Here is a 42,036-nt window from a genome sequence, read left to right as displayed (position 1 = left end):
ATGGCTTTAAGCTGCACGCCATTATCAATCATAAGGGCGAGCTTGTATCTGTTAAAGTCACTGCGGGTAATACCGATGACAGAGTGCCTGTTAAGGATATGGCAACGTCTGTGTTTGGCAAGGTGTTTGGTGATAGAGGATACATCAGTAAAGCACTAAACGCGTGGCTCACAAAACACAGTGATACCACGTTGATCACCAAACTTCGGCGTCATATGAAACCCCAATTACTCAAGCCGATGGATGAGGTACTACTCAATCATCGCTCTTTGGTTGAAACGGTGTTTGGAGAGCTTAAAAACTTGTGCCAAATCGAACACTCACGCCATCGTAGTGTCACGGGGTTTATCACAAACTTGCTGTCAGGGTTGATTGCTTATTGCTGGTTTCCCTATAAACCCACCATCAAAAACATGCCTCAGCAGGGACAGGTAGCAACATTGTAAATAGTATCAATGAGTTACAATGTGGCTTATCCCGAACTAGGATTAAGTAACAAGGCTTCATACAAATATCATTCGAAAATCAACGTAATAGCTTTTATTTATAACTTTTAGGTATATCTAAATTTAATCAATAAAAAGAGCGGCCCATCATGGGTCGCTCTTTTATTAATGAATTAACGGGTTAAATTAAATCTCTATTTGGCTTGATAAGATAACTTAGCGCCTAAGATAAAGCCGTCATTGTCTTCGAAATTAGAGACAATACTGCGATCTGGCAGCGCCCCTTCAGCATCACCGAACCATAGGTATTTACCACCTGCTGATACAGCCCAATTCTCAGTCACATCATATTTAGCACCTAGACCGACACTATAATACCCTTCAATAGGACCCAATGATGTTGTTGGATCACCAGCACCACTATCCCAACCTATGGAACCTGAAACCGCAAACTTTGGAGCTATACGTTTACCTAACCCAAGCTCTACTTGCCACTGATCATCACTATAGTCAACTAACGGTAGTTTTGAAGCTTGAGTATACTTAGTTGGGCTAATTGAGAAATCACTCCATGGTACCCAGCGTATTTTCGCCGTAGCTAATGTTGTCGGGTTTACACCAGTTTGGAAATCGAAGTTAACTGACTTGGGTGTAGTTACCTCGAAGTTACTTACACCGGTACGACTCTGCCCTTGAATAGCAAGAGCTGGAAAATCTTCATACATATCTATAGAGTGATCAATTTCTGAACGATATGTCAAGGCTGCTTTTAAAGCAATTTCTGGCTTACTGTAAGATACACCTGCTAGCCAACCATAATCCTGATTAGGCGCACTATGTGCAGTATAGCCAGCTGCACCTTTGTAAGCATTACCTCTTAGTTTGACATCTGCTTGTAAACGTTGAGCAACCGGTCCACCATAAACTTGAAACTGATTTTCAGGACCAAATTTCACGCCGCCAATTAATGACAAAGTATTTGAGCGCACTTCTACATTAGTCGCTTCATCAATACTTAATAAGTCCTCTATTGCATCACGTGCAGCTTCACTTTGTGCTAGATCCGCTTTATTAGCAGCTAACAAGGCTTGCGCAAGTTGATTAGTCTCGGGCGACAAACTTGGTGATAGCGAATTAAGTGTGTCTTCAGTTTGAGCAATGCTCTGTTTAGTACTTTCAATTAGAGCATTGTAATTTTCAAGTGTTGGTGCAATATTTAATGAATCAAAACCTGTAACCGCACCTGCTAAAGCGCCACTTGCTAGCCCTAAAACAGCTTTGTTTTGACCTAGAACTTGTTGTTGCTGTGGTGTTAAATCTGGGTTTGCCAAAGCTGCATTAATACCTGCTATTTGTGTATTAATTTGATTAATTTTATCTTGAGTTTTCCCTGCAGCAGTTGTAGCCACATTCTGGATAGCTCCAGCGCCAGTAATGTTTGCAACACCAGTAAAGTTATTATCACCTGTATATCTTGCAGCAGCACCAAAAGGCTCATCGTATAAAACACCTACACTGAATCTCTCGTTTACATCTGTTTTGACACCATAACGAAAGAAGTCATAAGATTCGGCGATGTCGCCTGTCTTATTTCCACTACTATCAACACCACTAACATCAGCATCAATATAGGTATAAACCGCTTCGGCATAAGTGCCATCTTGTAAGAATGCAGTTATATCTTGACCTGAGCGATCAAGACCTGCAGCATTGGTCATGCTAGCTACAGAAAAGGTAGCGATTGCTACAGCTAGAGTTTTTAAATGAAAAGTAGCGCGCATTGGGTATCTCCAAACATCCTCGTTGTTAAATCATCTTCATAACTAATATTCAGCATTGTTGCTTGAAATATAAGTTTATGTAAATGACGTCCTAAATGAATAGTAATGATTTTTTAACACTAAAACAATACTTAAAACACTTTATTTTCAGATAGTGACTCTTTAGTTCAGTCATTATTGCTCAAAATTAGCAAATAAAAGCTCATTACCTCTAGCGAAATTAAGGATAATTGTTTACTGCCTAATCAATATAGATCTAACATCAAACAATATATTTCTAATCTTTTAAACATAAAAAAACGACCTATTACAGATCGTTTTTAATATGATTCAAATAATTTTATTTAGAATAAAGACATAAATTCTTAGTTAAAGTTCTGTTTAGCTTGATAAGATAGTTTCACACCAAGCGCAAAACCATCATTGTCTTCAAAGTTACTAACTGCAAATTTGTTAGGAATTTGACCTTTGGCATCACCGAACCATAGGTATTTACCACCGGCAGAAATTGCCCAGTTTTCGGTTAGGTTGTATTTTGCGCCAAGACCTGCACTATAATAGCCTTCGATAGGACCTAAAGAAGTGACCGGATTGCCAGCGCCACTATCCCAACCAATGTTACCAGTTACAGCTAAAGCTGGCGTTAAACGTTTGGCTAAACCTAATTCTACTAACCATTGGTCTTTATCATAGCTGACTAATGATAAGCCATCTGGACCATTTGTAGGATCTGCTTTACTACCAGTATTATATAATGGTGGGACAATTTCAAAGTCGCTCCAAGGTACCCAGCGTACTTTAGCAGTGGCTAACATCGTTGGATTGATACCCGTTTGAAAATCGAAGTTTACTGATTTTGGGGTGGTAATATCAATTTCGCCATTCATACCAGTTGCAGCAGCCGGAATAGCACCTGCAAGGGCTGGAAAAATCTCAGAAACATTAAGATTGTGATCAATTTCTGAGCGATAAGTCAAAGCTGCTTTTAGAGCAATTTCAGGCTTGCTATACGCAATACCAGCTAACCAGCCATAGTCTTGGCCAGCATTGATATTCATCGTATAACCATTGGCCGCTTGATATGCAGTACCACGTAGCTTTACATCAGCTTGAACACGCTGGGCTACTGGACCACCATAAACTTGAAATTCTTTATTCTCACCAAATTTCGCACCAAGAATTGCTGTGATATTTTCAGTACGAACCTCAACGTTCGTTCCTTCCCCTTCCATATTATAATCTGCTTGTGCAACCGCTACTGCTGGTCCTAGCTTTTTAAGCTGTGCCTGCTCTATGGCGGTCAGTGTACCACCATTTTCAACCTTATCTTGGATTTTACCTACTATATTAGCAGCAGATGCAAAATCTTTAACCTCGCCACCAGATATTGCATTGATAGTAGCGTCACGATCACCTTGAGCTACAAAATTATTGTCGCCACTATAGTCAGCAGCTGCACCAAAAGGCTCATCATATAAAACACCAACGCTAAAGGTATCATTAATATCAGCTTTTACGCCATAACGGAAGAAGTCATAAGACTCTGCGATATCGTCTATCTTATTACCTTGCTGATAGGCGTTTTTATCTGCGCCAACATAAGCATTGTCATAACCACTAACATCAGCATCTAGATAAGTATAAACTGCTTCTGCATATACGCCATCTTGCAAAAACGCGGTAATATCTTGACCTGAACGATCAAGACCTGCCGCACTAGCGATACTAGCTGCAGAAAGAGCAGCCAAAGCTACCGTTAGAGTCTTTAGATTGAAATTTGCGCCCATTGTGTATCTCCAAACATCCACATTGTTTTACCGCTACACCGAACTTTGTTAGGTAGACAGTATCTAAGGTGAAGGATACTAATGTGTTTTTTACATGAAAACAACCGAAAAATACATTATTTCTGCAATATGACTGAATAGTCAGTAAACCGTATATTTATGCCAAGATTCGCATATAAACTTATAATAAATGCTGTGCAATTATTTGTTATCTATAATTAAAAAACTTATTCCTAATAATGCGGTGGTCTATCTGCCATGACATCAAAAGTCGCTACACCGCCCTCCCCATCTTGGTTTTGCACTTGTTTATAGATAAACTGTAGTTGGCGCTGCAAGGTTTGGATATCTCTATCTTGGCGCGTAATAACCTCATTAAGCCTCTCGACGGTAACTTCAAGGTGAGAGAGATTCATTTGCAACTCAATAACCTGCGCTTGTAAATCTGCTTGGCTATCTGCCAGTTGAGCTTGTTGATTAGAAGCGTCTTTTTCTATCGAATTTGGTTGGTTCATATTTTTCTCAATAGTAGTTCTCAATAATAGATAGTATGGTTATTTTCTTTATGAAATCTCAGACTTAACCATTTAAAACAGACTTTATAAAATAGTGTTTATCAAAAAGCCCCGTAAAACCACGTCACTTCTAGGGCGTATATATCAGGCGTCAAACTTTGTCACCCAATATTGTGAATCCCTTGATAAAAAAATGTATTGAAATCATAATTACCCTATGAAAACGCTCAAACTACGCATCAAAGACAAACATGCCAATCAGCTCAATATCTTAGCTGGGTCGGTCAACTTTGTCTGGAACTATGTGAATGATTTGAGTTTCAAGCACTTGCAGCGTACAGGGCATTTCTTTTCAGCTTATGATCTTGCAACTTATGTAAAAGGTAGTGGTGAGCTGTTAAATCTACATAGCCAGACCTTACAAGCTATTAGTGAGGTTCACGCTAAATCTCGCAAACAATTTAAAAAAGCCAAACTCAACTGGCGTACCAACAATCCTAAAGCCAAACGTAGAAACTTAGGTTGGATACCGTTTAAAAAGACCGCGATAAAACATCTAGCTACCCGTCAATCAGGCAAGAAAAGCCTTAAATCCACCATTCAGCTAAGCCTCGCTAAGGGTAAAAAGCTAATCATTGATATGTGGGATAGCTATAACCTAGCCCTATACAACATCAACACCTGTGAGCTGGTGCAAGATGCTCGCGGGCATTGGTATGCCTGTATCACCGTTAAAGAATTTCCAAAGATTAAGTGCGGTGACGGTCAAGTCGGTATTGACTTGGGCTGCAAAGATGCCGCAGTCAGTAGTGATGGCGATCAACTACAAACCAAACTCACCCATCAATACGCTGAAAAACTGGCGATTGCTCAAAGAGCCAAGAATAAGAAGCGGGTCAAGGCGATTCATGCCAAGATTAAAAATACCCGAAAAGATTTAACCCATAAATTTACTAATAAACTGGTTAAAGCCAATAGCTTAATTGTCGTTGGTAAAATAAAATCAACATCATTCACTAAGGGCAAACTGGCTAAATCCGTCTATGACGCTGGTTGGTTTGAGATTAAGCGGCAACTGGATTACAAATGCAAGCATGCAGGTTGCCACTATATCGAAGTGAATGAAGCGTACAGCACCCAAACCTGCTCGTGTTGCGGCTCACGCCAAGACAGTCCGAAAGGTAGAGCGGGTCTTGGTATAAGAGTGTGGTTCTGTCGTTCTTGTAAAACGACCCATCAACGAGACGTTAATGGAGCAAAAAACATACTCGCGGTCGGGCTTGGCCGTCTTGAGTAGGAATCCCCTTCGCTTTTAAGAAGGGGAGGAAGTCAAAAAGGCATTTACGCATACTACAGTTAGGTGGCTGCATGTTATACTGCTAGGAATTTTGCAACAACCCCTACCTCACTATTATATAAGCTTAAGATATTCTATGGCATTGATACATTTAAAAGATATTCACTTGGCCTTTGGCGTGGCTCCTATTCTCGATGGCATCGATTTTTCAATCAATGCAGGCGAGCGCGTTTGTTTGATTGGCCGTAATGGCGAAGGCAAATCTACCTTATTTAAACTGATTAATGGCTCATTGCAGCCTGACAGCGGCGAGATTATCAAAAATAGCAGCATGCGTGTTGCGATGTTAGAGCAAGACGTTCCGGAAACCAGCGGACGTATCTTGGACATCGTGATGGGCGGTAGCCGCCACACCGCTGATTTGCTCATTAACTATAATAAGCAAGTCGATATGTGTGCCAATGGTGATATGGATGCTTGCGAGCATATGGCAACCTTGCAACACGATATCGATGCGGTACATGGTTGGGATTTAGAGCGTGATGCGACCCGTCTAATTACGACTATGGGACTTGATCCTGAGGCTGACCTGTCTTCATTGTCTGGCGGTCGTAAACGCCGTGTGCTACTTGCTCGTGCACTAGTCACCAAGCCTGATGTGCTATTACTCGATGAGCCGACCAACCATTTAGACGTTGAAAGCATCGAATGGTTGGAGCGCTTTTTACTCGACTGGCAAGGTCTGACGTTATTGTTCGTGACGCACGATAGAGCATTTGTCAATAAGCTTGCCACCCGTATCGTTGAGCTTGATCGTGGTCAATTGACGAGCTATGACGTCACCCAAGGCGCTAAAGGGTATGCGCGTTATCAAGAATTAAAAGAACAACAGCTACTTGCTGAAGAAAAGAACAACGCTAATTTTGATAAAAAGTTAGCACAAGAAGAAGTTTGGATTCGCCAAGGTATCAAAGCGCGTCGTACCCGTAACGAGGGCCGTGTCCGTGAGCTAAAAGCTCTGCGCGAAGAGCGTAAAGGCCGCCGCGAGCAAGTCGGTAACGTCAATATCACCATGGGTGAAGGCGAGAAAAGCGGCAAGCTGGTTTGTAAAGTTAAGAACCTGCATCTGGAATATGATGGCAACGTCTTGGTCGACAACTTTAGCACCATGATTATGCGCGGTGACAAAATCGGTATCGTCGGTCCCAACGGTGCGGGTAAAACCACGCTAATTAAAGCCCTACTAGATATGTCCGACGATGAAGTCACCAAAACAGGCACGGTCGAGCTTGGCACTAATTTACAAATTGCCTTTTTCGATCAGCTGCGTGATCAGTTGGATTTAGAAGCCAGCGTGGCGCAAAACGTCTCTGAAGGTTCAGACTTCGTAGAAGTTGGCGGGCGCAAAACGCACATCATGAGCTATCTGCAAGATTTCTTATTTGCTCCAGAGCGTGCGCGTACGCCTGTTAAAGCATTATCAGGTGGTGAGCGTAATCGCGTACTACTTGCCAAGCAATTATTAAAGCCTGCCAATATTTTGGTACTCGATGAGCCAACCAACGACTTGGATATGGCCACCCTTGAGCTATTAGAAGAGTCGGTTGCCAGCTTTAACGGTACTATCTTGCTGATTAGCCATGACCGCTCATTTATGGACAACGTCGTTACCTCTACTTGGGTATTTGACACGGATGAAGATGGTAATGGCATTGTCAAAGAATATGTCGGCGGCTATCAAGAATACTTGGTACAAAAAAACCGTGAAGAAGAAGCGAAAGCTAAGAATGCTAAATCGTCTAACGATAATGCTGCTAGTAGCAAAGCTAACAATAAAACTACGGTCGCAGCAAAGTCTAATACCGCTGCCAAAAAGCTTAACTATAATGAACAGCGTGAACTCGATAATTTGCCAAAAGAAATCGCTGCGTTAGAAGCTGAGCAAACGGAGCTGGAAGAAAAGCTGGCTGATGGTTCTTGGTTTACGAAAGATATGGACGCCGCTACAGCTGCCAGTGAGCGTTTACTAGTCATCGAAGATGAGATGATGACTAAGCTTGAGCGCTGGCATACGCTTGAGAGTTGATATTGTCTAGCGCTATTTATCACAGTATAACCTTTATATCGAAAGTGGTTAAGGGTTATAAATAGCTTACGACCACTTACAACCGCGTAATGTGCGGAAAGTTAGTGAACATTGTCTTGATTTCAAGTATCATTCCCTATTGCTGAATACCCTTATTAATTATAAGGTCATTATTCATAATAGTCTTGTTGATAAAAAAGCGTACTTTAAGGTAGGTTAAATATTGATAATTAAGCAGTTTTAGACTAATTATCTTGTTTAACACTGAAGTACGCTTTCTCAAGGCTGCTTTATTTTTAACACAATAATTTATTTTATGACCGAAATAGCTTAGAATAGCAACAATTAGCAAAATTAGGCACAGCTAACGTGGCTTGATAATTGTCATTTTTCTAAGCCACAAACCCAGTGTGGGATAATCCCATTTCATTCACCTGGAGGAAGTATTAATGAGCCATGCCGAAGGCGTTAACGTACAACGTCGTAGAGTTCTTATTGCCTCGACTGCCGTCATTGGTGCAGCTGGGGTAGCTGCTGTGGCGACACCTTTTGTCCGTTCTTGGACTCCGAGCGCAAAAGCCGAGGCTGCAGGTGCTGCAGTGACCCAAGATATTGGTTCTATCGAAGCAGGACAGATGATTGTCGTCAAATATCGTGGCAAACCTATCTTTGTGGTCAAGCGCACTGAAGAGATGCTGACTACGTTAGAAGCAGTGAAGCCATTACTGTCAGACCCTGATTCAGATGAGTCGCTACAACCAGAATATTGTAAAAACCCTGAGCGCTCTTTATCACCAGAAGTCTTGGTGGTAGAAGGCGTCTGTACACATTTAGGCTGTGCACCAAACTACCGTCCTGATGTGGGCGCAGCTGATTTAGGCGGTAATGACTGGTACGGTGGATTTTTCTGCCCATGTCATGGCTCTAAATACGATTTATCGGGTCGTGTTTATAGTGGTGTCCCTGCACCGCTTAACTTACCAATCCCAGAGTACAGCATGGATGGTACTATCTTGACGATTGGGGAGGCTTAATATGAGCATGGGTAAAAAATTAATGCATTGGGTAGACGCGCGCTTTCCTGCGACTGAAACCTATGAATATCACATGTCAAAGTACTATGCACCAAAGAACTTTAACTTTTGGTACTTCTTTGGCGTGTTATCAATGGTGGTATTGGTCAACCAGCTAGTGACTGGTATTTGGCTAACGATGATGTACAACCCAAGTGCCGAAGGGGCATTTGCGTCTGTTGAATATATCATGCGTGATGTCAAAGGTGGTTGGCTCATCCGTTATATGCACTCGACGGGCGCTTCTGCGTTCTTCGTGGTGGTATATTTGCATATGTTCCGCGCCTTGCTATACGGCTCATACCAAAAACCACGCGAGCTTATTTGGCTCATCGGTATGGGTATTTACCTAGCATTGATGGCAGAAGGTTTCTTCGGTTACCTACTTCCTTGGGGCAACATGTCATTCTGGGGCGCTCAGGTTATTCTAAACTTACCTGCAGCTCTACCTGTCATTGGCGATGGTCTTGCTGAATGGGTACGTGGTGACTATATCATCTCAGGTATCACCTTAAACCGCTTCTTTGCTTTGCACGTTGTTGCTATTCCACTTGTCCTTGTCGGCTTAGTGTTTATGCATTTAGTGGCGCTGCATCACGTTGGTTCGAACAACCCTGATGGCATTGATATTAAAAAGCTAAAAGACAAAAATGGCGTACCATTAGACGGTATCGAATTCCATCCGTACTATACTGTGCATGACATGGTTGGTATTGTTGTCTTCTTTATCTGTTTCTTTGCAGTAGTATTCTTCTTCCCAGAAGGCGGCGGTTTCTTCCTTGAGCCACCAAACTTTGAAGCAGCAAACTCACTGAAAACACCTGCGCATATTGCACCAGTATGGTACTACACACCTTTTTATGCCATCTTACGTGCGGTTCCTAATAAGCTTGGTGGTGTTATTGCAATGGGCGGTGCGATTGCCTTCCTATTCTTGATCCCATGGCTAGATAGATCTCCTGTACGCTCTATACGCTATAAAGGTATTCTGTCAAAGATTGCGCTTACTGTCTTTGCTATCAGCTTTATCGTATTAGGCTACTTAGGTGCGACACCTGCAACGCCAACAGCGACGATTTTGGCACGTATCTTTACTATCCTGTATTTCTTGTTTTTCTTATTGATGCCGTTCTACACAGCTATTGAGAAGTGTAAACAGCCACCAGAACGCGTTACCGGAGGTCACTAATGAGCACGCTAATTAAATCCCTAGCTGGTCTAGGCTTAGGCGCCGCGCTGACATTGACCGCTGGCACTGCAAGCGCATCAGGTGGTGGATGTGGTACTTTTACCAATGCCGATGGTGTGGTTGAACACTTAGCTTGTAGTACAGCTCCTATTGATTTTACTAATAAGGGCTCACTACAAAACGGTGCGAAAATCTTTATGAACTACTGCGCTGGGTGTCACTCAGCAAAGTATGTTCGTCATTCGCGCATTGCTAAAGACTTAGAGATACCGCCTGAGCTGGTTGAAAAGTATTTGATGGTCACCACCGATGAAATCGGTGACCATATCAATGCTGAAATCGACCCTGATGTTCAAGCATCATGGTTTGGCGCGGCACCTCCGGACTTGTCACTTGAAACAAGACTACGCGGTGATGACTGGGTTTATACTTACCTTCTATCGTTCTATGAAGATCCAAGCCGTCCTTGGGGCTCGAACAACTTAGTACTTGCAAACGCTGCTATGCCGCATGTGTTGCATAATATGCAAGAAACCTTGAGTGAAGAAGAGTTTGAATCTGAAGTTGGTGACTTGGTTAACTTTATGGCGTGGATGGCAGAGCCGGTACGTCATGACCGCCAAGTAATCGGTTTCTTTGTGATTTTATTCTTATTAGTACTGCTCATTCCAGTTTACTTATTGAACAAAGAGTTCTGGAAAGACGTAAAATAATAAAGCAATAAAGATCCAAACTTTATCTAAAAAATAAGCACTACTTCGGTAGTGCTTTTTTATGTCTGCATAAATGACTAACTATAAAACCTTCTGTTAACGATCGCCTCATGGACAATGTTTACGTACGCTACCTTGATAAACACAGCGACATTGTTTACGATAATAGGCTTTACTAATACATTAGGCTTCCATGATTGATGCGAATGACATTCCAAGTAGTCAGCTGATTTTATACGCTGACGATGGCTACAACAGCCATGTGGTACGCCTATTGCTTGAAGAAAAAAAGCTTGCCTATTATTTATCACGGCTACATTCTGAGCGTCCGGAAGACTTGACCGAGCTCAATCCTTATCATACTTTGCCTGTCTTACAACAGCGTGAGATTGCGCTATACGAGATTAACGTTATCTTCGAATATCTTGAGGAGCGTTATCATGCCAATAAATTATTGCCAGATACGCCACAAGAGCGCGCCCAGTTTCGCCAATTGGCTTGGCGTATACAAAATGATTGGTTGGTGCTCGGCAAACGATTGCTGATGCATCCGGATAGTTTTAATAAAGAGCAAGCAGCCTTGGCAAAAAAGCAGCTAAGCGACTCCTTGATTACTTTGTCACCCTTGTTTGCTCATAAACCTTATTTTATGGCAGATGAATTTGGTTGGTGCGACGTGCTATTAGCGCCGTTATTATGGCGATTGGAAGAGATGGATATTGAGTTACCGCGCGCTATCAGCCGCCCCCTATTTGACTATCAAAAACGGGTCTTTGAACGTGACAGCTTTCAAAAAAGCGTGCGTTAATTAGACAACCGCTGATGACTCCCCTAAAATAGACTCTGATATAGAATAGCGATATAGTGAATGATTTTTCTATAACCACGACTTTATCGCAAACGAGATAGTATTTAATAATAATGCATAAGGAAACCGAAAAATGAGCGAAGAAACCACCTCTATTACCCCAACACGTCCCTATATGGTGCGCGCGCTATATCAATGGATAGAGGACAATGCGCTCACCCCATACCTGATGGTAGATGCTACTGCTGACAATGTACAAGTCCCTAAAGAGCATGTCCAAGACGGACGTATTGTGCTCAACATTGCCAGCCGCGCGACCGGTAATATGAGCATGGAAAATGATTATATTCATTTTAGTGCGCGCTTTGGTGGTGTCTCGCAAGAGATTTGGGTACCATTGACAGCGGTAATGGGGATTTATGCCAAAGAAAATTCGCAAGGGATGTTTTTTGACCCTAATGAATACGATGATTATGTCCCTGAAGAAGATGCAGCGACTACCTTTAAGAAAAGTGCCGCTGCCCCGAAACCTAAGCGCGATAATAAAGCCGGGTTAAAAGTTTTAAAATAATTGCGTTAAAAAATCGATTTTGAAATAGCCAAAAGAGTTAGCCATAAAAAAGCCAGTCATATTCAAGATGCTGGCTTTTTTTCTTGTTAGCCCAAAATACTAACAGACTAAAAAACACTTAATCTCTTGGCGTTTAAGTGCTTGATGATTAGGTTCTTGGCAGCGTCACACCGCGCTGACCTTGGTATTTACCGCCACGGTCTTTATAACTGGTCTCACAAACGTCATCGGCATCACTTTGAAAAAATAGCATTTGTGCCACGCCCTCGCCCGCATAAATACGCGCAGGCAAGTTGGTGGTATTACTAAACTCTAACGTCACATGCCCTTCCCACTCAGGCTCAAGTGGTGTGACGTTGACGATAATACCGCAGCGTGCATAGGTCGATTTACCAAGACAAATTGTCAGCACATCACGCGGAATACGAAAATACTCCATTGTGCGCGCCAAAGCAAACGAATTTGGCGGAATGATGCATTCGTCACCGATGACATCAATAAAACTTTTTTCATCGAAGTTTTTTGGGTCTACAATTACTGAATGCACGTTGGTAAAGACTTTGAACTCAGGCGCACAGCGTACGTCATAGCCGTAACTTGAGGTACCATAACTGACCAAACGCTCGCCGGCATCATTAAAACGTACTTGACCTGGCTCGTATGGTTCAATCATGCCATGTTCTTCGGCCATTTTACGAATCCAGCGGTCAGACTTGATAGACATTGTTGTTCCTTAAAAAATTTTCAATAGCCAATTTTTAATAGCCATTGCGATAATAGATTTTTGGTAGCGACGATTATACGGAATTGACGGCGCAATTTATAGAGCGGCAACGACTTTAAAATTAAACCTGCTATTTATAAATGCATAATAGGCGCTCATCAGTTACCATTTAGCAAAATGATCTTCCGCCAACCCCATTACCTTATCAAGCTCAATCACCTCATCTGCTAGCCGTATCTCACCACTATAAAAACCCAGCCATTGCTCAAAAATACTGGCAAGCACACCGAAGTTATCGGTCTTTTTATAAACAGTAATCGGCGTAAAGGTTAAATCAATATCAACCTTACTCCAGCCGAGGTTCTGATGATAAATACGCCAAGTATGCTGCGCGGCTGCATCCAAATCTTGACGTATAAACATCACAGGCGGCAAATACACTATCTGCCCATCAAGCCAGCAAGCATTTTCACTAGCGCCAGTTTCGTTGACGCCCATCGATAAGTTAAGAGTAAAATGACGACCGTCTGGCAAGTAGCTATTAATACAAGTCCAAAACCAATTGGTCTTGTGACGCATATAGCCAAGCGTCCAATCTAGATTGGCAATAGTCGTGTCAGTAAAGTCGATTTGCTTGGCTTTAGCATCAGGAACAGTAATATTAGATGTTGAATGAGATTTAATAAGTAGATGTCCAGATATTGCTGTCAGCGGCTCTTTTTGGGTAAAGGTCCAACCGCGTCTGCCCGTTGGTGTACAGATAGCTAGTGGCTGTGATTGTCTTGCTAAGATTGCATTGAGTGCAAGGTTTTGACTATCTAGCACAACGTTAAATAGTAGCAAACAGCACTCACTTGATTATTCGACAGTTCAATCACGTATATCGGCGGACGAAATAGCTTTAGGAGCTGATATTGCTTTGAAATATTGTCTAAATGACGTTGATAAATCGATAAGCTCACGATACTTCCCTTTTGAAATTCAAAGTCACTTAGATTTTAATGTTTTATACGCTTAGGCTATTTTACTAACTTTAGAAGCCATTAAAAACTATTAGAAAATCCGCTTATCATCGACAGGTTTGGCAAATTTATTGATATTGGCTTCGATATTTTTCGCAATGCTTAGATAATATGGCGCAAATTCATCATCGGCCAACACGCTCGGCTCACCTTTATCCACTTGAGCGCGAATACCACTAGCAAGCGGCAACTGACCCAAGAGTGGCACATGGTATTGCTCAGCGATTTTCTCGCCGCCACCCGTACCAAAAATCGCTTCGGTATGGTTACAGTTGCTACAGGTATGCAGCGCCATATTTTCAACCACGCCAAGTACTGGAATATTGGTTTTATTAAACATCTCGATGCCTTTTTGCGCATCAAGTAAGGCAATATGCTGCGGCGTCGTCACAATCACCGCACCCGTTACCGGAATGCGCTGCGCCAATGTCAGCTGAATATCGCCAGTTCCGGGCGGCATATCAATGACTAAGTAATCGAGCTGCGGCCAATTGGTTTGGTTATATAGCTGCATTAAGGCGCCAGTGGCTTTTGGTCCGCGCCACGCCACAGGTGTATTGTCGCTATCGAGCAAACTACCAATCGATAGCATTGCCAAACCATGCGCTTCAATAGGTACAAACTGCTCGTTTTCCAGCTCAGGTTTGACTTTGTCCACGCCCAGCATCGTCGGCATACTTGGTCCGTAAATATCAGCGTCTAGCACGCCAACCCGATTGCCTGACTTCTGTAATGCTAAGGCGATATTAACGGTAGTGGTTGATTTACCAACGCCGCCTTTACCCGAAGCGACGACGATAATATGGCGGATACGTGGATGCGCCGTTAAGGATGCTTGTGTCGGCGCTGCTTTCGTAATCGGCGGTTCGGACTGATTGCTACTATTTGTATTTGCAGAAGGTTTGGCCTGCTTTTCCATCGCGTTAGTGGTTTTTGGCATGGCTTTTGGTAGGCTTGACCCCGCGCCTTTTGCAGGTGCTGGCAGGCGCACATTCATATGAATCACTCTGATGCCATGCGGATGCAGTAGGTTGCCAAGCTCTTGCTGAATGGTCTCAGGATCGCTATCTTGCGGCAGACGCAAATCCAAAGTCAGCTCATCGCCATCGCGCTCTAGACCTGTGACCATAGTCGCAAGACTGCTATTACCTAAATGGTAATTGAGTAAAACCTGATCAACGGCGCTATCACGAGCCGCTTGTTGCTGCGGAGATTCGGATTTCGAAGATGCTCTTTTTTTTATAAAATTAAACATAGCTACCTCTACTACCTATATCGATGGTTAAATTTGGCAAAAACGATAAATCTTTTTAAACAATAGCTGTTTGAAATTGTTTAAAAGAACTCTTAGCTAAAACTTTAGCCCATAAAACTTTTGCCAAATGCTTTTATATAGATACAGTGTAGCTTAATGGGCGCTATAAAAAAACCACACTGTCAGTAGGTATGAGGGTCAAAATTGGTGTTATTTTTTTATTTAAGCGGTCTTATGTACATGACCGTTTATTAAACAAACTAACCAATCGGTAAAAATTTAGAAGCGATGAATAAATAAATCAGCACGCCCGACGCATCACTGATTGAAGTAATCAAAGGCGCACTGGCGGTTGCAGGGTCAAAACCGAGTTTATTGAGTATAAAAGGCAGACTCATACCAATGACACTACCAATCATAACGACGCACAGCATACTTAGCGCCAGAACCAAAGAGACGGTCGCGTCACCGCGCACATAGCCGATAAGGGCAATGGCAACGGCCATTGTCGCACCGAGTAGCAGTGCAACTAAGGCTTCGCGGCCAAGTAGCGAAAACCAATCACGCATCACCACATCACCCGTTGCTAAAGCACGTACCATTAAAGTCGCTGATTGCGAGCCGGCGTTACCGCCACTATCAACCAGTAAAGGCAAGAAAAATACCAATACTAAGTTTGCCGCAATGACGTCTTCGAAGTTAGCGATACTTAGCCCCGACAGCAAGTTGCCAAATACTAAAAACACCAGCCAAAAAACCCTCTTACGATAGAGAACGGTAATACTGACGTCTTTTAAGCGCCCGACCATGGTTGAGACACCGCCTGACTTATGAAAGTCATCCGTGGCTTCATCGCTTGCCACGTCCATCGCATCATCATGGGTGACGATACCAACCAACGCCCCACTGGCATCGGTAATGGGTAGGGAAATTAAGTCATAACGGGCAACAGTTTTCGCAACGTCCTCTTGATCATCGTTGACATCAGAAGAGATGACCGAGCTGACCATGATGTCTTTAATCAGCTGCTCAGGCGATGATAAAATAAGCACCCTTAATGACACCACGCCCAAGAGCTTACGCGCGTCATCAATCACATAAGCGTGATAAATAGTTTCGGCATCAGGCGCTTCTAAACGTAGCGCATCCAAGGCTTCGGCGACAGTCATCTCAGCCCCTAACGTCGCATAATCGGAGCTCATCAAGGCACCAGCCGTGCCTTCTTCATAAGCGGATAGACGGCGAATATCCTCACGCTTTGCCTGCGCTAAGGCAGGTAATAGCACGTCGCGTTGGTCTTGACTCAGGCGCTTATACAAATCAGTTCGTTCATCAGATGGCATCTCGCCGACTATCTTGGCTAAAATAGCGCGCGGAAAGACATAAGCGAGTGCCACTTGACTATCAGGATCCAAATAAGCAAATATCGTCGAGCGATTGGGCAAATGCGCAAGTAACTGCCAAGCGAGTTTGGGTTCAATTAACGCCAATAAATCGGCTATATCGATAGGACGCAGGTTTTGAATCTCTTCGATCGCTTGCTCATACTGCTGCTGCTCAATAGCACGGCTTATTTTTTCGGCATAGGTCAACGCCAAGTCTTTATTATTCATCGCTTTTACTCCGTGCAGCGCAAAATGGGGCAACAGACGCTCATAAAAAAGAGCCAATATTATTGGCTCAAATTAACATAAAATCAAATGCTAAAGGATTGGTGTTTTATTAGCAAGCGAATGATGCTTAAACCAAGCAAACACCTCACAAAGTCGGATATTCATTTACTAATCGCTTTTGACGCACTCATTGCATAATGCTCACCGGCGTTTTTTCTTGTAACTCCTCAAAACTCACTCCTTCTGCCAGCTCAACCAATTTTAGACCGTTGTCAGTGACGTCTAATACGGCAAGCTCGGTGATAATACGATCGACCACCCCTTTACCCGTTAGTGGCAGCTCACAGTCGGCAAGGATTTTTGGCTCGCCATGTTTATTGACCTGTTCCATCAGCACAATCACTCGCTGCACGCCAGCCACCAAATCCATCGCGCCGCCCATGCCTTTGACCATTTTTTTCGGAATCATCCAGTTAGCCAAATCGCCGTTTTCTGACACTTCCATCGCGCCCAATATCGCCAGATTGACATGACCGCCACGAATCATCGCAAACGACTCTGAGCTACTAAAATAGCTGGCACCCGGTTCGGTGGTGACGGTTTGCTTGCCCGCATTAATCAAATCCGCATCGACATTTTCTGCCGTTGGAAACTCACCGATACCGAGTAAACCGTTTTCAGACTGAAGCCAAACATCGACGCCTTCAGGGATATAGTTGGCTACTAAGGTCGGCAATCCGATTCCTAAATTAACATAATAGCCATCTTTTAACTCTTGCGCGGCGCGCTGTGCCATCTGCTCTCTTGTCCATGCCATGATAATTTCCTTATTGTTTACAAAGCCTATTGTTATTTTTTCATTAAAACCATTAAATAATCTTTCATTTAAGCGCTTGTGGTGGCTGCTTTGGTAGTAGTTTTTTCAATACGTTTTTCGGGATTATCATTTAAGACAATACGCTGGACAAAAATACCCGGTAGATGGATCTCATCGGGGTTTAGCTGCCCCATCTCTACGATTTCTTCGACTTCCACAACTGTAACTTTACCCGCCATCGCGCAATCTGGATTAAAATTACGCGCCGTTTTATTAAAGATTAAGTTGCCGGCTTTGTCAGCCTTTTGTGCTTTAATTAGTGCCACATCTGCCCGCAAAGTATGCTCAAGTACATAGGTGCGACCATCAAACTCGCGCGTTTCCTTGCCTTCAGCTACTTGTGTGCCAACGCCAGTTGCGGTATAAAACGCTGGAATACCAGCGCCGCCTGAACGCAGTTTTTCCGCTAACGTTCCCTGCGGCGTTAGCTCAACCTCTAGCTCGCCTGACAGATATTGGCGCTCAAACTCTTTATTTTCACCGACATACGATGAAATCATTTTTTTGATTTGGCGCGTTTGTAATAGTAAGCCTAAACCAAAATCATCGACACCGGCGTTATTACTGATACAGGTTAAATCCTTGACCCCACTATCACGTAATGCTTCAATCAGCGCTTCAGGAATACCGCACAGTCCAAACCCTCCAATAGCGAGAGTTTGCCCGTCACTGACGATACCTTTTAACGCTTCTGCAGCGCTGCTGTATACTTTTGATTGACTCATGCTCATCTCCTTGCAAGTCACATTATTTTTATATAGGTAATGTCTCATCGTTTATATAAGACAATACATTATGTATCGATATAACTAAATTACACTCTCTTTGCTAACTTAGCATATTATTATCCTAGCGACCAGATAACAATCTTAAAATACTTATATGCTAAATCCTTGAGTAACTGCGTAGCTGCCTGCGTGATTAAGCATCGATTTAATTACCAAGGTAATATCACAAAATCGGCCGAATTACGGTATCATAGGCGCACTTTTTTAATTCTTCTCTTTTTTAGAGTTATTGGACGTTTTAAGTGTTAATAATTTAGCATTGATAATACGGTGCTGACTCCTCATAAAGTGCTCGAGACGTTTGAAAATCAACCCGTTTATATAAAAATATAGGTGACAAAAGTGCGTGAGATTCTAGTAACCAGTGCTCTTCCTTATGCCAATGGCTATATCCATTTGGGGCATCTTGTAGAATATATTCAGACCGACATTTGGGTACGTGCGATGAAAGCACAGGGCCATCAGGTCACTTATGTCTGCGCTGATGATGCTCATGGCACTGCGATTATGCTCAAAGCAGAAGCCAATGGCGTCACCCCAGAAGAGCAAATCGCCTCGGTAAAAGCCTCACATGAAGCCGATTTTGCCAAATTTCTGATCGACTTTGATAATTATCACAGCACCCATTCAGAAGAAAACAAGCATTTCTCTGAGCTTATTTATCGTCGCCTTAATAGCGCCGGACATATCAGTACAAAGGACGTCAAACAGCTTTTTGACCCTGAAAAGCAGCTGTTTTTAGCCGATCGTTTTGTCAAAGGAGAGTGTCCTGAATGCGGCGCGCTTGACCAATATGGCGATAACTGTGAAGCGTGCGGTACCACTTATGATGCGACCGACCTTATCAATCCGCATTCAACGCTATCTAATGCGACGCCCGTGCTTAAAACTTCTAAGCATTATTTCTTTGATTTGCCTGAGTTTGAGCAATTCTTAAAAGATTGGACGCGCAGCGAAAATCGCTTGCAAGTCTCCGTCGCCAATAAACTGCAAGAATGGTTTGACGCGGGTCTGACCAGCTGGGATATCTCGCGTGATGCGCCGTATTTTGGTTTTCAAATTCCAGATACCCCAAGCGATGAGCCAGAAAAATACTTTTATGTCTGGCTAGATGCGCCAGTCGGATATATGGCAAGCTTTAAAAACCTATGTGATAAGCGCGAAGGAAGCGATCAAGCGCTTGATTTTGACCGTTATTGGATGCAAGAAAACGAGCATAAAACCGAGGTGTATCATTTTATCGGTAAAGACATCGTCTATTTCCATGCGCTATTTTGGCCTGCCATGCTAGCCGGCAGTGAATTCCGTACGCCAACGGGTGTCTTTGCTCACGGCTTCTTGATGGTCAATGGCGAAAAAATGAGTAAGTCACGCGGCACCTTTATTAAGGCCGAAACTTACGCGGAACACTTACACCCTGAATACTTGCGTTATTATTTCGCCAGTAAACTGTCTGACAAAGTTGAAGATATTAACCTTGATTTAGAAGACTTTATGCAAAAGGTCAACTCTGACTTGGTGGGTAAAGTGGTCAATATCGCCAGTCGCAGTGCTGGTTTTATCGTGAAAAAATACGACGGTATGCTGTCAGAGGTTTGCGTAGAATCAGAATTATTAGAAGATATTACCAAGATTGGCGATGAAATTGCCGCCGCTTACGAAAACCGCGAATTCTCGCGTGCGATGCGCTTAATCATGCAGTGTGCCGACAAAGCCAATGAATATATCGACGAGAAAAAACCTTGGTCGCTTGCCAAGCAAGAAGGGTCTGAGCAAGAAGTGCAAGACGTCTGCTCGGTGGCGATTAATATCTTCCGCCAATTGATGGTTTATTTGGCGCCAGTATTACCTGAGCTGACTGCCAATGCCAAAGAATTCTTAAATATTGACGATTTAAGCTTTGCTAGCCGAAATCAATGGCTTCTTGGTCATAAAATCAATAAATTTAAACCTTTAATGCAGCGTATCGAAGAAAAAGACGTTGCGGCAATGGTTGAAGATTCAAAGGCCTCGTTAGCGCAAGCAGACGCCCCTACTGCTAACAGCGATAATAATTCAGATAATAAAAAAACAGTAGTAAACACCCAGCCAGTACCAGCGGCTAATACTGACAGTGAAGCTGGGCAAGCGGACTATATTGGTATTGAAGACTTTGCCAAAATTGAGATGAAAGTGGCGCACGTTTTAGCCTGTAATTATGTCGAAGGTGCGGATAAGCTTTTACAATTTACCTTGGACGTTGGCGAAGACAAACCGCGTAATGTCTTTAGCGGTATCCGTAAGTTTTATGAGCCTGAGCAATTGCTGGATAAAAAAGTGATTTGCGTCACCAATCTTGCGCCGCGTAAGATGAAATTTGGCATCTCAGAAGGTATGGTATTATCGACTGGCAACCCGAAAACACAGCTAACGGTGGTTACTTTACCGGACAACTGCGTTATTGGTGATGTGTTGGCTTAACTGCGATTGAACTTATAGAATAAAAAAGATGCTTTCGTGGCATCTTTTTTTGCCCAAAATTCATTGGTGATGAAATAAAAAGAACATGGGCAAAAAATAAAAATATAGACAAAAATCCATCTTTACTAACCTTTATAAAATGAATGACAAATGCGTTTTATTTTCTTATTGCCATAAGTTACATTACTGTCATAATATGGACGTAATCATCAAGGGATTGATTACCTTTATGTTCGCCCGTTATCTCATCATGCACATAATATTGACTCGGGTAACCTGCACTCTTTAACCTATGAGCCAAAATAAAATGACCTTTGCCACTACTTTACGCCTTAGCCTGTGCGGCGCTGCTATTAGCGCGGCGCTTGGTTTAACCGCTTGCTCTAATAATGCGACCGACCCTGCCGTCAACGCTGATGATAGCGCAACTAATGATAAGCCTGCCAAAACCTTGGCCATCACGCAAATTGTCGAGCATCCTTCTTTAGATGAGATGCGCCGCGGTATTATTGATGAGCTGGCGGACAACGGCTACGCAGAAGGGCAAAACCTAACCGTTAATTTTCAAAGTGCGCAAGGGAATACCGCAACGGCTGGGCAAATTGCCAAACAGTTCGCCGGTGACAATCCAGATGCTATCGTTGCCATCTCAACACCTTCTGCGCAATCTGTAGTTGCTTCGACAAAAACTGTTCCCGTTATTTATACCGCCATTTCAGACCCTGTGGCAGCCAAGCTAATTGACGAAAATGACGTGCCTATCCAAACCAATGTGACTGGTTTGTCGAGCGAATTACCTATTGAACCGCAGTTAGACAATATTCAAAAAATTGTCCCTAATGTGAAAACCATTGGTTATGTTTATAGCCCAGGCGAAGCCAATTCAGTAGTGGTTCTTAAACAACTGGAAAAAGCAGCACCAGCACGCGGGCTTAAGATATTGGGCGTTACTGCCAATCGCCCTACCGACGTTGCAATGGCGACTCGTAGTCTGGCAGGCAAGGTAGAGGTTATTTATACCTCATTGGATAACAACGTGGTTTCGGCCTTTGAAGCAATGGCAAATGCGGCTAATGAACTTGATATCCCAGTTATTGCCTCAGATGAATTTAGCGTCAGACGCGGTGCGACGGCGGCACTTGGTGTCAATGATTATGACTTTGGCCGTACTACAGGCAAAATGGTGTACCGGGTATTAAACGGTGAAGCGACCAAAGATATCGCACCGCAAGTGATGAATACCTTAACGCTATACGTCAGCCCAAAACACGCCGCTGAACAAGGTACTAGCCTATCGGCAGACTTACTTAAAAACGCCATCAATGTCGACAAAGAAGCACAAAAGGCCAGTAAATAGTCACTAATAAATAGTTGCGTCTCAATAGTAAAGAATAAATGAATGGTAATTAATAGTCAGCTATACAACGGATTACACAATCAGCTAGGATAATGGCTGGCAGCGCTACCCTTTCTTATCTTTTATATAATGTACGGACACATTATTATTTTCAGGAGTCAGACCCATGTTGTATCAAAATCGTTTTGCCAAAGCTTTATTATGGGGCGGTGTTTGCACCGCTATCTTGACCGGCTGTAACCAGCCAGCACAAGATGCCAACACCACTGACGGCGCTGCAACGGGCGGCGATGCCAAAGCTGCCATGAAAACGGTCGCTATTACCGCCATCGTTGAACATCCAGCACTCGATGATGTGCGTAAAGGCGTTATCGACGAGTTAAGTGACGCCGGCTTTAAAGAAGGCGAAAACTTAACCATCAACTTCCAAAGTGCCCAAGGTAATACCGCCACTGCCGGTCAGATTGCCAAGCAATTCGTCGCTGATGCACCAGATGTCATCGTAGCGATTGCCACGCCATCGGCTCAGTCTGTAGCCGCTTCTACCAGCAGCATTCCTATGGTGTTCTCAGCGGTCACCGACCCTGTCGCAGCAAAACTGGTACCGAAACTTGATGGATCTGGCACCAACGTTACTGGCGCCTCTGATGCTCTTCCTTATGCGCCGCAAATCGATTTGATGCGTCAAATTATCCCAAGTCTAAAAAACGTCGGTTATGTCTATAGCCCAGGTGAGGTGAACTCAACCATCGTTTTAAAAGCGCTGAAAGAGAATTTGACCCCACTTGGTATTAACGTTCACGAAGCGCCTGCGCAGCGTAGTAACGATATTGCGATGGCCGCTCGTAGTCTTGAAGGTAAAGTCGATATGATTTATACCTCAACGGATAATAACGTGGTTTCAGCATACGAATCACTGTACCAAATCGCTAAAGAAAGTAAGATTCCATTGATTGCCTCTGATACCAGTTCGGTTGAACGCGGTGCCGTTGCTGCGTTAGGAGTGAACTATTACGATTTGGGCCGCGAAACCGGTAAAATCGTTACGCGTATCTTAAACGGTGAAAAAGCAGGCGAAATCCCTGTTTATACGCCGCAATCGCTTGATTTACATGTCAGTCCAAAGAATGCGCAAGCCGAAGGCATCACGCTACCACAAGCCGTTATCGATAAAGCAAAAGTAGTGTTAGAATAACTGCCGCTTTTAACTCTAATTCTTAGACGATAGTTTTTATCAATTATCGTCTAGGTTAATTGGATATAGCTATTTTGATATGGCTATGTAGGTAGCGCAGACAAACCCAGCTCTCAGTCAGTAGGCTGGGCTTGTTTTTTCAAGGCTGTAAATAAGCAAAGCTTATAATCAAGCATTCTAAGAATAGGTTTTGCTTGACCCTAACTGCAGATACCTCTATCTGTTAAATTCACCGCTTAGTCGTTTAAGCAAAGTTGGCTGATTGATAGCGCGATATGTCGCCTATCTCAATTATCTCGCCATCATTTATTAAACGCTGGGTTATGACTTACTGATCTCTTATGTCTTTAATTGCTTTTTTTGGTGCGCTTGAAAGTGGTCTGATTTATGGCCTAGTGGCGCTTGGCGTCCTTATCTCATTTCGTACCCTCGACTTTCCAGATTTGACCGCTGACGGTAGTTTTCCGTTGGGCGGCGCTGTCGCGGGTATTTCTATCATCGCTGGAGTGAATCCTTGGCTTGCTTGTGCCTTTGGTATGCTAGCAGGGTCAGTCGCCGGTATTGTCACCGCGTGGCTACACGTTAAGCTGGGCATTTTACAGCTGCTTGCCAGTATCCTTGTGATGGTTGCTTTATACTCTGTCAATCTACGGATTATGGGTGCGCCAAACTTACCATTGTTAGGTGAAACGACAGTATTTAGCACCTTGGTCAGTGATGGTAATGGTTACTGGATGCGCTGCCTCATTATTGGTGTCGTCGTCCTATTGGCCATGTTGTTTTTAAACTGGTTTTATAGTACCGAAACGGGTTTATCGATGCGGGCGACTGGCTCAAACCTACGTATGGCACAGGCGCAAGGTATCAATACCTCATGGATGACCATCATTGGTATGGCAATCTCTAACGGCTTGATTGCGTTAGCGGGCGCATTATTTGTGCAGACGCAAGGTGGCGCTGATATCTCAATTGGTATCGGGACCATTGTCATTGGTTTGGCAGCGGTCATCATCGGTGAGACCATTATTCCAGCTAAGCGTATTTGGCTGATTACCTTTGCGGTGGTTGTCGGTGCGGTGCTTTATAAGCTCTTTATTCAAGTGGCTCTATCGAGCAGCACGCTACGTAGTATCGGTTTTGGCCCACAAGATTTAAACTTGATTACCGCGCTACTCGTGGTCTTGGCCTTAGTATTGCCAAAAGCTAAAAATAAATTTTTAAGTCGTAAAGTTCGGGCTTAATGTCAATGTGCAACCATAAGGAATTATAATTATGATGCAAGCTACAGATTTGCGGTTGACCTTTAATCCTGGAACGCCCATTGAAAACCCTGCCCTACGCGGTATCAATCTGAATATCGCCGATGGTGAATTTGTCACCGTCATCGGTACCAATGGCGCAGGCAAATCGACCTTTTTAAATGCGGTCAGTGGCACCACGCGCGTCGATAGCGGTTCAATCTTGTTAAATGGTATCGATGTCACCAAAAAAACCGCGCATCAACGTGCCCATTGGGTCGCTCGTGTCTTCCAAGACCCGATGGCGGGAACTTGTGAGGCGCTAACCATTGAAGAAAATATGGCGCTTGCCTATAAGCGCGGTGGCAAACGTGGTTTAAGCTTTGCGCTAAACCAAAACAACCGTGACTTATTTCGCGAGAAACTGTCAGTATTAAAATTGGGTTTAGAAAATCGCTTAACTGACCGTATGGGCCTGTTATCCGGTGGTCAACGTCAAGCCGTTAGCTTGCTGATGGCATCATTGCAACCATCTAAGATTCTACTGCTTGATGAGCATACGGCTGCCCTTGACCCTAAGACTGCGGCTTTTGTTTTAGAATTAACGGACAAAATCGTCACGGACAATCAGCTTACCACGATGATGGTCACTCACTCGATGCAGCAGGCATTAGCCCATGGCACGCGTACCGTGATGCTCCATCAAGGACAAGTAGTACTCGATGTCGCAGGCGATATTCGTAAAGGCATGAATGTGCATGATTTACTTGATATGTTTGAGCAAACTCGCGGTGAAAAAGTCGAAGATGACAGCTTGATATTAAGCTAAATCATTTAGCAAAATATTTTGAATTTAAAAAAATAAAACGCCTGTTTAATAGCAGGCGTTTTTTTATGACTGTTTTAGTTATTAAGAATCAAGCATGACCAATTTTTGAATCAACTCACTGACATGCTGCGCTTGCATTTTTTTCATCACTTGTGAGCGATGTACCTCTACCGTACGGACCGATATATCTAAATGATCGGCGATATTTTTATTCAGATTGCCTTGCAGTAACTCATTGGCTACCTGCTTTTCTTTCTCGGTCAGCTGCGCATAGAGTTTTTTAATATTATAAAGCTGAGCACGTTTGATTGTTAAGGCTTGTGCACGCGCAAGCGCTTCTTGTAAACGGTGACTATTAATCGGTTTTTCGAGATAATCAGCGGCTCCTTGTTTGAGCATGTTGACTGCATCAGCAATCTCACCCTTGCCAGTTAACGCAATAAACCCTATCGGACTGTCATGTTTAGTAAGATACGCTTGTAGTGCCTGACCGCTCATTTCTGGCATCATTAGATCACTGACCACCACTGCTCGGCGATAGATATCGACTTGCTGTAAAAATATCAGAGCACTTGACCATACTTGGGTCGGTAATCCTAAGCTGCTAATCAGAAAATCACAGGATGTACGCACACTTTCTTCATCGTCGATGATATGAATCAGCAGAGGTTCGCTAATAATAGCAGCTGAACCATTACCAGCTGTTTGAGAATCTAAGTGTTTTAAGTGCTTATTGAGATGATGCTGAGCATTCATACGCAACCTTATGATTAAGTTAATTTACAAAGTTTATAAGCGCTTGGTTGTTTATAACTCTCTTATGCTTACTTTCTCTTTTGATTGCTTTATTTCTCAGTATTATCAGCCAAATGCAGCGGCAGATAAAAAGATACTTGCGCACCAATCTTATTTGCTGGCGTGTAAGTATTTTCAGTGTTCATCAAGCGCACTTTACCATTTAAGTTACGCTTAAAGCGTTGCTGATAACCGTCTAACGCTTGTATGCAATTAAGCTCCTGCTGCACTTCGATATTGCTAAGCTGCATCATACCGTCGAGTGATTTGCACAAGCGCTGACATATCATCAAACCCAAGCCTAAACCATTGGCTTTGGTTGATTTAGTGGCGTAATGATTGGGTAGACGCTGCTGCGATTTACTCTCGACTAGCTGCTTATTACCAGCTAACGGTTTATGGTCAAGCAACTGCGCCTCATCAAAACCGCCTGCATCATCGGTTATATGCAATACTATATAGGATTTGCCATTATAATCTTCTGCCTGACAACGTAACATTATCTGTGTCGCCCCTTGCTGCTCAGCATTGACCATACTGTTCATCAATAACTGGTCTAAAACCAAGCTTGGCAATTGCAAAGACCGGTAGTCACTCGCCAACCAAAAGCCAATACTTGAGGCTTTTTCACCAAGTAGCAATACACACTGCTCATAGGTGGTGGCGATGTCCACTTGAACGTTGTTCGGCTGCGAGCGCCCTGCCCAGCGCCGAATATTACTGATAACAGCCGCAACCCGTTCGGTTTCATTGACAATTTGCTGCAATGCAATTTCTGTTGCTTGTTTATTATCTGCCACTTGTTTGTCTGTTGCTTGTTTATCAGTTAGCGACTTTTCTACCGCAGTCAAACTATTTACTGAGTTTTTATCCAACCCTGTCCATTCTTGACTGCTTTGACTATTTTGACTGTTTTGACTGCGAATCAGTAATCCTTGGGCATAATTTTGAATGGTCGCCAGCGGCTGATTGATTTCATGGGCGATTGATCCACTCATCTCACCGATGACAGCGAAGCGTTCTGATTGACGTAGCTGCTGGTCATAATCACGAATCAATCGATTTTGCAGGGTTATTTTTTGCCGCCGTCGCCATGCTAGCCAACTCATCCACGCATAATTTACTGTTGATATCAAAATAATTAAAACAATAATCGCCATCCACAATCGATGCGCCTTTACCCATTCAACCATATGCGCGCCCAGCTGCTTTTGAGCGGGATGACGGTTCATATCATAGAGGATACGCTCAGCATTACTACTCGATTCGGGTGGTAGCCAGCGCTGTCCTATTCCTAACAACGCTTGCTCTGATTGACTTGTACCAAATAGATTTTGATTAATCTGTCGCACCAAAGCATTTGGCGCTTGCTCGGTCGCCGCCAATGTCCAATTTGGATATATAGGCGTTGAAGATTGACAGCTAGAAGTGGTCGTAACAGGGTGAATAAGGCGGTATTGTTTCTCGCTAACTTTCCCTTGTCGTGCCATCTCTTCCATCAAGCAAAGTGGCGCTATTGCTGCGTCTACGCTGCCATTCGCTAGTGCATTTAACGTGCGTTCAATAGGATAACCGACGAACTGGGTCTGATAACGGTTGGACGGCACACCGTTTTGTTGTAATAAATGCGCGACCAATAGATAACCACCAAAAGCCTCGGCATCGACGGCAGCAATTTTACGCTGCTGCAAATCTTGCAGCTGATAAATGCCGCTGTCCGCCTTTACCCAAAGTGCACTGGCGACTTCTTCCATGGCGCTAGGTTCTTTTAACGGACCACCCTGACTGAGCTTATTAAATTCATTGGCTAAGCTAACCGTTGCGGAAAACTGCTTATCAGCGGTTTTGGTGTTAAAACCTTTTTCATTAAAGTTTTTACCATTGATATCAGCAGGCGCAGTCAATTTAGCTGGCGCCGTATCGGCTTGCAAGGTCGCAAGCCAGCGCCAATGGGTGGTATTCATTTTAATCAGCTGTACTTGTGGACCAAGCACTAAGGCAAATTGCTGCGCCTCAATTTCCTGCTGCCAATTCTCTAATGCTAGCGGCACTAAGACTACTGTGTCCTCTTGTAGCTGCTCGTTAAGCTGATTGAGCCAAGGTTGCCAGCGTTCTTGCGCAACTGTTTCGCCTTGCGGCGCCAGCACGCCTAAATAATACGTCTGGGCGTTTGCCATCGACATAACCAAGCAAGCATTTAATGCCATCAGAGCTTTCCACACTTTCAACGCCCTAAAGGTTATGGTTCTAAGCGCAATTTTCGATAAAAAATCAATGGTATTTATAGGCATTATTTGCGACTTAAGACGTCCAAGTTTGTAAAATTTATTAAAACCATATGATTAATGTGGTTTTCCACAATATCAGCATATTACGCCATATTCTATACTACATAGCAAGATTGTATCTTTTAATTGGCTGAGCTTAATGATTGCTATCGAATATAAAAATCAGGCATTACCAATAAGCCTTACAACATAGATAGCGACAGTAAGCGCAGTAATATTTTTATAGCCTATTTTTATGGAGGGCAGGCTTATGAAAAAGTGGCCATTAATCATTATTATGGCAGCCATTGTCGGGCTGATTTTAGCGTTTATCATTGGGCAAATACTGCCTAATATGCGCACGAGTAGCAGTGACATCGAGGTCAATATCACCGACCCTGCACTTATTAAACAAGGGGAATACGTCGCGCGTACCGCTGACTGTGTTGCTTGTCATACCACGTTAGATGGCGAGACTTATGCAGGCGGCCTGCCTATGCTGACACCACTGGGTGCCATTTATTCAACCAACATTACCCCTGATAAAGAAACCGGTATTGGTCAGTATACCTTTACTGACTTTAAGAATGCCGTCAAGCATGGCGTGCGTCGTGATAATAAAGCCCTTTACCCTGCGATGCCCTATCCTTCTTATCAGCTTATGCCAGATGAAGATTTGGCCGCGATGTACGCCTTTTTTATGTCAGACGTCAAACCCGTCAAGCAAGCCAACTTAAAAAGTGAGTTACCACCGGTGGCAAACTGGCGTTGGCCCTTAGCATACTGGCAAGCAATGTTTGACCCAAAACGTGAGTTTGTCGCTGAAAGTGATGATGCAGTGTTGGCTCGTGGACAATACTTAGTTGAAGGTCCTGGACACTGCGGCTCTTGCCATACTGGCCGCGGTATTGGCTTCCAAGAAATCGCCTTAAATAATGCCGACTCAGAAGAATATTTGAGCGGTGCGGTTATCGATGGCTGGCGCGCCAAAAGTATTCGCGGTGAACATCGCGGTTTGGGTACGTGGACGGTCGCAGAACTGAATGACTTCTTTAAAACCGGTCGCACTGATACCACGGCTGCCTTTGGCGCCATGGCCGAAGTGGTCGAGCACAGCACGCAATATATGACAGACTATGATATCAACGCCATGTCATCTTATCTAAAGACTTTAACGCCCGCGCCAAATAAAGAAAAAACCTTGCCGGCGAAAAAAGACATTACCACGCAAAAACTGCTTGATGGCAACTATGATTCGCGCGGTTCAATCTTGTACGCCGAGTATTGCCAAGTTTGTCACCGTGCCGATGGTAAAGGCGTGGCGCGTATCTTCCCAGCCCTTGATGGCAATAGTGCGGTATATGCGAAAAATGCCGACTCGGTACTACAAATCACCTTGAGCGGTGGTCGCATGCCAGAAACTCCGCACGACCGCATGGCCTTTACCATGCCTGAATTCACTAACCTAAGTGATGCCGATGTGGCAGAAGTGGTCAACTATGTACGTAATAGCTGGACCAACCAAGCGCCTGAAATCGGTGTCGATGATGTGGTAAAAATGCGCGCTTTCCTCGCCAAAAAACCAAAAACCAGTACCGATATCGCCCCAGACTTAAGTATTGATGCGCAAACAAAAGGAGCAAAATAATGAAAAACTCTCCACACAACCTGCCTGCTATTGTTAGCGTTATCTCTCAGAAAATGAAAATGAGCAAACTGACCACCGCTGTTCTGACTGCCTCAGTGGTTAGTATCGCCGCTATCAGTAGCGGTTGCTCACAGCCAGAGCCTATCGAGCAAAATGCCCCTAAATATGGCTTAGTTACTGCTGATGATGCCAACGAAGATGTCGGTACCTATGTGCTGCCGCAAGATACCTCTATCTTGGATGAGCCAAACGCTGATGAGATTTTTTATGGCAAACGCTTATTAAACGAAACCAAGCGTTTATTGCCCAAGCACGTTGGCGCGCAAATGAACTGTAATAGTTGCCATATCTCGCAAGGTAAAATCCCGCTTGGCGACCCCTACATCAACAGTTATAATTTCTACCCGCGCGTAATGCCACGTGCTGGTAAAGAAGTTGATTTAACCAAGCGCATTAATGGCTGTTTTCAGCGCTCGATGAATGGCAAACCTTTAAAACCTGAATCACCTGAAATGCTAGCGATGTTGGCCTATATGAAATGGCTGTCCCAAAATACGCCGAAAGAACAAAAGGTCGATATCCAAAACGCTGGTAAAGTGGATGAATCTTTGGTTGGCAATCCTGTACGCGGTGAAAAAATCTACCAAGTACAATGCGCCACCTGTCATGGTGATAACGGCGAAGGCATGAAAGACAGTCGCGGCGATATTGTCTTCCCGCCATTATGGGGCGATGAATCCTTTAACATTGGCGCTGGGTTGGCGCGTACTTATAAAGCCGCGGCTTTTGTTAAGTACAATATGCCAATGGGCATTCAGACCAAAGGCTTATGGGGTCATGGTAACGTGCTGAGTGACCAAGATGCTATCGATGTCGCTGAATTTTTCACCCATCAACCGCGTCCCGACTTTGCTGGTAAAGTAAATGACTGGCCAAATGGCAACAAACCTAAAGATGCCCGTTATTAAATGCGCTAGCCTGACAACATATCAGTCATGCTGATTTATAAAATAAAAAAACCTCAAACGCATCATTTGCTTTGAGGTTTTTTGTTATCTATAAGTAATGAAAGTCAATATTTCTTATCAGCCATTATATAGTAGCACTTAACATAATCACTTTTATTATAGTAGCCCTTACTTATCGCCATTCGCTTATGAGGTCTGTCATGCGCAAAATCCCTGTTTATACCCATCCTGCTGCTGGTTGGCCAGCGCTGATCTCATCGACTCGTAAGCTGATGGATTACAAGGCGTTTATGCGCGGTAGTGTCAGCGTCTTACATAGCAATCAGCCTAAGGGCGGCTTCGACTGTCCGGGCTGTGCGTGGCCTGACCATAAGACCCATAAAGTTATCGATGTCTGTGAAAACGGTATCAAAGTCATTGCCAGTGAAACGATGAACCAACGTGCAGATGCGGCGTTCTTTGCCAGACATAGCGTAACCGAACTGCAAAGTTGGTCAGGCTATGAGCTTGAGCATAGCGGACGCTTATCAGAGCCGTTATATTATGATGCAGCGCAAGACCGCTATGTGGCGATTTCTTGGCAAGCAGCTTATGAGCGTATCGCTGATGTCTTAAAAAATCTTGATTCACCAGATGAAGCGTTATTTTATACCTCAGGACGCGTGACCAACGAGCCAGCTTTTATGTTTCAGCTGTTTGTACGCTGTTTTGGCACCAATAATTTGCCAGATTGCTCAAACATGTGTCACGAGCCAACGTCAGTGATGCTTGGCAAACAATTAGGCGTCGGTAAAGCCACCGTAGTTTTGGAAGATTTTGAGCAAGCAAAGTTGATTATGCTGTTTGGGCAAAATCCTGCCACCAATCATCCGCGTATGCTTGAGATGCTAGCGCACGCCCATAAACAAGGCTGCCGTATTATCTCTATTAACCCGATGCGTGAGCAGGGTTTAAGCAAGTTTAGGAATCCACAAAAACCAACCCATATGGCTGCAGGACAAAGCGATGAAATGGTCGATGAGGTCATTCAAATTCAAATCGGTGGTGATGTCGCTTTATTGACTGGTTTGGCTAAATGGCTGGTAGAAAACGATAAGATTGATAGTGAGTTTATTAGCACTCATACTTCAGGGTTTGATGATTTAAAACAATGGCTGGTCGCCCAATCTTGGCAAGATATTGAGCTTGGTTCTGGTATTACGCAAGCAGACATCATCAACCTTGCCAAGCTCGTGGCAGATAGTCCTGCCACTATCTGTACGTGGGGTATGGGCATTACCCAACACGTCCAAGGCGAAGATAATGTCGCCATGATTACCAATTTGCTGCTACTCATGGGCATGATTGGTATCGATGGTGCAGGCGCATCGCCCGTGCGTGGTCACTCCAATGTGCAGGGCGATCGCACTATGGGCATCCATGAGCGCCCCAAACAAAGCCTACTTGATAGCCTTGAGCGCGTGTTTAAGCGCCCTATGCCGCAAGAAGATGGGCTTGATGTCATCGCTGGCGCAAAAGCATTAATGCAAGGTAAGCTCAAAGCTTTTATCAGCATGGGCGGTAATTATGCCGTTGCCGCGCCCGATAAAAGTGCGATTCAAACGGCCTTAACCACTACCGAACTCAATGTTTTCATCGGCACCAAACTTAATGAAACTATGCTATATCCGGGTAAAAATAACCTTATCTTACCTTGTATCAGCCGTACCGAACGCTTAGTAACGGAAAAAGGTGAGCAGTTCGCGACGATTGAAGACTCTATGTGCCAAATTGTTCCTACGCGCGGTCGCATTGAGCCGATTAGTGATGATTTAAAATCTGAAGCGCAAATTGTGGCCGATATGGCAACCCACGTGCTTGACGCTGATTCGTCTATTCCATGGCAAACAATGAGCAGCGACTTTGATATCATCCGTAATTATATCGCTCAAGCTATTGAAGGCTTTGAGAATTTTAACGATCGTATTCGTGAAAACGAGCGCGGTTTTCATTTATACCACCCTGCCCGTCATCGCGTTTGGAATACCGATAGCGGCAAAGCGCAGTTTGAAGTCCCACAATATCCCATTACTTATGTCGCAGCACAGATGGCAGAAACCACATCGAGCTATCATAGCCATGCTAAAAATAACAATGCTAAAAGTGACCATAGCAAAAATAATGAACCCGCGATTCATCCAAGCAATAGCGATCACAATCCAACCCAAAGCGCTGAGCAAAAAGTATGGCAGCTAACCAGTGTCCGCAGTCATGATCAATTTAACACCATGATTTTTGGTCATCAAGACCGCTATCGCCAGACCAACCGCCGCGACGTGTTATTTATGCATCCCGATGAAATCAAGCGTTTAGGTTGGCAAAAAGGCGATAGTGTTATGGTATCGCGTCAAGACAGTCAAGATGAACAGCGCACCTTAGGTCCATTAATACTGACTGAGATGGATATCGCTGCCAATGCGGTGGCGACTTATTATCCTGAATGTAACGACCTTATCGACTTAGACACTCACGCGCCAGACTCAAGGACGCCTTCTTATAAATCCGTTACCGTTGTTTTGCAGCTCGTTACTGAAAACACATTAGCTGCCAGCGCTTAACAAAGATAGTTTGATAAAGGAAATGGTTAAAATATGATGGTCAGTAAACATAACGTAGTTGCAGTAGAACCTTGGTTAAATGGCTCAGCGGCCGATTTAGAAACCAATGCTGTTCATGCTGCTGCGCCAATAATGGATATGCAGACCGTGCCTTTATCGCGCCTACATTTAACACAAAAACATGCTTATTTATCTACAGCAAATGTCTCTTCTAAAAATGCAGAAATAGAGGTTGATAACAAATCAGCGCTGCTGGCAGTAGAGGCAGCGGTTGCGATTGTCATTAATGGTATCCACTATGCGATATTAATGGCAAGCCCCTATCAGCTTGAGTACCTTGCCATTGGCTTTTTATATAGCGAAGGATTGATTCATCATAGTCATGAATTATTAGATTGGGAGGTAACGCAACTGACCGATATTGCCAGTTATAGAAGGTTCACCAGTGATTTAACGGATGACTTGCTTGACGAAAAGACGGCATTTGAGCAATTTTCAGCGCAGTTGCAAGACTATGATGTATATGTAGTAGAGCTGGTACTAAATCAGCGCTGTCATCAGCGTATTCAAGCGCAGAGGCGACAGCTAGCAGGACGTACAGGCTGCGGTATGTGCGGTATCACCGGGCTTTCGCAAGCGCTTCCTGATTTAAGTCATTATTTATCATCTGGCTTGCAACAAAAACCGTCAGAATCCTCCGTGCCCAGCCTTAATTATTTACTACACATGCATCAGCAAATTGGCGCCGCCCAGCATACCCATCAACTCACGGGTGCGGTACATGCTGCCGCTACCATGCAAGACAAGGATTTGTATTTATTTGAAGACGTCGGGCGTCATAACGCACTTGATAAACTCATCGGTTGGCAATTGCGCAACAAGACCGAGCTGACATGCGTGGTGATGACCTCGCGATTGTCTATTGAGCTGGTACAAAAATCCATTCGTAGCCGCATTCCTTGGCTCGTTGGTATGTCGGCACCGACCAGTACTGCGGTACGCGTCGCTGAACGCTATGGTTTGGGACTGGCGGGGTTTTTACGCGATGACCGCGTTACTTATTATACTAATTATGAGGACGCTTAAACCGACAAACTAGCGGCGACTCTTTTTTTATAACCATTTAACTCTATCACTAAACCGCTAAGCAATAACTATTTTCTACTTATTTTTACTTCAACTTAACTCTCCCTGTAAGTTCCTAAAAGAGCCCTAGCCTTTATCGTTATCCTTTCCTTGATACAAGAAAATTTGTTTAAACTTCATAGTTTCTCCTAACCTCTTCTGCTTATTATAACCATTTTAATGACGACCTATTAGTCTATCTTAATGCTGGCTGACTAAAAAGTCTGCGGTAAAATTTGAGATAGCAGACAGAATAGGTTACTCTTACCGCACAAACATGTTACGAGAATTTAACATCGCTGTAGTTTTATTTATCAATGACGAGTAAATACTGGCAACAACTGCCATAAAAATTTACTTATTATCACGACAACGGATGTTCGCTCATAAGCAATAAAAGGATAAAACTCCATCCTAACTATTGCTTAACGCAGCTACTATACATAGCTTATCTAGCACCGCCCAAGCAGTTTAGGCTCAGTGCTTATCCGTATTTTTGCTAGAGATGCTTAATCAATATGCGTCTTTTAGTGTCTCGTTACTATCGAGTAGGCATCACTTGACAGCGTAATGGTCAATCCATTAACAGACGCCTATTGAGAGTTGCCGCCGTTATTTCTAAGACAAATTTTTAGTCTATATTTTTTGTCAAATACTTGTCTGACGGGCTGTGCTAAATAAAAAAGCGGCATCACATTTAACGTGAGCGTTTGGCTTGCCTCATTGCGTGCTTGTGCGCTGTATACAATCAGCGAATAGAACCAATGCGTCCTATTACATTCCTAACAGTTTGTGGCATGACTTTTATTGCAAACCTTTATTCTTCAAACAATTGCGAGGTATGAATTTGAAAACTGAGTCATTGTTCCAATTTTCATCAATCACCATTCTTTTACTTTTATTAGGATTTTATGGCGGTACTTACCTGCTGTCTTTATTGATTAAAAAAGATAAGGAAACCACTTCTGGATTTATGGTCGCCGGTCATGGTGTCGGTTTCGGCATGGGCGCGGCGAGTATGACTGCAACTTGGATTTGGGCAGCCTCGTTTTATGCGGCTGCAACCTCCGGTTATAAATACGGCGTTTCAGGACCGCTACATTATGGTTTTTGGGGCGCTTTGATGATTTTATTCATCTACCCTTTTGGCATGCGCTTTCGCGAACTTGCTCCTAATGGACACACCTTAGGTGAACTTATCCACGCGCGCCACGGATCATCAAGCCAATTAATTTTAGCCATATCTAACCTTATGGGCAGCTTAATTAGCTTGATGGTCAACTTTACCGCTGCTGGTGCTTTGGTATCAGTATTATCGCCGTTATCGTTTCAGACCGGCGTCATTATCGCAGGTGTCGGAGTGCTCAGCTATACGTTGACCTCTGGATTTCGAGCGTCCGTATTTACCGATTTTGCTCAATTGGTGGCTCTGATGGCGATTGGAGTCATCATCATCCCTGCAGTGCTATTTGCCATGGGCGGGCCTGCGGTCATGGTCAGCGGCTTATCAAACTTAACCTTAGAGCAGCAAAACCTGTTTTCTTCTGAAGCCTTTTTTCAGCAAGGGGCGCCTTATTTTGTCGCGGTATTGGCTTATGCTATCGGCAACCAAACCATTACCCAGCGATTATTTGCCATTGATAAAACCAAAATCAAAGCAACTTTTGTCACTGCAACGGTCGGCTACGCGGGCATCGTCATTGGACTTGGTATGATTGGCTTGATGGCTTTGACCATTGGTATTGAACCGCTCGATGGCAATATGAATAACTTAATCCCGCAAATGGTTAGTACTTATTTGCATCCGGTATTTATTGCCTTGTTCTTTATTTTGGTCATTGGCTCATTATCCTCAACCGCTGACTCAGATTTATCGGCGCTATCAACGATTATGATGGCGGACGTTTATGGCAAAAATATCGCTAAAGGGCGTGTAAAACCAAAAACCATGATGCTGGTTGGACGCTCAACCATGATTATTGCCACCGCTGCTGGATTGATTTTCGCTAGCTTTAAGCTTGATATATTGGTCATGCTGGTCTTCGTTGGTGCATTATGGGGCACCATTGTATTCCCTGTGATTGCCAGTGTGTTCTGGAATCGCGTCACCAATGTGGCCTTTACCTCAGCCGTCATCGTCGGGTTGTTATTATTTTGCGTCGCACGCTTTGAGCTGATTCCCATTGAAGGCTTCACCGCACTATTCTTTGAGATTTTGGCCAGTGTTGGCGCTGCTGTCGTGATTGGACTCATGGTCTTTGGCTTTTTAGGACGCAAAATCGGTATGGTCGCCGCCGCTATTACGCTAGTACTGATGCTCATTTTTGCCACCGGCTTTTTACGCCAATATATGGTCTTGTTGGCCTCCTTGACCGCTTACGGTGCCAGTACCATCGTCTGCGTGATTGTCAGCCTTATGGGTGACGAGCATTTTGATTTTGACCTCATTAAACAGCGGGTGGGCAACTACGATAAACAGCCGCAAGCAAAAACGTTACCAAAAACTTAAGCAAAATCTTATTAGGCATTGATGGTTAACCAATGCTTGGTTAGCCATTCTTACTGAAGTCTAGTAAGCAAAAAATTTGTATAAACACTATAAGGAGACATCATGGACAACGTCTTTATCTATGGATTTTATATCCTCGTCTGGCCGGCGATTACCCTTGGGGTGCTGACATTAATCTGTACCGCAACTTATCGCGATTTCAAAAAAGCAAAACGTAATAATCAAGATATTGTCTAGCAAGCGTTAAACTAGAATAGTTATATTTAACAAGTCATCACTGAATTTAGGTTTGGCGATGACTTCATTTGCACCAATTTTGCTATCCTTTTACCTTATTAAGGCTCAAATAATGCCTCATTTATGGTTAAATAGCGGCAACTTAGCAAATAAGCGCTGTTTCGTTAAAAAATGACTTGTAATTTAAATTATTTTTGCTAATATAGGCATCCTTGATTGGCTGGGTGGCAGAGTGGTCATGCAGCGGACTGCAACTCCGTTAACGCCGGTTCGATTCCGACCTCAGCCTCCAATTATTTAGCTATAAATATATAAGTATGACGTTAATTTTAGCTTGCTTTATTAATGGAAATGCTTATAATAGCGACCACTATCTAATAAGTAGAAAGCTTACTTTTAGATAAGACAAGTTTTGCCCGGGTGGTGAAATTGGTAGACACAAGGGATTTAAAATCCCTCGCTAGTAATAGCGTGCCGGTTCAAGTCCGGCTCCGGGTACCATTATATTAAAAGGCCTCCAAGCAATTGGAGGCCTTTTTCTTATAAGCTCATTAAGAAAACAGTGCTTTTATTGTCTTTGAACTCTATCAAATAGATCAATCAACCTTCTACTCTCATTAAAACTTTACATTCCGAACTTAGTAATAAATGTATATCAAAAAAAATCCGACCACATTAAGTGATCGGATTTTTAATATTTGGTGGAGATGGCGGGAGTTGAACCCGATTGCATCACATTCTATCACACGCTATCAAATTCACTCTTAATAATATCAATGACTTACGATTATGTAATGTGATTAGATGTGATAGCGTATGACGATAGGATGTCAAGAATCATGTCACAGACTAATTATCTGCTGCTGCGTAACGTAGGTTTCCAACGATGCGGCGAGCCCACCCCTTACCGAAAGTTTGCCAAATGCGCAGGTTAGTGAAAAACTCTAGGCGCTCAGCTAAGAATAAAAACACTACATCGTTTTTATCCATTTCCGCAACTGCTGCAAGCGTGCGCGGACCAATCAACCCATCGGCAGTAACGCCAACTGCACGCTGCAGAAACTTAACAGCTTGGCGATTACCATGGTTATATGCTGCATCTGTCAACTGCCATGCAATCAATCGGTCTAACTGATCGCCCTTCACTGCTTTATAGTATGACTTCTCGGTAATCGCTTTGGCAGTAGATTTTGGCAACTTACGCATATCACCGAAATAACCATGCGCTTGCGCTACTCGCTTGGTCACGCCATACATTGTTTCGCCGCCTGGGTCGTTTGGATGGTTGACGTAACCACCTTCGTGCTTCATTAGTCGCTCGAAAATTGCGTCGAATACGCTCATAAATTTTACCTTATTTTTGACATTAAAAAAGCCTCTAAATAGAGGCTGTATTTAATGCTGATTATTATTTGCCAAAGATTGCAAACGCTGCGTCTTTAACTTCTTTTATCACCTCAGCAAGCGTCTTGCCTTGCCATAATGCTACTGCTTGATAAACGATGCCGATGGCAAGCATGCCAAAGACTGCCCACATAAGCATGACAAAGCCATGCGTCATAACACTGTAGTTTTGCAATTCGTAATACTCAATAGACGCTTCGCCGCCGTATAAGCTAACCGTGACTGCGATTGTAAACTTAACGATGACCGAGATATTGACTTGTATCTTACCGTCCCTGCCAATGTCACCGCTTAGCATCAGACCAAGAATGGCGCCAATGACAGCTGCAAAAACTTTGGGCAGAAACGCCAAAAGCTTTAGTAAGATTATGTCCAAAAAAGGGGTGTTATTTGGCATACGCTTTCCTCAAATTTTAGATAAAATAAAACCGCCTTATTCGGCGGTCGGATTTGGTTGAGCTATAGGTTTGTAGTATCTATCACTAGCCAAGAGCATTCAGTAGATATAGCGCCTGTGACATCGCCGTATGCTAATACATCAAAATCACTTATGGTTAAATCAAAATTAGGTCTAATCCTGCAAGTAGAAACTAAAGAATATGGGGCGCTCATATCTACCTGATTAACATGATAAGCCATGTTAAAAATTACAGCCACATTAGCATGACCAAAATTTAAAGTAGTTCTTTTACCGTAATAATTAAAAATACCGCCCATTTCATCACGTGTGAGTACGTCAGTACCTACATAATTTTTGCTAGAGGCTAACACCTTCATATACTTTAAGTTTGAATTATAAGCTACCGTACCATCAGCTTTATAAACTTCTAAACCTAACTTATCTGTAGTTGTTAAATCTGCTGCTGTGGGAATATCGAAAGAATAAATAGTCATATCACCTAAACTAGAGCCTGCATCACCGTAAGGGGTACACAAATTAGCTCTTTTCTGGTTTTCCGCACTAAAACCCCAGTCCTCTATTTGTCCAAATCCTATATCCTCTCCAATGTCGGGTTGTATAGCAAAGAACAGACCATCCGTAGTGAAGTTATTTCTATTTATTTTCCTTTTTTTACTTCTTAATATCATATTGGCATACTCAGAAGTTATCTGAACCCTGCCCGTGTCGTTGCTAATCTCTAGACCTGCTGCCATTTAATAAACCCCCACATATATTTGATAATTTGTATTAGGTGGTAGCCTTTTAAACTCTAACGTATAAGTAGTAGCTGTTTGAATTTCTATACTCTCATTAGTGTTGTTGGGATTCCCCTGCGCTGTGTTTAGATTCTTAGCAAAGAAGGCTGTATTGGTTGCAAATAGAGGGCTGGTAATAACTACTCTAGGGTTAGCGTTTGTTATGGTGTATACCCCTATTAATGTGGTTATCCTGTTAGTTACCTCCAGCTGCAAGTTGCCATTTGTGTCAAAAACCTGTAAACCTTGTGGCATAAATCCTCCTTACCATAACCCTAGCCGCACGCGCAGCACGTCGTTAGCATCATATACACTGAGTAAGCTGTCTTTAATTTCAAGCCTAGCGCCAGTTGGCGCTGATTTGAAATGTCCAATAGTTGCTGATAATGCTGATAACGATGTGATGGTTGCTGTATCAATCTTAGCCAGTGTAATTGCGCCATTAGCGATATAAGCATTTCTTAGATACGTCCCTATAGGGATGATCACACCGTTAATGTCTTGTGCTGTTTCATAATGCACAAACCCAAGTTCTTTGCTGCCGTTTGGTGAGCCGATATAGAACTCATCCGCTCTAACAGCAAACGTCCCTTTTTTACCATCGTTATAGGTGCCAGTCCCAACAGTGTAGCCGTTAACATCTAGGATTAGCGTCGATTGAGCGCGAAGTCCGTCGATGACTTGATTCGATGTCTGAATGGACGCAGTGTTGCTGCCAACTGACGTTTGCAGGGTTTGCACTGCGCTTGCCGTAGCCCCGCTTTGCGTTGTGACCGCACTCAAATCCGTTTTAATGGTAGCGATATTAGTCGTTGCAGTGTTTGCTTTACCTAGCGCCTCAGTTGCTGTTGCTTGCGCTGCATTGGCTGCTGATTGTGCATCGGTTGCGGCTTTATCGGTTACGATTGACCATGCGTTGCCATCCCAGCGCTTAGGCGTGTTTTTACCTCCTGTTGTATCAATCCATAAGTTTTGCGCTAATTGCTTAGCTGCAACCGGCGTTGTTGAGCCAAAGATAACCTCGCCTTTATTTCCCGCTGCTGTCGCTGCTGCGTTGGCGGCAGTTTGGGCGGTCGCTGCATCAGCTTCGGCTTTGTCAGCTTTAGACTGTGCTGTGGCAGTTGATGACTGCACGGTATCGACACGTTGCGACAGTGCTGTATCTGCGTTGGCGCGCGCAGTTGACTCGCTTTGTATTAAAGCCGTGTTGTCAGATACCGTTGCTGTGACGGTGTCAATGCGAGTGCCCAGCGCCTCATCAGCCGTTGTTCTGGCTGTTGTCTCACTGGTGATTGACGCGGTGTTACCTTCCGTTGCAGCTGACAGCATATCAACACGAGTAGACAAGGCGCTATCGGCATCAGCTCTTACTTTTTGCTCGGTTGATATAAGCGCTGTATTGTCGTTAAAACTTGCATTTAATATATCAATGCGCTGACCTAATGCAATATCATCTTCGATACGTGCGCTTGTTTCAGACCATACGCCAACTAAAACTGTGTCATCCCCAGCACTAACCGTATCATCCCCAGCCATTAGCGGATTGACTTGGGCAAAAACACCATCAATCTTGGTTGCATTGGCAGTTGTCGCGGTGGTTAGCGTTTCATAATTACTGGTGATGGATGCCGTGTTGTCATCCGTTTTAGATGACACCGTATCAAT

31 protein-coding genes, 2 tRNA genes and 4 pseudogenes are annotated in these 42,036 nt (G+C 43.6%); 21 read left to right on the top strand and 16 right to left on the bottom strand.

The annotated features are described in order from the left end of the window. Positions 1–446 (top strand): annotated as a pseudogene (locus tag B3R91_RS02305) (IS982-like element IS1599 family transposase); the annotation flags it as partial. Between the two features lie 194 nt (positions 447–640). Here the strand turns inward: B3R91_RS02305 and B3R91_RS02300 are convergent. The 3 genes from B3R91_RS02300 to B3R91_RS02290 form a co-directional block, all read right to left on the bottom strand. Then, positions 641–2,164, bottom strand: coding sequence for a hypothetical protein (locus tag B3R91_RS02300; protein ID WP_414707493.1), 1,524 nt, complete (start codon positions 2,162–2,164; stop codon positions 641–643). A 428-nt stretch (positions 2,165–2,592) separates the two neighbouring features. After that, positions 2,593–4,014 (bottom strand): outer membrane protein transport protein, encoded by a 1,422-nt coding sequence (locus tag B3R91_RS02295; RefSeq protein WP_286796325.1) that lies wholly within the window; start codon positions 4,012–4,014, stop codon positions 2,593–2,595. Positions 4,015–4,247: 233 nt separating this feature from the next. Next, entirely contained in the window at positions 4,248–4,529 is a 282-nt protein-coding gene (locus tag B3R91_RS02290; protein ID WP_286796323.1) for a SlyX family protein, read from the bottom strand. A 217-nt stretch (positions 4,530–4,746) separates the two neighbouring features. Here B3R91_RS02290 and B3R91_RS02285 point away from each other — a divergent pair. The 7 genes and pseudogenes from B3R91_RS02285 to B3R91_RS02255 all read left to right on the top strand — a co-directional run bounded on the left by B3R91_RS02285 (position 4,747) and on the right by B3R91_RS02255 (position 12,266). After that, positions 4,747–5,912 (top strand): annotated as a pseudogene (locus tag B3R91_RS02285) (RNA-guided endonuclease InsQ/TnpB family protein). A 50-nt stretch (positions 5,913–5,962) separates the two neighbouring features. Continuing rightward, entirely contained in the window at positions 5,963–7,912 is a 1,950-nt protein-coding gene (locus tag B3R91_RS02280) for an ATP-binding cassette domain-containing protein (RefSeq protein ID WP_286796319.1), read from the top strand. Between the two features lie 449 nt (positions 7,913–8,361). Then, positions 8,362–8,946: a ubiquinol-cytochrome c reductase iron-sulfur subunit gene (gene petA / locus B3R91_RS02275; RefSeq protein WP_286796317.1), complete on the top strand. Its 585-nt coding sequence runs from the start codon at positions 8,362–8,364 to the stop codon at positions 8,944–8,946. 7 nt (positions 8,947–8,953) lie between these two features. Next, the gene (locus B3R91_RS02270; protein ID WP_409520901.1) at positions 8,954–10,174 is read left to right on the top strand and encodes a cytochrome b; all 1,221 of its coding nucleotides are present in this window, start codon (positions 8,954–8,956) and stop codon (positions 10,172–10,174) included. Continuing rightward, complete coding sequence (locus tag B3R91_RS02265; RefSeq protein ID WP_068404411.1) at positions 10,174–10,887, top strand: cytochrome c1; 714 nt, start codon at positions 10,174–10,176, stop codon at positions 10,885–10,887. The genes B3R91_RS02270 and B3R91_RS02265 overlap by 1 nt, the downstream gene beginning before the upstream one ends. Before the next feature lie 193 nt (positions 10,888–11,080). After that, on the top strand, positions 11,081–11,695 hold the full coding sequence (locus B3R91_RS02260) for a glutathione S-transferase N-terminal domain-containing protein (protein ID WP_286796314.1): 615 nt from the start codon (positions 11,081–11,083) through the stop codon (positions 11,693–11,695). Between the two features lie 133 nt (positions 11,696–11,828). After that, positions 11,829–12,266, top strand: coding sequence for a ClpXP protease specificity-enhancing factor (locus tag B3R91_RS02255; RefSeq protein WP_144296473.1), 438 nt, complete (start codon positions 11,829–11,831; stop codon positions 12,264–12,266). A 148-nt stretch (positions 12,267–12,414) separates the two neighbouring features. Here B3R91_RS02255 and dcd read toward each other — a convergent pair whose 3' ends face one another. The 6 genes and pseudogenes from dcd to B3R91_RS02225 all read right to left on the bottom strand — a co-directional run bounded on the left by dcd (position 12,415) and on the right by B3R91_RS02225 (position 18,482). Next, positions 12,415–12,990, bottom strand: a complete 576-nt coding sequence (dcd, locus tag B3R91_RS02250) for a dCTP deaminase (protein WP_102076576.1) — start codon at positions 12,988–12,990, stop codon at positions 12,415–12,417. Between the two features lie 162 nt (positions 12,991–13,152). After that, positions 13,153–13,818, bottom strand: a pseudogene (locus B3R91_RS02245) (DUF2804 domain-containing protein); the annotation flags it as partial. A gap of 225 nt (positions 13,819–14,043) precedes the next feature. Next, on the bottom strand, positions 14,044–15,267 hold the full coding sequence (apbC, locus tag B3R91_RS02240; RefSeq protein ID WP_201591552.1) for an iron-sulfur cluster carrier protein ApbC: 1,224 nt from the start codon (positions 15,265–15,267) through the stop codon (positions 14,044–14,046). Between the two features lie 260 nt (positions 15,268–15,527). After that, positions 15,528–16,880, bottom strand: a complete 1,353-nt coding sequence (mgtE, locus tag B3R91_RS02235; protein WP_198328681.1) for a magnesium transporter — start codon at positions 16,878–16,880, stop codon at positions 15,528–15,530. 187 nt (positions 16,881–17,067) lie between these two features. Then, positions 17,068–17,697 carry a CoA transferase subunit B gene (locus tag B3R91_RS02230; protein ID WP_144296478.1) on the bottom strand — a complete coding sequence of 210 codons (630 nt, stop codon included), beginning with the start codon at positions 17,695–17,697 and terminating at the stop codon, positions 17,068–17,070. Positions 17,698–17,765: 68 nt separating this feature from the next. Beyond that, entirely contained in the window at positions 17,766–18,482 is a 717-nt protein-coding gene (locus B3R91_RS02225; protein WP_286796307.1) for a CoA transferase subunit A, read from the bottom strand. Between the two features lie 405 nt (positions 18,483–18,887). On the opposite strand from B3R91_RS02225, the gene metG reads away from it, so the two are divergent. The 5 genes from metG (at position 18,888) to B3R91_RS02200 (ending at position 25,624) form a co-directional block, all read left to right on the top strand. Beyond that, positions 18,888–21,005: a methionine--tRNA ligase gene (metG, locus tag B3R91_RS02220; protein WP_286796305.1), complete on the top strand. Its 2,118-nt coding sequence runs from the start codon at positions 18,888–18,890 to the stop codon at positions 21,003–21,005. A 307-nt stretch (positions 21,006–21,312) separates the two neighbouring features. Then, positions 21,313–22,362, top strand: a complete 1,050-nt coding sequence (locus B3R91_RS02215; RefSeq protein WP_286796329.1) for an ABC transporter substrate-binding protein — start codon at positions 21,313–21,315, stop codon at positions 22,360–22,362. A gap of 166 nt (positions 22,363–22,528) precedes the next feature. Further along, a complete protein-coding gene (locus B3R91_RS02210) occupies positions 22,529–23,557 on the top strand; it encodes an ABC transporter substrate-binding protein (protein WP_068404434.1) in 1,029 nt (342 codons plus the stop codon). A 341-nt stretch (positions 23,558–23,898) separates the two neighbouring features. Further along, positions 23,899–24,798 carry an ABC transporter permease gene (locus B3R91_RS02205; protein ID WP_068404436.1) on the top strand — a complete coding sequence of 300 codons (900 nt, stop codon included), beginning with the start codon at positions 23,899–23,901 and terminating at the stop codon, positions 24,796–24,798. Between the two features lie 31 nt (positions 24,799–24,829). Continuing rightward, positions 24,830–25,624, top strand: coding sequence for an ABC transporter ATP-binding protein (locus B3R91_RS02200; protein WP_183620875.1), 795 nt, complete (start codon positions 24,830–24,832; stop codon positions 25,622–25,624). Between the two features lie 81 nt (positions 25,625–25,705). Here the strand turns inward: B3R91_RS02200 and B3R91_RS02195 are convergent, their stop codons facing one another. Together B3R91_RS02195 and B3R91_RS02190 are read right to left on the bottom strand one after the other, a co-directional pair. After that, entirely contained in the window at positions 25,706–26,380 is a 675-nt protein-coding gene (locus B3R91_RS02195) for a response regulator transcription factor (protein WP_286796301.1), read from the bottom strand. A gap of 89 nt (positions 26,381–26,469) precedes the next feature. After that, positions 26,470–28,641, bottom strand: coding sequence for a sensor histidine kinase (locus tag B3R91_RS02190; RefSeq protein WP_286796300.1), 2,172 nt, complete (start codon positions 28,639–28,641; stop codon positions 26,470–26,472). Between the two features lie 316 nt (positions 28,642–28,957). Between B3R91_RS02190 and B3R91_RS02185 the strand changes: the two genes are divergently transcribed. The 8 genes from B3R91_RS02185 (at position 28,958) to B3R91_RS02150 (ending at position 38,271) form a co-directional block, all read left to right on the top strand. Continuing rightward, positions 28,958–30,334: a cytochrome c gene (locus tag B3R91_RS02185; protein ID WP_281491197.1), complete on the top strand. Its 1,377-nt coding sequence runs from the start codon at positions 28,958–28,960 to the stop codon at positions 30,332–30,334. Next, complete coding sequence (locus tag B3R91_RS02180) at positions 30,334–31,302, top strand: c-type cytochrome (RefSeq protein WP_286796297.1); 969 nt, start codon at positions 30,334–30,336, stop codon at positions 31,300–31,302. The genes B3R91_RS02185 and B3R91_RS02180 overlap by 1 nt, the downstream gene beginning before the upstream one ends. Positions 31,303–31,502: 200 nt before the next feature. Further along, the gene (locus B3R91_RS02175; protein WP_286796295.1) at positions 31,503–33,899 is read left to right on the top strand and encodes an FdhF/YdeP family oxidoreductase; all 2,397 of its coding nucleotides are present in this window, start codon (positions 31,503–31,505) and stop codon (positions 33,897–33,899) included. 33 nt (positions 33,900–33,932) lie between these two features. After that, a complete protein-coding gene (locus tag B3R91_RS02170; protein WP_286796293.1) occupies positions 33,933–34,985 on the top strand; it encodes a formate dehydrogenase accessory sulfurtransferase FdhD in 1,053 nt (350 codons plus the stop codon). Between the two features lie 901 nt (positions 34,986–35,886). Beyond that, positions 35,887–37,533: a sodium:solute symporter family protein gene (locus B3R91_RS02165; protein WP_223808474.1), complete on the top strand. Its 1,647-nt coding sequence runs from the start codon at positions 35,887–35,889 to the stop codon at positions 37,531–37,533. A 102-nt stretch (positions 37,534–37,635) separates the two neighbouring features. Further along, a complete protein-coding gene (locus B3R91_RS02160; RefSeq protein WP_223808464.1) occupies positions 37,636–37,770 on the top strand; it encodes a putative transporter small subunit in 135 nt (44 codons plus the stop codon). Between the two features lie 218 nt (positions 37,771–37,988). Beyond that, positions 37,989–38,062: transfer RNA gene (locus tag B3R91_RS02155), tRNA-Cys, on the top strand. A gap of 122 nt (positions 38,063–38,184) precedes the next feature. Next, positions 38,185–38,271, top strand: a tRNA-Leu gene (locus B3R91_RS02150). Between the two features lie 348 nt (positions 38,272–38,619). Here B3R91_RS02150 and B3R91_RS02145 read toward each other — a convergent pair. The 5 genes and pseudogenes from B3R91_RS02145 to B3R91_RS02125 form a co-directional block, all read right to left on the bottom strand. Beyond that, the gene (locus tag B3R91_RS02145; protein WP_286796290.1) at positions 38,620–39,114 is read right to left on the bottom strand and encodes a glycoside hydrolase family 108 protein; all 495 of its coding nucleotides are present in this window, start codon (positions 39,112–39,114) and stop codon (positions 38,620–38,622) included. 64 nt (positions 39,115–39,178) lie between these two features. Then, positions 39,179–39,571, bottom strand: a complete 393-nt coding sequence (locus B3R91_RS02140; protein WP_286796289.1) for a hypothetical protein — start codon at positions 39,569–39,571, stop codon at positions 39,179–39,181. A 62-nt stretch (positions 39,572–39,633) separates the two neighbouring features. After that, positions 39,634–40,329, bottom strand: a complete 696-nt coding sequence (locus tag B3R91_RS02135; protein WP_286796287.1) for a hypothetical protein — start codon at positions 40,327–40,329, stop codon at positions 39,634–39,636. After that, positions 40,330–40,626: a hypothetical protein gene (locus tag B3R91_RS02130; RefSeq protein ID WP_286796285.1), complete on the bottom strand. Its 297-nt coding sequence runs from the start codon at positions 40,624–40,626 to the stop codon at positions 40,330–40,332. It abuts the gene before it with no gap. 9 nt (positions 40,627–40,635) lie between these two features. Next, a pseudogene (locus B3R91_RS02125) lies at positions 40,636–42,036 on the bottom strand (hypothetical protein); the annotation flags it as partial.

The organism is Psychrobacter sp. UBA6291 (genome assembly GCF_002439405.1).
GTDB classification, from domain to species: Bacteria; Pseudomonadota; Gammaproteobacteria; order Pseudomonadales; family Moraxellaceae; genus Psychrobacter; species Psychrobacter faecalis.
The sequence above is the reverse complement of the archived record's forward strand: the minus strand, read 5'-3'. Positions and strand labels throughout refer to the sequence as shown.

Bases quoted from the DNA above. Each gene is read 5' to 3' on its own strand.
- B3R91_RS02300 (WP_414707493.1), bottom strand. From the start codon at position 2,164: ATGACCAATGCTGCAGGTCTTGATCGCTCAGGTCAAGATATAACTGCA.
- B3R91_RS02295 (WP_286796325.1), bottom strand. From the start codon at position 4,014: ATGGGCGCAAATTTCAATCTAAAGACTCTAACGGTAGCTTTGGCTGCT.
- B3R91_RS02290 (WP_286796323.1), bottom strand. From the start codon at position 4,529: ATGAACCAACCAAATTCGATAGAAAAAGACGCTTCTAATCAACAAGCT.
- B3R91_RS02280 (WP_286796319.1), top strand. From the start codon at position 5,963: ATGGCATTGATACATTTAAAAGATATTCACTTGGCCTTTGGCGTGGCT.
- petA (WP_286796317.1), top strand. From the start codon at position 8,362: ATGAGCCATGCCGAAGGCGTTAACGTACAACGTCGTAGAGTTCTTATT.
- B3R91_RS02270 (WP_409520901.1), top strand. From the start codon at position 8,954: ATGGGTAAAAAATTAATGCATTGGGTAGACGCGCGCTTTCCTGCGACT.
- B3R91_RS02265 (WP_068404411.1), top strand. From the start codon at position 10,174: ATGAGCACGCTAATTAAATCCCTAGCTGGTCTAGGCTTAGGCGCCGCG.
- B3R91_RS02260 (WP_286796314.1), top strand. From the start codon at position 11,081: ATGATTGATGCGAATGACATTCCAAGTAGTCAGCTGATTTTATACGCT.
- B3R91_RS02255 (WP_144296473.1), top strand. From the start codon at position 11,829: ATGAGCGAAGAAACCACCTCTATTACCCCAACACGTCCCTATATGGTG.
- dcd (WP_102076576.1), bottom strand. From the start codon at position 12,990: ATGTCTATCAAGTCTGACCGCTGGATTCGTAAAATGGCCGAAGAACAT.
- apbC (WP_201591552.1), bottom strand. From the start codon at position 15,267: ATGTTTAATTTTATAAAAAAAAGAGCATCTTCGAAATCCGAATCTCCG.
- mgtE (WP_198328681.1), bottom strand. From the start codon at position 16,880: ATGAATAATAAAGACTTGGCGTTGACCTATGCCGAAAAAATAAGCCGT.
- B3R91_RS02230 (WP_144296478.1), bottom strand. From the start codon at position 17,697: ATGGCATGGACAAGAGAGCAGATGGCACAGCGCGCCGCGCAAGAGTTA.
- B3R91_RS02225 (WP_286796307.1), bottom strand. From the start codon at position 18,482: ATGAGTCAATCAAAAGTATACAGCAGCGCTGCAGAAGCGTTAAAAGGT.
- B3R91_RS02215 (WP_286796329.1), top strand. From the start codon at position 21,313: ATGACCTTTGCCACTACTTTACGCCTTAGCCTGTGCGGCGCTGCTATT.
- B3R91_RS02210 (WP_068404434.1), top strand. From the start codon at position 22,529: ATGTTGTATCAAAATCGTTTTGCCAAAGCTTTATTATGGGGCGGTGTT.
- B3R91_RS02205 (WP_068404436.1), top strand. From the start codon at position 23,899: ATGTCTTTAATTGCTTTTTTTGGTGCGCTTGAAAGTGGTCTGATTTAT.
- B3R91_RS02200 (WP_183620875.1), top strand. From the start codon at position 24,830: ATGATGCAAGCTACAGATTTGCGGTTGACCTTTAATCCTGGAACGCCC.
- B3R91_RS02195 (WP_286796301.1), bottom strand. From the start codon at position 26,380: ATGAATGCTCAGCATCATCTCAATAAGCACTTAAAACACTTAGATTCT.
- B3R91_RS02185 (WP_281491197.1), top strand. From the start codon at position 28,958: ATGAAAAAGTGGCCATTAATCATTATTATGGCAGCCATTGTCGGGCTG.
- B3R91_RS02180 (WP_286796297.1), top strand. From the start codon at position 30,334: ATGAAAAACTCTCCACACAACCTGCCTGCTATTGTTAGCGTTATCTCT.
- B3R91_RS02175 (WP_286796295.1), top strand. From the start codon at position 31,503: ATGCGCAAAATCCCTGTTTATACCCATCCTGCTGCTGGTTGGCCAGCG.
- B3R91_RS02170 (WP_286796293.1), top strand. From the start codon at position 33,933: ATGATGGTCAGTAAACATAACGTAGTTGCAGTAGAACCTTGGTTAAAT.
- B3R91_RS02160 (WP_223808464.1), top strand. From the start codon at position 37,636: ATGGACAACGTCTTTATCTATGGATTTTATATCCTCGTCTGGCCGGCG.
- B3R91_RS02145 (WP_286796290.1), bottom strand. From the start codon at position 39,114: ATGAGCGTATTCGACGCAATTTTCGAGCGACTAATGAAGCACGAAGGT.
- B3R91_RS02140 (WP_286796289.1), bottom strand. From the start codon at position 39,571: ATGCCAAATAACACCCCTTTTTTGGACATAATCTTACTAAAGCTTTTG.
- B3R91_RS02135 (WP_286796287.1), bottom strand. From the start codon at position 40,329: ATGGCAGCAGGTCTAGAGATTAGCAACGACACGGGCAGGGTTCAGATA.
- B3R91_RS02130 (WP_286796285.1), bottom strand. From the start codon at position 40,626: ATGCCACAAGGTTTACAGGTTTTTGACACAAATGGCAACTTGCAGCTG.